40 protein-coding genes and 1 pseudogene (2 of these 41 cut by a window edge) are annotated in these 57,671 nt (G+C 62.1%); 15 read left to right on the top strand and 26 right to left on the bottom strand.

What is annotated here, in order from left to right:
* From ATI14_RS09580 to ATI14_RS09550, 7 genes are all read right to left on the bottom strand, one after another.
* Positions 1-94 carry the 5' portion of a glycosyltransferase family 4 protein gene (locus ATI14_RS09580; protein ID WP_080520640.1) on the bottom strand. The gene continues 1,061 nt to the left of window position 1, outside the view, so 94 of the gene's 1,155 nt are visible here — the first part of the coding sequence; it begins with the start codon at positions 92-94; its stop codon lies beyond the left edge, outside the window.
* Positions 91-975, bottom strand: a complete 885-nt coding sequence (locus ATI14_RS09575) for a DUF6625 family protein (protein WP_016972642.1) — start codon at positions 973-975, stop codon at positions 91-93. The genes ATI14_RS09580 and ATI14_RS09575 overlap by 4 nt, the downstream gene beginning before the upstream one ends.
* Positions 976-1,032: 57 nt before the next feature.
* The gene (locus tag ATI14_RS09570; protein ID WP_016972643.1) at positions 1,033-2,448 is read right to left on the bottom strand and encodes a PIG-L deacetylase family protein; all 1,416 of its coding nucleotides are present in this window, start codon (positions 2,446-2,448) and stop codon (positions 1,033-1,035) included.
* Entirely contained in the window at positions 2,445-3,341 is an 897-nt protein-coding gene (locus tag ATI14_RS09565; protein WP_016972644.1) for an antimicrobial resistance protein Mig-14, read from the bottom strand. The genes ATI14_RS09570 and ATI14_RS09565 overlap by 4 nt, the downstream gene beginning before the upstream one ends.
* Positions 3,341-4,471, bottom strand: a complete 1,131-nt coding sequence (locus ATI14_RS09560) for a glycosyltransferase (RefSeq protein WP_016972645.1) — start codon at positions 4,469-4,471, stop codon at positions 3,341-3,343. Before ATI14_RS09560 ends, ATI14_RS09565 begins: the two co-directional genes overlap by 1 nt.
* Positions 4,455-6,212 carry a carbamoyltransferase family protein gene (locus ATI14_RS09555; protein WP_016972646.1) on the bottom strand — a complete coding sequence of 586 codons (1,758 nt, stop codon included), beginning with the start codon at positions 6,210-6,212 and terminating at the stop codon, positions 4,455-4,457. The genes ATI14_RS09560 and ATI14_RS09555 overlap by 17 nt, the downstream gene beginning before the upstream one ends.
* A 132-nt stretch (positions 6,213-6,344) precedes the next feature.
* The gene (locus tag ATI14_RS09550; RefSeq protein ID WP_016972647.1) at positions 6,345-6,701 is read right to left on the bottom strand and encodes a YceK/YidQ family lipoprotein; all 357 of its coding nucleotides are present in this window, start codon (positions 6,699-6,701) and stop codon (positions 6,345-6,347) included.
* Positions 6,702-6,886: 185 nt separating this feature from the next.
* Here ATI14_RS09550 and ATI14_RS09545 point away from each other — a divergent pair, with 185 nt between their 5' ends.
* Positions 6,887-8,968, top strand: coding sequence for a TonB-dependent receptor family protein (locus ATI14_RS09545; RefSeq protein ID WP_080520641.1), 2,082 nt, complete (start codon positions 6,887-6,889; stop codon positions 8,966-8,968).
* A 127-nt stretch (positions 8,969-9,095) separates the two neighbouring features.
* On the opposite strand, the gene ATI14_RS09540 is transcribed toward ATI14_RS09545, so the two are convergent.
* Positions 9,096-10,004 carry a LysR family transcriptional regulator gene (locus tag ATI14_RS09540; protein WP_016972649.1) on the bottom strand — a complete coding sequence of 303 codons (909 nt, stop codon included), beginning with the start codon at positions 10,002-10,004 and terminating at the stop codon, positions 9,096-9,098.
* 227 nt (positions 10,005-10,231) lie between these two features.
* On the opposite strand from ATI14_RS09540, the gene ATI14_RS09535 reads away from it, so the two are divergent.
* Genes ATI14_RS09535 through ATI14_RS09525 form a run of 3 tightly spaced genes read left to right on the top strand, consistent with a single transcriptional unit; the run spans position 10,232 to position 14,214 of the window.
* A complete protein-coding gene (locus ATI14_RS09535) occupies positions 10,232-11,236 on the top strand; it encodes an HlyD family secretion protein (RefSeq protein WP_016972650.1) in 1,005 nt (334 codons plus the stop codon).
* Entirely contained in the window at positions 11,226-12,779 is a 1,554-nt protein-coding gene (locus tag ATI14_RS09530; protein WP_016972651.1) for an MDR family MFS transporter, read from the top strand. The genes ATI14_RS09535 and ATI14_RS09530 overlap by 11 nt, the downstream gene beginning before the upstream one ends.
* 1 nt (position 12,780) lies before the next feature.
* The gene (locus ATI14_RS09525) at positions 12,781-14,214 is read left to right on the top strand and encodes an efflux transporter outer membrane subunit (RefSeq protein ID WP_016972652.1); all 1,434 of its coding nucleotides are present in this window, start codon (positions 12,781-12,783) and stop codon (positions 14,212-14,214) included.
* On the opposite strand, the gene ATI14_RS09520 is transcribed toward ATI14_RS09525, so the two are convergent.
* The 12 genes from ATI14_RS09520 to glnE all read right to left on the bottom strand — a co-directional run bounded on the left by ATI14_RS09520 (position 14,177) and on the right by glnE (position 29,014).
* Positions 14,177-15,103, bottom strand: a complete 927-nt coding sequence (locus tag ATI14_RS09520; protein ID WP_016972653.1) for an ABC transporter permease — start codon at positions 15,101-15,103, stop codon at positions 14,177-14,179. The two genes, ATI14_RS09525 and ATI14_RS09520, sit on opposite strands and share 38 nt — an antisense overlap.
* Entirely contained in the window at positions 15,100-16,086 is a 987-nt protein-coding gene (locus ATI14_RS09515) for an ABC transporter permease (RefSeq protein WP_016972654.1), read from the bottom strand. Before ATI14_RS09515 ends, ATI14_RS09520 begins: the two co-directional genes overlap by 4 nt.
* Before the next feature lie 2 nt (positions 16,087-16,088).
* Positions 16,089-17,603 carry a sugar ABC transporter ATP-binding protein gene (locus tag ATI14_RS09510; RefSeq protein WP_016972655.1) on the bottom strand — a complete coding sequence of 505 codons (1,515 nt, stop codon included), beginning with the start codon at positions 17,601-17,603 and terminating at the stop codon, positions 16,089-16,091.
* Entirely contained in the window at positions 17,603-18,586 is a 984-nt protein-coding gene (locus tag ATI14_RS09505; RefSeq protein WP_016972656.1) for a sugar ABC transporter substrate-binding protein, read from the bottom strand. The genes ATI14_RS09510 and ATI14_RS09505 overlap by 1 nt, the downstream gene beginning before the upstream one ends.
* A gap of 288 nt (positions 18,587-18,874) precedes the next feature.
* Positions 18,875-20,317 carry a lipopolysaccharide kinase InaA family protein gene (locus ATI14_RS09500; RefSeq protein ID WP_016972657.1) on the bottom strand — a complete coding sequence of 481 codons (1,443 nt, stop codon included), beginning with the start codon at positions 20,315-20,317 and terminating at the stop codon, positions 18,875-18,877.
* Complete coding sequence (locus ATI14_RS09495) at positions 20,317-21,069, bottom strand: lipopolysaccharide kinase InaA family protein (protein ID WP_016972658.1); 753 nt, start codon at positions 21,067-21,069, stop codon at positions 20,317-20,319. Before ATI14_RS09495 ends, ATI14_RS09500 begins: the two co-directional genes overlap by 1 nt.
* Positions 21,066-21,800 carry a lipopolysaccharide kinase InaA family protein gene (locus ATI14_RS09490; RefSeq protein WP_016972659.1) on the bottom strand — a complete coding sequence of 245 codons (735 nt, stop codon included), beginning with the start codon at positions 21,798-21,800 and terminating at the stop codon, positions 21,066-21,068. Before ATI14_RS09490 ends, ATI14_RS09495 begins: the two co-directional genes overlap by 4 nt.
* Positions 21,800-22,606, bottom strand: coding sequence for a lipopolysaccharide core heptose(I) kinase RfaP (gene rfaP, locus ATI14_RS09485; protein ID WP_016972660.1), 807 nt, complete (start codon positions 22,604-22,606; stop codon positions 21,800-21,802). The genes ATI14_RS09490 and rfaP overlap by 1 nt, the downstream gene beginning before the upstream one ends.
* On the bottom strand, positions 22,603-23,727 hold the full coding sequence (locus ATI14_RS09480) for a glycosyltransferase family 4 protein (protein ID WP_016972661.1): 1,125 nt from the start codon (positions 23,725-23,727) through the stop codon (positions 22,603-22,605). Before ATI14_RS09480 ends, rfaP begins: the two co-directional genes overlap by 4 nt.
* Positions 23,727-24,788, bottom strand: a complete 1,062-nt coding sequence (gene waaC, locus ATI14_RS09475) for a lipopolysaccharide heptosyltransferase I (protein ID WP_016972662.1) — start codon at positions 24,786-24,788, stop codon at positions 23,727-23,729. Before waaC ends, ATI14_RS09480 begins: the two co-directional genes overlap by 1 nt.
* Before the next feature lies 1 nt (position 24,789).
* On the bottom strand, positions 24,790-25,824 hold the full coding sequence (waaF, locus tag ATI14_RS09470) for a lipopolysaccharide heptosyltransferase II (protein WP_016972663.1): 1,035 nt from the start codon (positions 25,822-25,824) through the stop codon (positions 24,790-24,792).
* Between the two features lie 250 nt (positions 25,825-26,074).
* Entirely contained in the window at positions 26,075-29,014 is a 2,940-nt protein-coding gene (glnE, locus tag ATI14_RS09460) for a bifunctional [glutamate--ammonia ligase]-adenylyl-L-tyrosine phosphorylase/[glutamate--ammonia-ligase] adenylyltransferase (RefSeq protein WP_016972664.1), read from the bottom strand.
* A gap of 383 nt (positions 29,015-29,397) precedes the next feature.
* Between glnE and aceE the strand changes: the two genes are divergently transcribed.
* From aceE to msrA, 4 genes are all read left to right on the top strand, one after another.
* Positions 29,398-32,043, top strand: a complete 2,646-nt coding sequence (aceE, locus tag ATI14_RS09455; protein WP_016972665.1) for a pyruvate dehydrogenase (acetyl-transferring), homodimeric type — start codon at positions 29,398-29,400, stop codon at positions 32,041-32,043.
* Between the two features lie 11 nt (positions 32,044-32,054).
* On the top strand, positions 32,055-33,698 hold the full coding sequence (gene aceF, locus ATI14_RS09450) for a dihydrolipoyllysine-residue acetyltransferase (protein WP_016972666.1): 1,644 nt from the start codon (positions 32,055-32,057) through the stop codon (positions 33,696-33,698).
* A 326-nt stretch (positions 33,699-34,024) separates the two neighbouring features.
* Positions 34,025-36,718, top strand: a complete 2,694-nt coding sequence (locus ATI14_RS09445; protein ID WP_016972667.1) for a putative bifunctional diguanylate cyclase/phosphodiesterase — start codon at positions 34,025-34,027, stop codon at positions 36,716-36,718.
* Positions 36,719-36,790: 72 nt separating this feature from the next.
* Complete coding sequence (gene msrA, locus ATI14_RS09440) at positions 36,791-37,438, top strand: peptide-methionine (S)-S-oxide reductase MsrA (protein ID WP_016972668.1); 648 nt, start codon at positions 36,791-36,793, stop codon at positions 37,436-37,438.
* A gap of 95 nt (positions 37,439-37,533) precedes the next feature.
* Here the strand turns inward: msrA and ATI14_RS09435 are convergent, their stop codons facing one another.
* The 3 genes from ATI14_RS09435 to ATI14_RS09425 form a co-directional block, all read right to left on the bottom strand.
* Positions 37,534-38,370, bottom strand: coding sequence for a 23S rRNA (adenine(2030)-N(6))-methyltransferase RlmJ (locus ATI14_RS09435; protein WP_016972669.1), 837 nt, complete (start codon positions 38,368-38,370; stop codon positions 37,534-37,536).
* Positions 38,371-38,469: 99 nt separating this feature from the next.
* Positions 38,470-39,195 carry a DUF4123 domain-containing protein gene (locus ATI14_RS09430; protein WP_016972670.1) on the bottom strand — a complete coding sequence of 242 codons (726 nt, stop codon included), beginning with the start codon at positions 39,193-39,195 and terminating at the stop codon, positions 38,470-38,472.
* Between the two features lie 40 nt (positions 39,196-39,235).
* Positions 39,236-41,236: a type VI secretion system Vgr family protein gene (locus ATI14_RS09425; protein ID WP_080520642.1), complete on the bottom strand. Its 2,001-nt coding sequence runs from the start codon at positions 41,234-41,236 to the stop codon at positions 39,236-39,238.
* Positions 41,237-41,424: 188 nt separating this feature from the next.
* Here ATI14_RS09425 and ATI14_RS09420 point away from each other — a divergent pair, with 188 nt between their 5' ends.
* On the top strand, positions 41,425-41,913 hold the full coding sequence (locus ATI14_RS09420; protein ID WP_016972671.1) for a DUF2165 family protein: 489 nt from the start codon (positions 41,425-41,427) through the stop codon (positions 41,911-41,913).
* 81 nt (positions 41,914-41,994) lie between these two features.
* On the opposite strand, the gene putP is transcribed toward ATI14_RS09420, so the two are convergent.
* Positions 41,995-43,479 (bottom strand): sodium/proline symporter PutP, encoded by a 1,485-nt coding sequence (putP, locus tag ATI14_RS09415; RefSeq protein WP_016972672.1) that lies wholly within the window; start codon positions 43,477-43,479, stop codon positions 41,995-41,997.
* A gap of 461 nt (positions 43,480-43,940) precedes the next feature.
* Here putP and putA point away from each other — a divergent pair, with 461 nt between their 5' ends.
* Entirely contained in the window at positions 43,941-47,894 is a 3,954-nt protein-coding gene (gene putA / locus ATI14_RS09410) for a trifunctional transcriptional regulator/proline dehydrogenase/L-glutamate gamma-semialdehyde dehydrogenase (RefSeq protein ID WP_016972673.1), read from the top strand.
* A gap of 219 nt (positions 47,895-48,113) precedes the next feature.
* Complete coding sequence (locus tag ATI14_RS09405; protein ID WP_016972674.1) at positions 48,114-49,916, top strand: acyl-CoA dehydrogenase; 1,803 nt, start codon at positions 48,114-48,116, stop codon at positions 49,914-49,916.
* Between the two features lie 3 nt (positions 49,917-49,919).
* Here ATI14_RS09405 and ATI14_RS09400 read toward each other — a convergent pair whose 3' ends face one another.
* Together ATI14_RS09400 and ATI14_RS09395 are read right to left on the bottom strand one after the other, a co-directional pair.
* Positions 49,920-50,213: a cell division protein ZapA gene (locus ATI14_RS09400; RefSeq protein WP_016972675.1), complete on the bottom strand. Its 294-nt coding sequence runs from the start codon at positions 50,211-50,213 to the stop codon at positions 49,920-49,922.
* Positions 50,210-50,440 (bottom strand): hypothetical protein, encoded by a 231-nt coding sequence (locus ATI14_RS09395; protein ID WP_016972676.1) that lies wholly within the window; start codon positions 50,438-50,440, stop codon positions 50,210-50,212. The genes ATI14_RS09400 and ATI14_RS09395 overlap by 4 nt, the downstream gene beginning before the upstream one ends.
* 277 nt (positions 50,441-50,717) lie before the next feature.
* On the opposite strand from ATI14_RS09395, the pseudogene ATI14_RS31970 reads away from it, so the two are divergent.
* From ATI14_RS31970 to mscK, 4 genes and pseudogenes are all read left to right on the top strand, one after another.
* Positions 50,718-51,440, top strand: a pseudogene (locus tag ATI14_RS31970) (MCP four helix bundle domain-containing protein); the annotation flags it as partial.
* A gap of 30 nt (positions 51,441-51,470) precedes the next feature.
* Positions 51,471-52,343: a methyl-accepting chemotaxis protein gene (locus ATI14_RS31965; RefSeq protein ID WP_370589143.1), complete on the top strand. Its 873-nt coding sequence runs from the start codon at positions 51,471-51,473 to the stop codon at positions 52,341-52,343.
* Positions 52,344-52,569: 226 nt separating this feature from the next.
* Positions 52,570-54,312, top strand: a complete 1,743-nt coding sequence (locus ATI14_RS09385; protein ID WP_017254482.1) for a potassium/proton antiporter — start codon at positions 52,570-52,572, stop codon at positions 54,310-54,312.
* A 56-nt stretch (positions 54,313-54,368) separates the two neighbouring features.
* Positions 54,369-57,671, top strand: the 5' portion of a protein-coding gene (gene mscK / locus ATI14_RS09380) for a mechanosensitive channel MscK (protein ID WP_016972678.1). The gene runs 36 nt beyond the window's last position; 3,303 of the gene's 3,339 nt are visible here — the first part of the coding sequence; it begins with the start codon at positions 54,369-54,371; its stop codon lies beyond the right edge, outside the window.

Here is a 57,671-nt window from a genome sequence, read left to right as displayed (position 1 = left end):
ATGCCTTGACGATCTGCTCGGCCAGGTCGGCAAAGTCATGGGATTTAACATTGTAGTCAGGCTGCAGCTGCAGGACCTTGAAACGCCGACTCATAACTCTCCTCGATGGAAACCTGTGGCATCAACAACCCAGGATGTCTCGGCAGCCAGCGCCTCGATGTGTTCGACAGGCGGCTCTGGCAGTAACGGCCATTGGTTACGCTTCCAACAGACAAAATGAAAATACGGAAATTCCCGGTCGCCATCCCGGTCGTTGGTCAGGCGGCCATTGTGCCAAAACCATTGATGAGGGAAGCGATCACTGCCGTCATGCCACTTGATCACCCCGCCCGGCGTGCTGAACGCTTCGGTGAATTCACTGCGCCGACGCCAGGGGTTGAACTTGCCCACCAACTCGAACAGCGGTTTCGGGAAGTTCTTGCGCCACAGGAAAATACGGCTGAACGCGCCCTCGTCCAGCGCATGATGCGCCTGATCGGTAAAACGCGCTTCCCAATCCTTGATCTGCATGAACGCATGCCGCTTTCTGGCGGTATTGCGCATCAGGCACAAATGCCCGGCGACCCGTCGTTCATGGGTTGAAAACAAGTCGTAGCCGGCCAGCCGCTCGGCGGTGAAGTAATTGCGCAGGTTGCCATAGACCAGGTCCAGGTCGCCAAACGCCCAAAAATCATACCCTTGCAGGCGATCGGCATGGATATGCCCCAGCGCCGGCTTGATGTCGCACAACTTATAGGCCGCTTGCGGCGCAAAGTTGATGTACAGACGCTCCGAGACCAGCGCGCAATATTCGGTAAAGGTAATGCTTTCAATCCTGACATTGTCCGGTACGTTGTTGGGCATCGGGCAGTCAGTGAACAGCAGCCAGTCAATATCCGGATTGTGCCGGCAGCTTTCGAGAAAAAACGGCATCCAGAACGGCCAGCGGCCGAAGTAAGGGATAAGAAAGAGAATGCGGGGGCGCGGGTTGATCACAGGGGGACTCACTGTCGTTGTTGCTGGAGCACTCTACGCTCCACACATTGCGTAACGTTACTTGTGGTTGATGTACCAAAAGAGTTCATGGCGCCGGACGGCCTTGCGGAAAAACTCATTCTCACCCCAGGGCGAGACGGCCCTTCCAGCCAGCAAACGCTGAATGACCCGCCGCACGCGCCGCTTGAACGGCATCCGTGGCTGCAAATCATGCATCATGCCAAGTGACATGGCCTTGTCACATTGCCGGTCCGCAGGCACCGGCAAGCAATAAGGCTGCAAAGTGTACGTTGAATCAAAACACGGTGGCAAAGCGACACCACTGCCCGAATCCCCCATCGGCCAGCGGTCGTTATCATGCAGGTGGTTGGCGTAACCGAGCAACGTCGTCGGCTGCCATTCCAAACCCTGCAGGGCTTGCAGAACGGCCTGCTGGGCGCAGATATGATCCGGATGCGGATCAAGCACCGCGTGAGGCAATACGATGACTTCCGGGCGGGCCATCAACAGCACGGCGCGAAGGTCAGCCAGCAGGTTGTTCCAGGTTGGCCGGCCATCGGCGTCGGCGGGCAAGGTGAAGGGGTTGAACTGGCGGAACAGGCGGATATCCTCCAGCCCGGCTTCCCGCGAGGCCACTGCACGGTCAGGCTCAGCCTTCATTGCCGCCAGTTGCAGGCAGAAGTAGCCCAACTGCACACAATGTTCTTGGGGAACACCGGCCCAGCGCGGCACGGCAATGCTGTCCCAGGCACGCAGGCGGCCCTTGAGACGCGCAGCGTCGGGCCTGCCCAAGCCCATTTGTTGATACTGCTCGGCCTCGATCTCACCGGCCGTGAGCGTCACGACCCACGGCTGCGTCGCCTGGCTGTACAGGCCAAAAGCTGCCAGTTCGGCGTCGTCGGCATGAGGGGCAATCACCATCACGCGCTGCTGACGGACGTCAGGCTGGCGGAACACCGAGAGAACCGGCTGGCCCTGAACGCGACAGAACCGGCTGCGCAACAGCAACTGCCCATCCAGAAGCGCTTGCGCCTGGCCTGTAAGGTTCAAATAACGCAGGCCATTCACGCCGCGCTCAAACACCTGGCGGTCACCCTCCGGCAAGGTCACGTAAGGGTCGATAAAGCGACCCAACCAATGGCTTTTGAGGCGCACCGCCAGAATCAGTGTTTCATCGCCGGCCAGCGTCACCGGCTGATCCAGCACCAGCCGGCCCTGTTTCAGGCTGACCTTTGGCTGTTCGGTATCCGCCGCGAATTGATACTGATAGTCGTCCTTGGGCGAGTAGAAAAGGTGGTCGGCAAACCACGCCTCGTGAGCGACCCACGCCAGCACGGCCAACACCAGTGGCAACCACCAGGCTACCAGCACGCCCACGCCGATCAACACCAACAATCCCACCAGCAGGCTGATGCGCTTATTGCGGCGATGGCGCTTGAGCAACGCCTGCTTGCGGCTTATGGACTCACTCATGTTCTGAATACCGGCACAGGGTTGCACCATCGGTCCTTGTACTCGCGGTCAGCGCGGCCAAACGAAAAGCGCAGCGGCTTGCCCACTTCCCGCGCCTGCTCCCAGGCACTTTGCGTATTGAGGAAGCTCAGCACGCTGCCGGGGCTGAACGCGCGGGTCTCGGGGTCTACACCCCCGTTGATGTACTCGACGCTGACCCACTCGGGCGCTTCAACGCGATACACCAGCTGAATAGCGATGGGTGCATCGTTGAGGAAAATCACAGAACCGATCAACCATTCGCGCAACAGCTCGATCACCTGCGCCATGCGTTCGGCGCCCGTTGCGGGAAAGCCCCAGCGGCGCAGGAACAAATCGCAGTAGATCGCCGCGAGCTCTGTACTGGAAAATTCCTGGACCGCACGCACTACGCCGCCCGCCTCTTCCAGCAAGCGCAGTTCACGGCGTTGGTTGTAGCGAAACTTTTTCGACAGCTCTTCAGGGCTGCGGGCCATGGCCAGTTGTTCGGTTTGAAGCTTGAGGCCGGCGAAGCGGCCTTCATTGAGGGCCGACACGTAACGGCCACGGTGGCGCAAGGGAACCTGGGCATCGGCGGCGGCGGGCAGGATCAACTCGGCATTGCCCAAGTCGAACAAGCCTTTTTTGCCATGGCGCTTGAGCACATCCTTGGACAGGGCCAGGTCCTGGCCCCAGGTCGCAATGCTCGCCTTGAGCTCGCCGCCCTGCTCCCACGCCAGATAGCGAACGGGGATGTCAGCCAGCCCGGCCAGTCGCTCGACCACCTGCGGATGGGTCGCCACACTGCCACCGAAACGCTGCCACGCTTCGCTGTAGACAGACGCATCAACGACGGACCAGCCACGCTCGCGCCAGCCTTGGAATCGATTGAGCATCAAGCCCTCGCGGTCAGTTCAATTACGTGGGGCAACTGCCAGAAGGTCGCGCGTACCGCCTCATCCGAGAAACGCTCGTGCAGGCGTTCAAGCATCATTTCGGCACATTGCTGTTGTTGTTGACGGTCCATGGCCGCCAGATGACGTAGCCCTTGACCCAAGTGCTCGGCATCGCCAAACGGAAACAGAATGCCTACGCCTTCGACCACTTCGCGGGCGCCGCCACAGGAGGTAGCGAGCAGCGGCACACCGGCCGCCATGGCTTCCAGCAGCACCATGCCGAAGGGTTCGTGGTCGGAGCTCAGGGCAAACGCATCGAATGCGCGGAAATAACGCCGCGCGTCCGGCACCTGGCCGAGGAACGACACGCGGTCGGCAATCTGCAGCTCGCGGGCCAGGGACTTGAGGTCTTTTTCCAGGCGCCCGGTACCGAGAATCGCCAGACGACTTTCAGCCGGCAGATGCGGCAACGCCAGGGCAAAGCCCTTGAGCAGGGTGGCCTGGTCCTTGTCCGGGTGCAGGCGGCCGACGTTACCGACTACCCACTCATCCGGGGACAAACCCAGTGCATCACGCGCAGCCTCCGCCGAAACCTGCGTAGCCTGCAAGGCGTCGACGTCGATGCGGTTGTACAAGGTCTGAATGCGTGCCGCCGGCCAGGCCGGCAGGCAACGGCGCATTTCATCACGCACCGCGTCCGACACGCCGAGCAGGCTCAGGCGCTTGCGGAAAATTGACGCAAACAACGTGCGGGTCCGGCGCTTGTAATCACCAAACGCGTGATGCACGCCGATCACCGACAGGCGCGTGGCCAGCAGTGCGATATAGATCGGCTTGAATCGGTGCGCGATGCAAAAGCTGAAATTGCGCGACGCAGCAATCTTGCGAAGTTCACGGATGGCACCGAGCTTCAGGCCACGAATGGCCTTGGAGCTGTATTCCATGAACAACACTTCGTCACTGGCACACCCGGCGGCGACATCAGGGTCGGCGGCTCCGGTGAGAAACACCGTGGTCACCTTGTAGCCGGAGCCTGCGAACAGGCTCGCGTACTGACGCGCGCAGTCCAGAAACGGCCCGTCATAGCCGTGGCAGAACTGCAGGACGTGGCGCTCAGCCGACCGTGTCATAAGGGTCCACGCCGTCTTTGACGACCAGGATGTCTTCCATGATCAGGTACTGCAGGTCGGAGCCGAAGAACATGTTCAGCGCGTCGGTCGGCGAGCAGATCATCGCTTCGCCACGACGGTTGAGCGAGGTGTTCAGCGACACGCCGTTGCCAGTCAGCACTTCCAGCTCTTTCATCATGTCGTAGTAGCGCGGGTTGTACTCGCGCTTGAGCACCTGGGCGCGGGAGGTGCCATCTTCATGGACCACTTCCGGCACGCGGGTTTTCCACTCTTCGGCCACTTCAAAGGTGAAGGTCATGAACGGCGCCGGGTGGTCGACCTTGATCATCTGCGGCGCCACGGTATCGAGCATCGACGGGCAGAAAGGCCTCCAGCGCTCGCGGAACTTGATCTGGTGGTTGATACGGTCGGCCACGCCGGTGGCGCTCGGGCAACCGATGATCGAACGACCGCCCAAGGCACGCGGACCAAACTCCATGCGCCCCTGGAACCAGGCCACCGGGTTGCCGTCGACCATGATTTTGGCGATGCGCTGCGGCATGTTTTCGATCTTGCGCCAGTTCGGCTTGCTCTCGTGCTTGGCGCACGCGGCAATCACGTCTTCGTTGCTGTAGGACGGGCCGAGGTAGACGTGCTCCATCTTCTCCACCGGCACGCCACGGGCGTGGGACACGTAGGCCGCCGCACCCACCGCAGTACCGGCATCACCGGACGCCGGCTGCACGAACAGCTCTTTCACGTCGTCACGGGCGATGATTTTCTGGTTCAGCTTCACGTTCAGCGCGCAACCGCCGGCGAAGGCCAGCTTGCCGGTGTCCTTGAGGATGTCGCCCAGGTAATGGTCGATCATCTGCAGGGCCAGTTTCTCGAACAGCGCCTGCATGCTGGCGGCGTAATGGATGTACGGCTCGTCGGCGATATCGCCTTCGCGCTTCGGCCCCAGCCACTCGATCAGCTTCGGCGAGAAGTAGAAACCTTTGCCCTTCTCTTTATAGCGGCGCAGGCCGATGACGTTGGCGTAGTCGGTGTTGATCACCAACTCGCCGTTTTCAAAGGACGCCAGACGCGAGAAATCGTATTTGCTGGCATCGCCGTACGGCGCCATGCCCATGACCTTGAACTCGCCGTCGAGCATCTCGAAACCGAGGAACTCGGTGATCGCGCCGTACAGGCCGCCGAGGGAGTCCGGATCGTAGAATTCCTTGATCTTGTGAATCTTGCCGTTTTCGCCGTAGCCGAAGAAGGTGGTGGCGTACTCGCCCTTGCCGTCGATGCCCAGGATTGCGGTTTTTTCCTGGAAGCCCGAGCAGTGGTAGGCGCTGGAGGCGTGTGCCAGGTGGTGTTCAACCGGCTCGATCTTGATTTTCTTCGGATCGAAGCCCAGTTGCTCCAGGCACCAGACGATCTTGTTGCGATAGCGCTTGTAGCGACGGTTGCCCATCAGGATCGCGTCAAGGGCGCGGTCCGGGGCGTACCAGTAACGCTTGGCATAGTGCCAGCGCGCCTCGCCGAACAAGCTGATCGGGGCGAACGGGATCGCCACTACGTCAACGTCGGAAGGCTTGATACCGGCCTGTTCCAGGCAGAACTTCGCCGATTCGTAGGGCATGCGGTTCTTTGCATGTTTGTCGCGTACGAAGCGCTCTTCTTCGGCGGCCGCAATCAGCTTGCCGTCGATATACAGGGCTGCGGAAGGATCATGGCTAAGGGCGCCGGACAGGCCAAGAATCGTCAATGCCACAGGGGTCTAGCCTCTTTTAGTCTGCATGCAGGCGGGTCGCGCCTGAAAAAAGTGTGCTTCCCGCCTGGGCAGGAAACAGCTAAAGGGCGGGATTATAACTTAAAAGCAGGGGGAAGCTGTTAGCAGCGAGGACTAGCGATAGATCTCTATGCTGCCGTCGTTGCTTTGACGGTAAATCGTGTAGGGCAGAACCAGGGTGTCCAGGACGCCAGAGGCTACCGCGTCGACAGCGACGAACGGTAAGGCCATGCCAGCATGATCCCCAAGGCTTTTATCCTTCAGGCTTTTGTCGGGTGCAGGCTCACCATTGAGCGTACAAAAGTTGTAAATAACGCCACTGTAGATTCGTGGCACATTTTCGCAATGACTGCGCGAATCCTTGAGATCCTGGCTGGCCACGGCGTCAGGGCGAAAAACAGTATTGATCGTGCCGCAGCCTGCCAGCGATAAACACACGACACCCCAGAGGATGTTCGACAGATTCTTCATGCCTCTCTCCTTTTGATCCGTCAACAATGCCGACCAAGCTAACATCGAAGCCTCTGAAGACCCCACGCGGGCAGACCATTGGCAGCGTAGGATCATTCCCAAATGATAAAAATCGCCCGAGCCACTAAACTCGCGCCCTTTTGCGCGTTAACACCTTAAGTAACGCCACGGATTATGGCTGATTGATGAACACCCTCACCCGCTTCACCCTGCTGCTGCCCGGCTTGCTCGCCCTGTGTGACACCGCCCGCGCCGACGACAACGCCCTGGTCCTCGACCCCAGCGTGGTCACCGGCTCGCGCAGCGCCAGCCCAACGTTCGACCTGCCCTACTCGGTCGACAGCGTCAGCCATGAACAGATCAGCGACGGCCAACTCGGCATCAACGCTTCCGAAGCCCTGTCCCGCGTGCCCGGCCTGGTGGTACAGAACCGCCAGAACTATGCGCAGGACCTGCAAATCTCCTCCCGCGGCTTCGGCGCCCGCTCGGCCTTCGGCGTGCGCGGTATCAAGTTGATTGCCGACGGCATTCCCGCCAGCACCCCGGATGGCCAGGGCCAGGCGGCCACCTTCAACCTCGACACCGCCGAGCGCATCGAAGTACTGCGCGGCCCTGCCGCCACGCTATATGGCAGCAATGCCGGGGGCGTGATCCAGATGTTTTCCCGCGACGGCGAAGGCCCGCCGCGCATCGGCGCCGAGACGCTGGTGGGCAGCGACGGCCTGAACAAGAACCACCTGACTGCCGAGGGCTCGGCGAATGGCGCAGGCTTTGTGCTCGACGCCTCGCGCATGGACACCAACGGCTACCGCGACCACAGCAGCGCGCGGCGCGACCAGACTTTCGCCAAGCTCAACGTCCAGCCGGACGACGACAGCAAGCTGGCACTGATCTACAGCAGCCTGGAGCAGAACGGCACGCAGGACCCGCTGGGGCAGACGTGGGAAGCGTACAAGGCTGACCCGCGTTCGGTGGCACCGGCCGCGCTGACGTACAACACGCGCAAAAGCATCGATCATCAGCAAATAGGCCTCAATTACGAGCGTTATTTCGGCGATGCGACCCTGCAAGTGAACGCTTACACGGGGCGCCGGAGTGTGATTCAGTATCTGTCGATTCCCGGCGGCACCCCGGCCGACAAGCGCGGCGGTGTTGTGGATTTCGAGCGTAAATTCTACGGCGGCTCCCTCCACTGGCTGCAACCCATCACCCGCGCCCCCGGCGACTTGACCCTGATCACCGGCCTCGACTACGACCGCAGCCAGGACGACCGCCAGGGCTACTCCAACACCCTCAACGGCGTGCATGGCGTAAAAGGTGCGCTGGGCCGCGATGAAATCGACACCGCCACCAGCCTCGACCCGTTTGTGCAAGCCAATTGGCTGCTGGGCGAGTGGACCCTGCAAGCCGGCCTGCGTCACAGCACCATGACGATGGACGTGGATGACCACTTCCTCAGCGACGGCAACGACAGCGGCAGCAAGACTTATCAACAGAACTCGCCGTCGGTCAGCGTCATGTACGCCTTCACCCCGGACCTGCACGGTTATGTGACCGCGGGCAAAGGCTTCGAAACCCCGACCCAGGCCGAGTCGGCGTACTCGAGCACCGCCAACGGCTTCAACTTCGCGCTCAAGCCGTCGGTCAGCAAGCAACTGGAAATCGGCTTGAAAGCCCGCATCGGCCAGGACACGCGCCTGAACGCCGCGGTGTTCCAGATCACCACCGACGACGAACTGGTGGTGCAGCAATCCGTTGGCGGGCGTACCACCTACCAAAACGCCGGCCGCACCCTGCGCCGTGGCTTTGAACTGGGCCTGGAAAGCCAGCTCAGCGAACACTGGAGCACCAACCTGGCCTACACCCGCCTGCAAGCCACCTACGACAGCGACTTCACCAACAGCGGGAAAACCATCGACAAGGGCAACGACCTCCCCGGCGTGCCGCAAACCACGCTGTTCGCCGAACTCAACTGGAAGCCCCGCGACTGGGTCAGCACAGGCCTGGAAGGCATGTACCGCAGCAAGGTCTATGTCGAAGACACCAACACCCAACGCGCCGCCTCCGGCTACAGCGTGTTCAACTGGCGCGCCCGCTTCGAGCAAAAGGTGGAACACTGGACCTTCCACCAGACCCTGCGCCTGGACAACCTGCTCGACCGCCAATACGTCGGCTCGGTGATCGTCGGCGACGGCAACTCGCGCTATTACGAAGCCGCGCCGGGCCGCTCGTGGTACGCCGGAGCCGGGGCGGAATACACCTTCTAATCCCCCCTGTGGCGAGCGGGCTTGCCCCGCGCTGGAGTGCGCAGCGCTTCCGCTTTTTTGGGGCGGCTTCGCAGCCCAACGCGGGACGAGCCCGCTGGCCACAGTGAATGCGGCCTCGCCCTCCAGCTCAGGGCGTGGCCCCATCCTGCGCGGGCAAGGCATCGGCAAGAAAATCCAGAAACACCCGCACCCGTGGCGGCAAGTGCCGTCGGCTGGGGAACACCGCGTTGAGGAACAAAAAATCATTGGCGTAAGGCTCGAGCAGCGCAATCAGGCGGCCGTCGCGCAGATCGCCCTGAATATCCCACAACGCCTTGAGCACCACGCCGCTGCCTTCCACTGCCCAGTCATGGATCACTTCGGCGTTGTTGCTCAGCAGCGTGCCCTTGATCTGCACTTCCAGCGCATGCCCGTTTTCCTGGAAGGTCCAGCGATCAAAAATGCGCCGCCCGCGCACCAGCCGCAGACAGTCGTGATGCAACAAATCCTGCGGCGTCTGCGGCGTGCCGTGCCGGGCCAAATACTCCGGCGATGCGCACACCACACGACGGCTGGAGAGCAAACGACGGCTGACCATGCCCGTATCACTGGGCTCTTCGGTCAGCAGGCCCACGTCCAGATCATCACCCGCCACGTCTGCCGGTGAGTCGGAAAGCAGCAGTTCCACCGTGATGCGCGGGTAGCGCCGCGAGAACTCGGCGATCAGCGGCGCGATCCGCCGCCGGCCAATCTCCAGCGGCGCACCCACGCGGATATGCCCACGGGGCGCTTCCTGCCGCGTGCCCACCTCGGCCACTGCCGCATCCAGTTCATCGAGAATAAACAGCCCGCGCTCATGCAACAGCGCGCCCTCCTCGGTCAGGTTGAAATGCCGCGAACCCCGGTTGATCAGCCGCACGCCCAGGCGACTCTCCAGCCCGGACAACCGGCGACTCACCGCCGGCAAGGAACTGTGCAGGCGCCGCGCCGCTTCCGACAGGCTGCCCGCCGCCACGATCCGTACGAATAACCGCAGGTCACTGATCTCGTCTGCCATACCCAACCTTCCTTTTTTCGCAAGGATGCCTTGCCTTTTTTGCGGCTACACAACGCTTTTCAGGCTCATCAGACTGCCATTAACCCCGCTCTTGGCCAAGCCTTGAGACCGAATCCGTCAATTCAGCGAGCATCACCGTGAGCAACCTCAATTCTCCGCCAGAAAGTGCACCTGTTTGCGCTGGACGCAAGCAACTGGTCCGATCGGCTCTGTTCCTGGCCGCCCTCGTGGTCGTCGTGCTGGTGCTGGTTCAAGCCTTCCACTACTGGAAGGATGGGCGCTTTATCGAAAGCACCGACGACGCATACGTCAAAGCCGACTCCACCGTCATCGCCCCCAAAATCGGTGGCTACATCAGCCAATTGCTGGTCAACGACAACCAGGCGGTCAAGGCCGGTCAGTTGCTGGCGACGATTGACGAGCGCGACCTGCGCAACGCCTTCGACGATGCCACCGCCAGCGTGGCGGCGGCCAAGGCGGCCGTGGCGCAACTGGATGCCCGGCTCGTCGCGCAGGCCTCCATGATTCGCCAGGCCGACGCCAGCGTAACGGCTGCCAGCGCCACGTTGAGCCTGTCCCACCGCAACGACGCCCGGCGCCGGGAAATGGCCCAGGTCGGCTTCGGCTCCAGCGAACAAGCCGACAACGCCAGCACCGACACCAAGGCCCAAACCGCCAACCTGCAGCGCCTGCAAGCCGCCGCCCTGAGCGCCCGCCAGCAAGTGGACGTGCTGACCAGCAGCCGCGCACTTGCATTGGCACGCCTGGACAGCGCACAAGCCATGCGCAATCAGGCCGAGCTCAACCTGAGCCACACCCGAGTGGTTGCACCGGCAGACGGCACCGTCGCCGCGCGCACCGTGCGCGTCGGGCAGTTCGTTCAGCCGGGCACGCAATTGATGGCGCTGGTGCCGCTGACGCAGGTGTATGTGCTCGCCAACTTCAAGGAAACCCAGCTGCGCGATGTGCACCCGGGTGAATCTGTGCGGGTCAGCGTCGACACCTTTCCCGACCACGACCTGGCGGCCACCGTCGACACCCTGGCACCGGCCAGCGGCGCGGAATTCAGCCTGCTGCCGCCGGACAACGCCACCGGCAACTTCACCAAGATCGTGCAGCGCATTCCGGTGAAGATCGTGTTCAGCGACACCGGCGAATTGGCCGGGCGTCTGCGCCCCGGCATGTCGGTCAATGCCGCCATCGATACCCGGGCGACAGACCATGAACAATGATCACGTCAGTGTGCGCACCTGGGTCGCGGTGGTCGGCGCCGCGCTCGGGGCGTTCCTGGCAATCCTGAATATCCAGATCGTCAGCTCATCCCTGAGCGACATCCAGGGCGCCATTGGCGCCGGCTCCGACGAAGGCGGCTGGATCACCACCGCCTACCTGGTCGCGGAAATCATCGTGATTCCCATGAGCGGCTGGCTGGCGCGGGTGTTCTCGACGCGCACGTACTTGCTGACCAACACCGTGCTGTTCCTGATCCTCACAGTGGCCTGCGCTTTTACCAAAAACCTGGGGCAGATGATCGTGGTGCGCGCCATGCAGGGCTTCGCCGGGGGCGTGCTGATTCCCTTGGCGTTCTCCATCATCATGACGCGTCTGCCGCCGTCCAAGCATGCGATCGGACTGTCGATCTATTCGGTGTCGGCGATCTTTGCGCCGTCAATCGGTCCGGTAATCGGTGGATACTTCAACCAGACATTTGGCTGGCAGGCGATTTTTTACGTCAACCTGCTGCCCGGCTCAATCATGCTCGGTCTGCTGTGGTTTGCCCTCGATGCCGAACCGCGCCAGCTGCACCTGCTGCGCAAGGGCGACTGGTGGGGCATTCTCAGCATCGCCATTGGCTTGGGTTGCCTGGAAACCGTGCTGGAAGAAGGCGAAAAAGACGACTGGTTCGGTTCGCCCTTTATCGTGCGCCTGAGTGTGATCGCGGCAGTGGCCCTGAGCGTGTTTGTATGCGTTCAGCTGCGCCGCCAGCAACCGCTGCTGCAACTGCGCCTGCTGGCGCGGCGCAACTTCGGGCTGGGCACGCTGGCCAACTTTTTCTTTGGCCTGTCGATGTACACCTGGGTCTACATCCTTCCGCTGTACCTGGCCCGCATCCATGGCTACAACTCCGAACAGGTCGGCTATGTGCTGATCTGGATCGGCATTCCCCAGCTGTTGATGTTGCCGCTGGTGCCCGCGCTGATGCGGCGGTTCGACCCGCGCAAGCTGGTGGCGGTGGGGTACCTGATACTGATCGGCGGCAGCCTGCTGGCGACGAATCTCTCAATGAGTTTTGCCGGCCCGCAGTTCATCGCGTCCAGTCTGATTCGCGCGCTGGGCCAGGTGCTGGTGATGACGCCACTGTCGGCTATCGCCGTGGCAGGCATCGAGCGCGAGCACGCAGGCTCCGCCGCCGCACTGTTCAACATGACCCGCAACCTCGGCGGCGCCATTGGCATCGCCGTGCTGCAGACCTTCATGAGCAACAGCGGTAAATACCATTCCGATGTGATCACCCCGCAGGTCTCGCTGCTCAACGACGCCACCCGCCAACGGCTCGACCCATTGACTCAATGGTTCCTGTCCCGCGGCGTCAGCGACCCTGAGTTCGCCCGCCACCAGGCCATCGTCGACGTGGGCCGGCTGATCCGCCGCGAGGCGTCGATCCTCGCGTTCAGCGACACCATCATTTTGCAGAGCGCGCTGCTGGGGCTTGCTTTCCTCGCCGTGCTTTTGCTGAAGAAAACCAGAACCGGCAACACCGGTGAGGCGCACTGACATGAACACTTCAATCAACTGTTTCACCCCTCTGCTGTTGAGCCTCGTGATGGCCGGCTGCACGGTTGGCCCAGACTACTCGGCACCCAAACCACCCGAAGAACAGCACTACCTCGCAGACCCACGGCAAGAGGCGCAACTGAGCAATGGCCAGGCGCTGCGCGAAGACTGGTGGGCACTGCTGGATTCGCCCGATCTCAACCGCACCGTCGAACGCGCCCTGGCGCAAAACGGCTCGCTGGTGATCGCCCGCGCCAACCTGGCCAAAGCCCGCGAGGGCGTGGCCATGGCCGCAGGCGGGCGCTTGCCGCAGGTCGATGCAGGCGCCAGCTCGGGGCGGACCAAAGTCGGCGCTACCGCCTTCGGGCCGCAGGCCGAAGACTTCCCTCTGTTCTCCGCCTACGGCGCCGGCTTGAACGCCACCTACGATCTGGACATGTTTGGCGGCGAACAGCGCCAGGTGGAAATGGCGCAGGCCAACGCGCAGGTCGAGCAGCAGGCACTGAACGCCGCCCACCTGGAAGTCAGCGGCAATGCGGTGAGTGCAGCGCTGCGCATGGCCGTGGTGAGCGGGCAGATCAAGGCGGTCACTTCGGTTATCGACTCCGACCAACACACCCTTGAGATGGTGCAACGCGCGGTCAGCGCAGGCATGGCGGCGCCGCTGGATGTGACCCTGGCGCAAAGCCAGCTCGACCGCGACCGCGCGCGCCTGCCTTCTTTGAACCAGGCGCTGGCGGTGAATCGCGGCGCGTTGACCACACTGGTCGGCGCCACTGAATCCCTTTGGACGGCGCCGGACTTTGATTTGAGCAAACTGCAGTTGCCCGCCAATATGCCGGTCGTGGTCCCGTCCGAGCTGGTGCGCCTGCGCCCGGACATCCGCGCGGCTGAAGCCAGGTTGAAGGCGGCCAACGCCTGGGTCGGCGTGACCACCAGCGACCTGTATCCACACCTGACCCTGAGCGCCAGCCTGAGTGGCGAAGCGCTGTTTTCCGGCCCGGCCAATTCCGCGTGGAGCCTGATCGGCGGGCTGGCCGGGCCGGTGTTTCATGGCGGCACCTTATCGGCGCGCAAGCGCGCGGCGGAGGATGCCTATCAAGCCTCCCTTGCCGCGTATCAACAGACGGTGCTGCGGGCGTTTCAACAGGTCAGCGTCAGCCTGCACGGCCTGCAAAACGCCGCCGACGAAGTGCGCGCGCAACAGCAGGCCCTCGACTCGGCAGATAACGCGCTGCGCCTGACCGAGCAGGCCTATCGCGTGGGCAGCGCGGGCATGGTGCAAGTGGTGCAAACCCAGCGCACCCGGCAATTGGCCGAGCTGCAACTGGTGCAAGCGCGCGGCAAACAGTACCTGGAAACAGTCAACCTGTTCCTGGCCATGGGTGGCGGCACGATCAATGCCGCTCCAGCACCCGCCGTGACGCAAAACTGAAGGTCAGCACCGCAAAAATCAATACGCCGGTCGCCACCTGCTGCCAGTAGAAATTCCAGCCGATCAGCAGCAAGCCGTTGGCGATCACGTTGATAAACAGCACGCCGAGCAAAGTGCCGGGAATATTCGCCCGGCCCTGCCGACTCAAGGTGGTGCCGATAAACACCGCGCCAATCGCATTGAGCAAAAAAGCGTTGCCGGACAACGGCACGTAGGCGCTGACCGTCGAACTGAGCAACACCCCCGCCACACCGCACGCCAGGGCTGTGGCCAGCGAAACCACGGTGACAATGCGCCGCACCGACAGCCCCGAGTAATACGCCAGCAAAGGCTGGGTGCCCTGGGCCAGCAGTTCGCGACCCAGGCGCCCGCGTGCCAAGGACAGGCCATAAAACAAGGCCAGGCCCAATACGATCAACAAAGGTGTGAGCCCGGTCAGCTCCGGCTTCAAGCCTTGGGCGATATAGATCGGCTGGCCGCCATCGGAGAGCAATTGCTGGGCGCTGGTGCCGATAAACAAGGTGCCCAGCGTGGCCAGAAACGGGCTGATGCGCAGCCCGGCAATCAGGCCTGCATTCACCACTCCCACCAGCAGCGCAGCAGCGAGTGCGCCGGTGGCAGCAAAGGCCCAGCCGTGCCCACCGTTGAGCAGCACCACAAAGCTGAAGCTGGCGAAATCCAGCGCCGTGCCCACTGACAAATCGATGCCGCCGGCGGCCACCGCGTAGGTCATGCCGATGGCCACAATCGCCAGCAATACAAAGTTGTTCAGCACCAGGCTTTTGAGGTTGCCGCCACTCAGAAACCCCGGTGCCTGTAATGCGAACACCACCACGATAACGGCAAATACCACAGGCAACGTCAGCGGTAACCATGTGCGCAGCGTCATGAGGTCCCCTCTTTATTCAATGCACTGGAAGCCGCGACCACCAACAATATCAACAGCCCTTGCACGCCGTTGACCCAGAAGCTCGACACATTGAGCAACTGAAAACCATTGATCAGAAACCCGATCAGCAACGCCGCCAGCAACGTGCCAGGGATGCTCGCCACCAACCGTCTTGAAAACACCACGCCGAGAAAGGCGATGGCCACCACTGACAGCAACATGTCGCCGGAGCCGGTGGTACTGCCGCTGAAAAACGCTGCCGAACACAGCGCGGCCACCGCAGCGCACAGCCCCGACAACAGGTAGCTCGACAGCACATAAACCGGCACGCGCAAACCCGCCGCTTCGGCAGCCAAGGGATATTCGCCCACCGCATACAGGCGCAGGCCGTAGGCCGAATGCTGGATCAACACCGTCAACAACCCTGCCGTCACCAGCAATACCCAGGCCAGCGCCGGTACGCCCAGCCAGGCGCCGCCGCTGAGCAGATCCAGCAGTGGCGAGTCGGTGGATACCACGGTGTTTTCCGTCAGCACCAGCTCAAGCCCGGCCAGTACATTCATGCTCGCCAGTGTCGCCAGCAGCGGCGGCAACCGCAGCACCACCACGGCCAAGCCATTGAGCAGACCGACCGCCAGGCCGCACGCCAGGGTCAGCAGCAAGGTCTGCCAGAGGTCCAGCCCCGCGTTATTCAGGCGACTGAAAACGGCGGCGCACAGCCCCAGATTGGCGGCCAGTGAAAGGTCGAGCCCGCCGGCGATCACATTCGAGCCGCCGCCGACAATCACACAGGTCAGCCCGAAGGCCAGCACGCCGAGAATCGCCGACTGGCTGAACACATTGGCGAGGTTGCCCACCGACAAAAAGTTCGGCGCCGCCACGGCAAACCCCAGCAGGATCGCCAGAAATACGCCCACTGAACCTCGGCGCACTACCAGTACCCACAGGCGCTGCGAAACACCTGGTGTTACCACTTCAAGCATGTTCAACCTCCCGCACGGGGGGCCGCCGGAACGGTCACCGCGCCCGTAGCGCACGCCAGCAGCTGATCGCTGTCGGCTTCGCGCGCCTGGAATTCGCCTGCAACCCTGCCGCGATGCAGCACCACAATCCGGTCGCTGATCCCCAGCAATTCCGGCAGGTCCGACGACAGCACCAGCACCGCGGCGCCCTCTTCCACCAGCCGTCCGATCAGGCGGTAAATTTCCACCTTGGCGCCCACGTCCACACCCACACAGGGCTCATCCAGCAGGTATACGGCGCAACGGCGGCTCAGCCATTTGCCCAGAGCGACCTTCTGCTGGTTACCCCCGCTGAGTTGGCTGACCGCCGCGTGTGGCCCCGGCGCCTTGATCGCCAGTTCGTCAATCAATCGCAGGCTTTGGACCTGCTCCCGGCGCCGACTCAACAGGCCCCAACGCGTGAACCGCCCGAGCCCCGCCAGCGTGAGGTTTTCCAGCACCGACAGCACGGGCGAAATGCCTTGTGTGCGCCGCTCCTCGGGCACTAACGCAATGCCCGCCGCAATCGCCTGACCGGGCGAGCGCAGGCGCAGCAAGCGCCCTTCCAGATGAACACTGCCGCTGTCGGCTTTCTCGACACCAAACAGCGTTTTGAACAACTCTTTTGCGCCCGAACCGACCAGCCCGGTGAGGCCGACGATTTCGCCGCTCCGCACCTCCAGATCAATATTCTGGTAGCGCCGCGCCAAGTTCAGCCCGCGCACCTGCAGCAGCGGTTCGCCCGGTTCGACCCTGGCTTTGGGGTACATGTCCTGCACCTCGCGGTTGACCATCAGCCGCGCAATCTCGGCGCTGGACGTGTGCCGTGGCTCCACCACCGCCACGTCGCGACCATTGCGCAACACCGTGACCTCATCGCACAGGCTGTCGATTTCCTGCAGGTAATGGGAGATGTACAGGATCGACAAACCTTCGCTGCGCAGGCGTTTGACGATGCGCAGCAATTGGTCGACCTCGCGCTTGACCAGCGCCACGCTGGGCTCGTCGAACACCAGGATTTTGGGCTTGCGGATCAGCGCCCGGGTGATTTGCAGCACCTGGCGCTCGGCGCTGTTGAGTTCGCTCACCAGTGCACCGGGCGGCAGTTGCAGGTCGAAATAGTGCGCCAGCAAACGCTCGGCTTCACGCTGCTGCCGGCGCCGATCCACAAACGGACCACGGCGCAATTCATGCCCGAAAAACAACGCCTCGCCCACGGTGAAACTCGCCGGCAGCAACCGCTCCTGATGGATGAACTGCACGCCCAGCCCGTCCACCTGGCGCGGCGATAGCGAGGCGTACGCCTGGCCGTCAATACTCACCTGCCCCGCATCAGCCCGGTGAATACCGGCGAGGATCTTGATCAGGGTCGACTTGCCCGCGCCGTTCTCGCCGACCAGCCCGTGAATGGTGCCGCGCTCAACCTTGAGGCTGGCATCGTCCAGCGCCACGGTGGCGCCGAAGCGTTTGTGCAAGTGCTGCAAGTGCAACGCGGCCATCAGTCACCCCGCAGTTGCTGAACCTGCGCCAGGTTGGCGGCGGTGGTCAGCAACGTGGCCACGTGGGTTTCCTTGGGCAGATCACGCTGGCCGGCCAGGTAGCGCGCGACGTTCTGCACGGCGGTCTTGCCGATCAGCGCCGGTTGCTGCGCCACCACCGCGCCCACCGGCGAATCCGCCTGGCCTAGCAGCGCCAGCACTTCCGGCGTGCCGTCGACGCCATAGGTTTTGATCTCGGTGCGTTTGGCGTCGATCAACGCTTTGCTCGCGCCCAGTTGCGGAATGTCCCACGCCGACCAGATCGCCGAGACGCTGCCTTTGGGGTATTTGTTGAGCAGGGCCGAGACTTGGGAATAGGCGTCCTGCACGGTGTTGGGGATCACGTCGCGCAGTTCGGGCTGGATGATTTCCAGCTGCGGGTGGTCTTTGAGCGCGAGCTTCAACTGGTCGTAACGAATCGCACATACGGGCACGCCGTAGAAGCCGTTGAACACCAGAATCTTGCCTTTGCCACCGGCGTCTTTGATCAGTTGATCGGCCAGCGCCTTGCCGGTGGCGACGTTATCGGACGTGGTGTTGTTGAGGCTGTATTGCGACGGCGCGTCGATGGTAAACAGCGGGATGCCGGCTTTGCTGATGCGCTTGAGCCAGGGGTCGATCACGCTGAGGGTGCCGAGGGTCTGGATGACCGCGTCGGGCTTTTGGGTGACGACGGTTTGCAGTTGGGTGACGAGGTTTTTGTCGTTACGCCCGGCGTCGAGGGTAATAGGGGTGCCGCCCAGGCGTTTGATTTCATCCACCTGGGCCTGGAAGGCCTTGATGTCGAAGTAGTGACTGGTGCCGGTCATGCTGACCGCGATGCGCTTGCCGGCCAAAGACGGGACGCTGGCGTCGTCTTCACTGGCGGCTTGGGCGACCTGGGTGAGTAGCAAGGCCGCGCCCAGGCAGAGCAGGCGGGAAATAGAGGACAGGGTAAAAGGCATGCTGGGGCTCCGCTGGGCGACCGATGAAAGGGTTCAGCCAGAGGCATTGCAGCGTGCGTGCCAGAAATTTTATTCAGCTAAATCAATGGGATAGCTTTTTAAGCAATGTGCGAATTGTCGCTATCGGCTGCCAAGTGCCTGATTGCTGTTGCTCAGGCAACACTTGCCTGTGTGGCAGGCTTTGTGTGGGAGCTGGCTTGCCTGCGATGCGGGCACCTCGGTGGATCAGGCAGATCCGGCTGATGCGATCGCAGGCAAGCCAGTTCCCACAGAAAAGCGGGCAGGGGTTTAGTCAGCTCCCATCGGCAACCGCTGATCAATCACCTGATACAGCGCACTCTCCTGCGGCCAATTGCGCATGAACCGCGCCCGGTCTTTGGCAAACGCCGACGCAAAACTCGCATCCGACCTGTGCTGACACATGGCATCCAGGTCAATCAACGACCACCGGTCCCCCGCCCAGAACAGGTTATGGCCCTTGAAATCCCCATGGCTGATCCGCTCGCGAATCAACTGCGCAAACAGTTGATCCAGCGCCGCCAGCTCGGCTTCCGGCGCGTCGCCCTGCTCAACATAAGGTGCAAACCGCTCGATAATATCCGGCCCCGGCAGGTACTCGGTCACCAGATAGGCCCGGCTGCGCAGCCACAAAAACCGCTTCTCCAGCACCGCCAGTGGTTTGGGGGTAGCAATACCCAGAAACGCCAGGCGATTGCCTTCACGCCATGAATGCCAGGCCCGGCTCGGGCGCCAGAAACGCTTGAGCCAATGGGCGAAATTCTTGATGTTGTAGCGCTTGATCACCAGCGGGCGGCCTGCTGCTTCAACCTTGGCGACCGTTGCCGCGCCACCGGTCTTGTACAGGTGGCCCTGGTCCAGCAAGGCGTCGGCCTGCGCCAATACCGGCAACATGGCGGGTTCTTCTTCGCGACGAATTGCACGCAAGCCAAAGGCGCCACGCACCACGCTGAACAGCGTGCACTCGCGGCCAACCTTGCTCAGAAAGTCCTTCAAACGCCAGGCGCTGACGTTGCGCACCTGTTTTTCCAGCGCTTCCAGCGGCAAGGCGTGTTCGCCATTGCCCAGCAGGTAATACACCAGTAGCTCTTCGGTGAACGGCTCAAGGTTTTTTGGTAACTGGGCGAAAAACACCCCGAGATTTTCCAGCACGCGCTGGCGCGACAGCGGTTTGCCCGCCTCTTCGACGCGAATGCCGGCGCCGTCGATCAGGTACAACTTGCCGTTCTGGCGCAGCAGGTTGTCCAGGTGCAGGTCTTCCTGCCACAAGCCTTTGGTGTGCATCTGGGCAATCGCGCCCAACGCCTCGGCGAGTACGGCGGTTTGCTCGTCAGCCAGCGGCGGCAGGTTTTCGACCGCTTGCCAGGCATCGGCGAGGCTCTCGGCGCCTTCAATAAACTCGAACAGCAGCCAGCCGCCTTCGCCTTCCTGCAAGCCGTCGGCCAGCAGCAAGGGGGTGGTCAAGCCTTGCTCGGCGAGCAGGCGCACACCGGCGAGTTCACGTTGAAAATGCCGCGCAGCCTTGCCACCCACCAACAACTTGGCCAGCACCGGGCGCCCGCGCCAGACGGCAGCGCCTACGTAACGCTCGCCCGGCAACACGCGCAACAGGCTGAGCAATTGCAATTGGCCCGGGCCGGCGGCGTCCGCCAGCTCCAGGGTCAGCGGCAACTCAGGGGAGCGCCCCGCGTCTTTGAGCCCGGACAAACGCATCAGCGTTTCTCCTTGTGGCTGCGACGAGCCGTCAGACGCTGGTACCAGGCATCGACCAGTGAGCTGTCCTCGGGCTGCTCGAGATAGGCGGCCAGCAGTTGGCGGATTTGCGCATCCGACCACTGGGGCGCACGGCGCAGCAGCGGCTCCAGGTCCTTGACCCGGTCACGCTGGCCGAACAGCAACGGGCGGGTTTTCTCCAGGTCGATCAACTGCGCGGCGTAGGCGTCGCCGCGCGCCTGCAGGAAAATATGCTTGGGGTAAAAACAGCCATGCACCTGCCCCACGCTGTGCAGGTGGCGGGCCAGTTTGCCGCAGGCCAGCAGGATCGCGCGGTGCTGGGTGTCCGTCAGTTGCGGCCACTGTTCCAGCAATGAATCCAGGTCATTCCAGCCGTCGAGGGCGCGGGTCAGCAACATCGCATGGCGTTCGCCATTGACCTTGCGCTCACCGAAGAAGGCGGCCTGCAACGCCGGAATACCGAGCGCGCGGTAACGGCTGATATTGCGGAATTCGCGGGCGAACGTCGGCTCGCCAAACGGTTTGTGCAGAGTGCGCGTCAGGTAGTTGCTCTGGCGCTTGAGGTAATACCCCTGCCCTTCAAGTTCAAGACGAAATACGCTGCTCCAGCCGCCTTCGCTGGTATTGGGTTCGTCCACCGCGTCGAGTTGCCGGGCCCAGAGGGCATCGAAGGTTGCCAGGCCGTGGCGCTCAAGCAGAGCGCGGTCTTCGGCCGCCAGGAAATCACTCATTCGCGTCCCTCGAAAAACTTCACCACGTGGCGAATTCGCTGTTTGTCCGACGCCGACAAATGCGGGCGCTGGCGATATTGCAGGTAGAACCGCAGGCGCTGGGTAGCCGACAAGTGATACTTGGCGACTTTGTCCAGGCAGGCCAGGTCCTTGGTGATCCGGTATTTGAGCCAGAAGCCCCGCCAGAAATCACCGTTGGGGCAATCGATCAGGTACAGGGTCTGGTGGTCGTCGACCAGCAGGTTGCGCCACTTCAAGTCGTTATGGGTGAAGCGATGCTCGTGCATCGTGCGCGTGTATTCGGCGAGCTGGCGGCTGATGGCGTTGACCCACTTGGGGTCTTTCAGGCGGGCATCATTGCGGTCAGCCAGCACGGAGAGGTCTTCGGTTTTCGGCAGCTCGCGGGTGATCATCGCGCCACGGTCGTAGGCCAGGCCCTTGCGCTCCAGGCCCCAGGCCACCACGTCCGCCGTGGGGATGCCCCACTTGGCAAAACGCTTGAGGTTCTGCCACTCGGACTTCACCCGCGGCTTGCCCAGGTAGCGGCGCAGGCCCTTGCCGGCGCCGACATAGCGTTTGACGTAGTAATTGACCCCGCCACGCTCCACCCGGATGACTTCCGACAGCGGGTCGCGGGTCAGTTGCTCGCCCTGCAGGGCGAACACCGCTTCAAGGCTGCCAAAGTCATCCGCGAGGGCGGCGTAAGCAGGTTCCAGGTTCCAACCCGCCATCAGATCGCATCCCCCAGGCGTTGCTTGCGCGCATATAGCTTGTCGGCCTTGCGCTGCAACAGGCTCAGGGACGCCGACTGCTCGGCCAGGATCTGGCGCAACGGCTGACGGAAATAGCCCTTGAGAAAGCGCAACTTGTCGCGCCGGGTCAGGCCGATTTCCAGCGCCGAGTAGTACAGCGCCGACAGGTCCTTGTCGCGCCAGCGCAGCGGCAGATGGGCGCGCAGTTGGGCACGGTGCAGGTCGATCACCGACAGTTTGATGTTATTCGCATCGACCGGTTGCGCGGTGTCCAGCAGGAAGTGGCACAGGTAGCAGTCGCGGTGGTTCACGCCGCCACGGTGCATGTCGCCGACCATGCGCGCCAGCTCGGCTGTGAGCGCGTGGCGCAACGCGGGCGAAGGCGGCTCGGCGACCCAGTTGACGGTCAGGTCTTCCAGGCTGATGGTCGGCGCCAGTTCTTCGGTGATGATGAACGAGTGCTGGTCGGCCGGGTTGCTGCCTTTTTCGCCGAAGGCGACGCCGGTCATGGTCGGCACGCCGAGTTCCTGCAGGCGGTGGATGGCCGCCCACTCAAGGCCGGCGCCGAGCACCGGCAACTTGGCGGTGATCAGGTTTTTGAAGATTTCGCCCCAGCCGATGCCCCGGTGGATTTTCACGAAATACGGGCGGCCGTCGACCTCGGTGCGCAAGGTGCGGCGCGCCGCCAGCTCACGAAACACCTGGCCTTGCAGTTTTTCGACTTCGGCGAAGGCGTCACGCCCGGCCCATAAAGTCTTGAACGGTTCGGCAAGAATCAACTTCATCGTTTTGGCTCCGCCAGAATCACATCCGCAGCGTGCTGCGGCATGCTGTAGAGGTCGGCCGTCTCGGCGAAGGCCAACCCATTGCGGCCCCAGGCCGCGCGCTGTGCAGTGTCGGTGAGCATGTGGGTCAGGTACTGATTGAGCTGCGCTTGTTCGAACGGCTCATCCAGCACCAGGCCGCTGTCGGCTTCGGCGATGTAATGCGCGTAACCGCACACTGCCGAGACCAGCACCGGCAACCCGGCCACCAGGGCTTCGAGCAACACGGTACCGGTGTTTTCGTTGTACGCCGGGTGGATCAACACATCGGCGCCCAGCAGGAAACGCGGGATATCGCTGCGACCCTTGAGGAACTGCACGTTATCGCCCAAGCCCAGGGTGGCGCTCTGCAGTTGGAATACTTTGGGGTCGTCCTGGCCAATTACAAACAGGCGCGTGCGTTTTTTCAGCTCGGCCGGCAGCGCGGCCACGGCTTTGAGGCTGCGGTCGACCCCTTTGGTCTTGAAGCCGGAGCCGATTTGCACGAGCAGCAGCTCGTCATCACCCAGGTTGAATTCCTTGCGGAAACCCTCGCGGATCTCGGCGGCATTCGGCGGTGCACGACGGTCCTGGGCAATGCCCGGCGGCAGCAGGTGGAAGCGTTCCAGCGGCGTGTCGTAGTGCTTGATGAACAGCGGCTGCTGCACTTCGGAGATCATCAACACTTCGGTCTTGGCGTCTTTGGCGAACACCGCACGCTCGTACTCGGCAAAGTGTTTGTAGCGGCCAAAGTAGCGGTATAGCGAATGGCGCAGGTTTTGCGCCTTGTCTTCAAAGCAGCCGTCGGCGGCGTAGTACACGTCCAGGCCGGGCATTTTGTTGAAGCCAATCAGACGGTCCACCGGGCGCTTGGCCAGGTCAGCTTCCATCCAGGCGCTGAGTTTTTCATTGCGCCGATGGTTGAAGAACGCCTTGACCGGCGCCACCAGCACTTCGAAACCGGGCGGGATATCGCCTTCCCAGATCAGCGTGTACACACGAATCTGATGGCCGCGTTGCTGGCATTCCAGGGCGATGCGCATGAAGTCGCGCTGCAGGCCGCCGAAGGGGAAATATTTGTACAGAACAAAAGCCAGTTGCATCAGTGCAGCTCCTCAGCCAATAACAACGTGCTCAGTCGGCTGGCCACACGCTCAGGGTTCAAACGCGTGAAGCACAGGGGCGATTCGCGCTTGATGTCGAACCGGCGAAGATCGTCGGCCGTCGGTTGGTAGGTACAGGTTTTTTGCAGGCACGGCGCGCAGGGAAAATCGCTGGCCAGGTGGATCTGGCCCTTGCCGTAGGCGCCGGTGAGGCCCGGGTTGGTGGGGCCGAACAGCGAAATGGTCGGCACATCCAGCGCGGCGGCCAGATGGCCGAGGCCGGTGTCTACCGCGACGCAAGCGCGGGCGCCGGCCAAGACGCGGGCAACGCCGGCCAGGTTCAACTTGGGCAGCACTTCGGCATTGGCCAGGCCCTGGGCCAGGCGCTCGGCGCGGGCTTTTTCGGCGGCATTGCCCCACGGCAACTTCACGTCCACACCCAGGCGCCCCATGCGCTCGGCCAGCTCGCGCCAGTAGGCCTCGGGCCAGTGCTTGGTATCCCAGGTAGTGCCGTGCAGAAGCAAAACGAAAGGCTTTTTCGGCGGCAGGCCGAGCAGCTTGTCGACGCTCAAACCGTAGTCGCCCAACGCTTTGGGCAAGTCATAGCCCAGGGCCACGGCGAACAGCTGGCGCAAACGCTCCACCGCATGCTGCCCACGGGCCACCGCCAGGCGCCGCGAATAAAAGCGCGCGGCAATGGGCTCGCGGGCCGAGTTTTTGTCGAAGCCGGCCACCGGCGCACGCACGTAGCGGGTCAGCCAGGCGCTTTTCAGCAAGCCTTGGGCGTCGATCACCAGATCGTATTTGGTCGACTGAATGCGCTGCTTGAAACGCCGCCACTCGCCGCTCTTGATGGTCTGCCAGATATTTTTGCGCCAGCGGCGGATGGCCACCGGGATCACCTTGTCCACCGCCGGGTGCCAGGTCGGAATTTCGGCAAAGCCTTCTTCCACCACCCAGTCAAAGCGAATGCCGGGAATGGCCCGCGCGGCGTCGGTCAGGGCCGGCAACGCGTGGATCACGTCGCCCAGGGATGAGGTCTTGATGAGCAGTACGCGCAAACTATCGGACCTCGACCGCAACACCCTGCAACCGCTGCAAGGCTTCATTGACCGACTGCGGCAGCAACTGGCGCATGCAGTTGTAGTGGCCGAAGCGGCAGGTGCGTTCAAAACACGGGCTGCACTCCAGGCCCAGGCGCACCACTTCAACCTGGTCGGCCAACGGCGGCGTGAAACCGGGAGACGTGGAGCCGTATACCGCCACCAGCGGGCGGTTCAGGGCCGCGGCCACGTGCATCAGGCCGGAGTCGTTGGACACCACCGAGTCGGCGCAGGACAGCAGGTCAATCGCCTCGGCCAGCGAGGTATCGCCGCTGAGGTTCACCGACTCTTCACGCAAGCCGGGAATCAGGCGCTGCCGGATGTCTTCGCCGACCGGGTGGTCCTTCTTCGAACCAAACAGCCACACCTGCCAGCCTTCGCGGATCTTGGCTTCGGCGACCTTGGCGTAATGCTCGGACGGCCAGCGCTTGGACTCACCAAACTCGGCGCCAGGGCACAGGGCCAGCACCGGGCGGTCCAGCGTCAGGCCAAACTTGGCCAGGGCGGCGTCACGGCTCACCGGGTCGATTTGCAGACTGGGGCGCGGGTACGGCGTGGGCAGCTCGGCACCCGGCTCGTAGGCCAGGGCCATGAAGCGTTCGATCATCAGCGGATAGCGTGCTTTGTCAAGCGTGCGCACGTCGTTGAGCAGAATGTAACGGAACTCGCCACGCCAGCCGGTGCGTTTGGGAATGCCGGCGAAATACGGCACCAACGCGGACTTGAGCGAGTTGGGCAGCAGGATTGCCTGGTCGTACTGGCCGGCCAGGGATTTGCCGATGCGCCGACGGGTCGCCAGTTCCAGCGCGCCGTGGCCGAGCGGGAAGCTCAGAGCCTTGCGCACTTCGGGCATGCGCTCAAGGATCGGCCGGCTCCACTCGGGGGCGAGCACGTCGATCTGGCAGTCTGGATGGCGCATGCGCAGGCACTGGAACAGTGTCTGTGCCATCACCATGTCACCGACCCAACTGGGCCCAACGATCAGAATATTCATGTAGTTTCCACAAACGATGCGGGGAGGCTTATGCCTCCCCGCCTCGATAATGACTGTAGGTCGCGGCTGGCCAGGGAACCGCTTTGTGTGGGACCAGACTTAATCTGGGAGCCGGCTTTTGTGGGAGCTGGCTTGCCTGCGATGGCATCACCTCGGTGCAACTGATACACCGAGGCGCCTGCATCGCGGGCAAGCCCGGCTCCCACAAAAGCCAGCCTCAACATAAGCCAGGCCCACATTTAATCGAGTTTCAGCTTAACCCCAGTTCTTTCCAGATTCGCATCACCTGGCGCCGTTCGTCGGCAAACTGGTCCCCGGCCACCGTACCGGCCTCGTTTTGCAAGGCCTGGCGGTGCGCGGCGGAACGGTAGGCCTTATACACCTCGCGCAGCAGATGAGCATCGGCGGCGGGCATCAACCCCACCTGCTCCAGCCCTTCCAGAATGCGAATATTGTCGGTGTAGCGCAGCAACGACGGATGTTGCGCAGACCACGCCAAAGCCGCGTATTGCACCATAAATTCAATATCGACGATACCTCCGGCGTCCTGCTTGAGGTCGAACGCCGCCGAGGGCTCGAAGGCATTGGCGCCGGTTCCGGCCGCCGTGGACCTGGTGCCCAGGTTGTCACGCATCTTCGCGCGCATCTCGCTGACCTCCTGGCGCAGCTTGGCCAGGTCGCGCTCCTGCCCCAGCACGTTGGCGCGGACCTGCTCGAATGCCTGGCCCACATCCTGGCTGCCCACCAGCACCCGCGCGCGGATCAGGGCCTGATGTTCCCAGGTCCAGGCTTCATTTTGCTGATAGCGCTCAAACGCGCCGAGCGAACTCACCAGCAAACCGGACGCCCCCGAAGGCCGCAGGCGCATGTCCACTTCGTAGAGTTGGCCGGAGTTGGTCTGAGTGGTCAGCAGGTGAATGATGCGCTGGCCCAGGCGCGTGAAGAACTGCGCGCCATCGATGGGCTTGGCGCCGTCGGTTTCGGCCTGAGGGTCGCCGTCGTGGATGAACACCAGATCCAGGTCGGAGCCATGCCCCAGTTCGATGCCGCCCACCTTGCCGTAACCGACAATGATAAAGCCGGGGTCGCACAGTGTGCCGTCCACCCGTTGCGGCGAGCCATGGCGTGCAACCGTCTGGCGCCAGGCCAGGGCCAGTACTTGCTCCAGAATCGCCTCGGCGAGCCAGGTCAGGTAGTCGCTGACTTTCATCAGCGGCAGGCTGCCGGCAATTTCCGAAGCGGCCACGCGCAGGCGGTGGGCCAGCTTGAAGTGGCGCAAGGCTTCCATTTGTTGCTCAAGGTCATCCTCGGGGATGCGCGTGAGGCGCTCGCGCAGTTCGGCGGCCAGCTCCGGCGCCAATGGCGGCTTGAACAGGCGGCCTTCGTTGAGCAATTCGTCGAGCAACAGCGGGAAACGTGTGATTTGTTCGGCGATCCACGGGCTGGCGGCGCACAGGGTCAACAGGCGGCGCAGCGCGTCAGGATTTTCCGTGAGCAGCACCAGATAAGCGGAACGTCGCGCGACGGCTTCCACCAGCGGCAGCACGCGTTCAAGCACCAGGTCCGGGTTGGCGTGCTCGACGGCCTGAGCCAGCAGGCGCGGGATAAACGCATCCAGCCGCTCACGGCCGAGGCGCTGCATGGCGCGCAATTGCGGGCTGCTGCGCAAACCGGCCAGCGCCTTGAGGGCCTTGGGCGCGTCGGCAAAACCGCCTTCGGCCAGTTGGCGGCAAGCGGCGTCTTCGTCCTGGGATTCTTCCCACAATGGCAACCACTCGCCGCCGACAACCAACTCGCTTTCTTCACCCTCTTCTTCATCCGGGTCGGCAATCACTTGGCGGAAATGCCAGTCCACACGGCCACGCCAGTACATCAGGCGCTCGTGGAACGCAGCCCAGTCAGTGAAGCCCAGCATGAAGGCTATGCGGGCCTGATCTTCAGGGCTATCGGGGAGCATTTGGGTCTGCCGGTCGGCAATGGCCTGAATGGCATGCTCGGTGTAGCGCAGGAATTCATAGCCATTGCGCAATTCGCTGATCACTGCCGGCGGCAGATAGCCCTGGCCTTCCAGCGTGCCGAGCACCTTGAGCAGCGGACGCTGTTGCAGGCTGAGGTCGCGGCCGCCGTGAATCAGCTGGAACGCCTGGGCGATAAATTCGACTTCGCGGATACCGCCGGAACCCAGCTTGATATTGTCGGCCATGCCCTTGCGCCGCACTTCCTGCTGGATCAGCTGCTTCATGGTGCGCAGCGCTTCGATGGCGGAGAAGTCCAGGTACCGGCGGTAAACGAACGGACGGAGCATCTCCAGCAGTTGCGCACCGGCCACCTGATCGCCCGCCACCACGCGCGCCTTGATCATGGCGTAGCGTTCCCAGTCGCGGCCCTGGTCCTGGTAGTACTGCTCCAGCGCATTGAAGCTGAGCACCAGCGCACCGGCCGAACCGTAGGGGCGCAGGCGCATGTCGACGCGGAACACGAAGCCGTCGACGGTCATCGGGTCGAGGGCCTTGATCAGTTTTTGACCCAGGCGAATGAAAAACTCCTGGTTATCCAGGGCGCGTTTGACGCCCACCGTCTCGCCGCCTTCGGGGTAGGCGAAGATCAGGTCGATGTCGGACGACAGGTTCAGCTCCACCGCGCCGAGCTTGCCCATGCCGAGGATGACCATGTGCTGGGCTTCGCCGCTGCGCCGACCGGTGGGCGTGCCGAACTGCACGCAGTGGCGCTGATACAGCCATTGATAAGCTTGGTCGATGCTGGCGTCGGCCATGTCGGAAAGGTCACGGCAGGTTTGCACCAGGTCGGCCTGGCGAGTGAGGTCGCGCCAGATGATGCGCACTTGCTGGCGCGTGCGCTGGCGGCGCAGCACGCGGCCCAACTCATCTTCAGTTTCGGCCTGTTGCACGGCGCCGGCGATCTGGCTGCACAGCTCGCCGGGCGCAAAGCCGCGGTCCAGCTCACCCCAGGCCACCAGCTCGAGCAACATCAAAGGGTCACGAAGGCTCTGTTCAATGACGAAATCACTGGCGGCGCACACGCGGGAGAAGTCGGCCCACCGTTGCGGCGTCCACGCAGAAAGTCCATGATCGTCGTCCAGCGCGGCCACTGCGTCACGAAATGACTGCTCGGCCCGCTGGGCAAAAGGCAAGAGAACGGCCGGCAGTTCGGCCAGCGTGGGAAGGCTCATGGTCTATCCTTGTTCGGCGCGTAAAAGGCGTGTTGCCGTGAAGGCAAGAACCACGCTTGGTGAAGGACTGTCGAACAAAGGTGAGAAATAGCTGAAATTAATTTCATTTTGGCAGCCAGCATCAAACTTTCACCTTTTCTTGTTCGCAAAAGATCAACAATAACGATTATGCTCACCAGCCAGACCGAGCCATACGCTCAGTCTTGTGTAGTTTTACTACTCGTATATACATTCGAAAGGCTGAAATGGCCGACGATTTGTAGTAAAACTACAGGACGCCGAAGCAACCTTCGGCCATCCAAGAATTTATGTCGTCTGCCCACAAGGCCAGTCGCAAACTTCAGGCAACCGATTCTGGTAGCCTTTCCGCCCTGGAGCAAGCCATGCAAGACCTCGATCCCGTCGAAACCCAGGAATGGCTGGACGCCCTGGAATCGGTTCTCGACAAAGAAGGCGAAGACCGTGCTCACTACCTGATGACCCGTATGGGCGAACTCGCGACCCGCAGCGGCTCGCAGTTGCCTTACGCCATCACTACGCCATACCGCAACACCATCCCCGTTACCCACGAAGCACGCATGCCTGGCGACCTGTTCATGGAACGCCGCATTCGCTCGCTGGTACGCTGGAACGCCATGGCGATGGTAATGCGCACGAACTTGAAGGATTCGGACCTGGGCGGTCACATCTCCAGCTTCGCTTCCAGCGCTACCCTGTATGACATCGGCTTCAACTACTTCTTCCAGGCCCCGACCGACGAACACGGCGGCGACCTGATCTACTTCCAGGGCCACACCTCCCCAGGCGTTTACGCCCGTGCGTTCATGGAAGGCCGCATCACCGAAGAACACATGAACAACTTCCGCCAGGAAGTGGACGGTAACGGCCTGTCGTCGTACCCGCACCCTTGGCTGATGCCTGATTTCTGGCAGTTCCCGACTGTGTCCATGGGCCTGGGCCCGATCCAGGCGATCTACCAGGCACGCTTCATGAAGTACCTGGAAGCCCGTGGCTTCATCCCTGAAGGCAAGCAGAAAGTCTGGTGCTTCCTGGGCGACGGCGAGTGTGACGAGCCGGAATCCCTGGGCGCCATCTCCCTGGCCGGCCGCGAGAAGCTGGACAACCTGATCTTCGTCATCAACTGCAACCTGCAGCGCCTCGACGGCCCGGTTCGCGGCAACGGCAAGATCATCCAGGAACTCGAAGGCGTGTTCCGTGGTGCTCAGTGGAACGTGACCAAAGTCATCTGGGGCCGTTTCTGGGACCCACTGCTGGCCAAGGACGTCGACGGTATCCTGCAACGTCGCATGGACGAAGTCATCGACGGCGAGTACCAGAACTACAAAGCCAAAGACGGCGCGTTCGTGCGTGAACACTTCTTCAACACGCCTGAACTCAAGGCGATGGTTGCCGACCTGTCCGACGACGAGATCTGGAAACTCAACCGTGGCGGCCACGACCCGTACAAGGTCTACGCGGCGTACCACGAAGCGGTCAACCACAAGGAACAACCGACCGTCATCCTGGCCAAGACCATCAAGGGTTATGGCACCGGTGCCGGCGAAGCGAAGAACACTGCGCACAACACCAAGAAGGTCGACGTCGACAGCCTGAAGTTGTTCCGCGACCGCTTCGACATCCCGGTCAAGGACGAAGAGCTGGAAAACCTGCCGTTCTTCAAGCCGGAGCCGAATAGCGCCGAAGCCCGTTACCTGGCCGAGCGCCGCGCCGCACTGGGTGGTTTCGTACCTCAGCGTCGCGCCAACAGCTTCAGCGTACCGACGCCGGACCTGAGCACCCTCAAGGCCATCCTCGACGGCTCGGGCGACCGTGAAATCTCCACCACCATGGCCTTCGTGCGTATTTTGGCGCAGCTGGTCAAGGACAAGGACATCGGCCCGCGCATCGTTCCGATCATCCCGGACGAAGCCCGTACCTTCGGTATGGAAGGCATGTTCCGTCAGTTGGGCATCTACTCCTCCGTCGGCCAGCTCTACGAGCCAGTCGATAAAGACCAGGTGATGTTCTACAAGGAAGACAAAAAGGGCCAGATCCTCGAAGAAGGCATCAACGAAGCGGGCGCCATGAGCTCCTTCATCGCTGCCGGTACTTCGTACTCCAGCCACAACCAGCCGATGCTGCCGTTCTACATCTTCTACTCAATGTTCGGCTTCCAGCGTATTGGCGACCTGGCGTGGGCAGCAGGCGACAGCCGTACCCGTGGCTTCCTGATCGGCGGCACCGCCGGCCGTACCACGCTGAACGGCGAAGGCCTGCAACACGAAGACGGTCACAGCCACATCCTGGCTGCCACCATCCCGAACTGCCGCACCTTTGATCCAACCTACGGCTATGAGCTGGCGGTGATCATCCAGGACGGCATGAAGAAGATGACCGAAGAGCAGCAGGACGTTTTCTACTACATCACCGTGATGAACGAGTCCTACCAGCAGCCTGCAATGCCGGCTGGCGTGGAAGAAGGCATCATCAAGGGCATGTACCTGCTCGAAGAAGACACCAAGGAAGCAGCGCACCACGTACAGCTGATGGGCTCCGGCACCATCCTGCGCGAAGTGCGTGAAGCGGCGAAGATCCTGCGTGAAGAGTTCAACGTTGGCGCTGACGTGTGGAGCGTGACCAGCTTCAACGAACTGCGTCGCGACGGCCTGGCCGTAGAGCGTCACAACCGCCTGCACCCTGGCCAGAAGCCACAGCGCACCTTCGTTGAAGAGTGCCTGAGCGGCCGCAAAGGCCCGGTGATTGCTTCGACCGACTACATGAAACTGTTTGCTGAACAAATTCGCCAGTGGGTCCCGTCCAAGGAATTCAAAGTCCTGGGCACCGACGGTTTCGGCCGCAGTGACAGCCGCAAGAAGCTGCGTCACTTCTTCGAAGTTGACCGTCACTTCGTGGTGTTGGCAGCCCTGGAAGCCTTGGCTGACCGTGGTGAGATCGAGCCTAAGGTAGTGGCTGACGCTATCGTGAAGTTCGGGATCAACCCGGAAAAACGCAACCCACTGGACTGCTGAGGAGACTTTTTGTGAGCGAACTCATTCGCGTACCTGACATCGGCAGCGGTGAAGGTGAAGTAATCGAGCTGTTTGTGAAGGTCGGCGACACTGTCGAAGCCGACCAGAGCATTCTGACCCTGGAGTCCGACAAGGCCTCCATGGAAATTCCGGCGCCGAAAGCCGGTGTGGTCAAAAGCCTGAAAGTGAAGCTGGGCGACCGCCTGAAAGAAGGCGACGAACTGCTTGAGCTGGAAATCGAAGGTGCCGCCGATGCGGCGCCAGCGGCGGCACCTGCTGCCGCTGCTGCGCCGGCTGAAAAGCCTGCCGAAAAAGCTGCCGAGGCCCCTGCGGCCCCGGCTGCCGCTCCGGCCGCAGCCTCTGTTCAGGACATTCACGTCCCGGACATCGGCTCGTCGGGCAAGGCCAAGATCATTGAGCTGCTGGTCAAGGTCGGCGACACCGTCGAAGCCGACCAGTCGCTGATCACCCTGGAGTCCGACAAGGCCTCCATGGAAATCCCTTCGCCGGCTGCCGGCGTTGTGGAAAGCATCGCGGTCAAGCTGGAAGACGAAGTCGGCACTGGCGACTTCATCCTCAAGCTCAAAGTACAAGGTGCTGCACCGGCTGCTGCCCCAGCACCGGCCGCCGCTCCTGCGGCCAAGGCTGAAGCGGCTCCGGCCGCTGCTGCTCCTGCGCCTGCTGCAAAAGCCGAGGCCGCACCGGCCCCTGTTGCTGCCGCGCCAGCGCCAAGCGGTGCCAAGGTTCACGCAGGCCCTGCGGTACGTCAGTTGGCCCGCGAGTTCGGCGTTGAGCTGAGCGCAGTGGCTGCCAGCGGTCCTCACGGCCGTGTGCTGAAGGAAGACGTGCAGGCTTACGTCAAAGCCATGATGCAGAAAGCCAAGGAAGCGCCGGCTGCTGGCGGCGCTACCGGTGGCTCGGGCATTCCGCCGATCCGCACCGTGGACTTCAGCCGCTTCGGCGAAGTCGAAGAAGTGCCGATGACCCGCCTGATGCAAATCGGCGCAGCCGGCCTGCACGCCAGCTGGCTGAACATCCCGCACGTGACCCAGTTCGACCAGGCCGACATCACCGACCTGGAAGCTTTCCGCGTTGCGCAGAAAGCCGTGGCCGAAAAGGCCGGCGTGAAACTGACCGTGTTGCCGCTGCTGCTCAAGGCGTGTGCGCACCTGCTCAAGGAGCTGCCGGACTTCAACGCTTCGCTGGCGCCAAGCGGCAAGGCGATCATCCGCAAGAAGTACGTGCACATCGGCTTTGCGGTCGACACCCCGGATGGCCTGCTGGTACCGGTCATCAAGAACGTCGACCAGAAGAGCCTGCTGCAACTGGCTGCCGAAGCCGCCGCACTGGCTGCCAAGGCCCGCGACAAGAAGCTCACCCCGGACGACATGCAGGGCGCCTGCTTCACCATCTCCAGCCTCGGTCACATTGGCGGTACCGGCTTCACGCCAATCGTCAACGCGCCGGAAGTGGCGATCCTGGGTGTTTCCAAGGCAACCATCCAGCCAGTGTGGGACGGTAAAGCGTTCCAGCCGAAGCTGATGCTGCCACTGTCGCTGTCCTACGATCACCGCGTGATCAACGGCGCGGCAGCGGCTCGCTTCACTCAGCGCCTGAGCCAGTTGCTGAACGACATCCGCACCATCCTGCTGTAAGCCTCAACGGGCCTCCCCTTGTGCGGGGAGGCCTGGCTGCACCGATTTCCGAGCGCCACGCTCGTACCTCAACCCCGCTTTTGCGGGGCTTTTTTTTGTGGTGAGAGGCTTGCTCGCGCACCTCATTTGCGAGTCCTGTGCGTGCGTCAATGCACCACCCATCAGCCCGATTGCAGAAATCCCTCCCGCGGCCGATAACACCCATATAGCACTTAGCCTTCATCCTCTCTTGTCAGTACGTGCCGCATGATGCAACCTTGCCGCAGGCGACAGTAAAGAGGGCGTGAGCCCGGCGCCGTGCGCGTCTTCCCAAGCGAGTTTCCCCCATGAAAAGCCAACCCGATGTCGCCCGTATGGCGGCCGAGGTAGTGACGCAATTACCGGTGCCCTCGCGCCTCGGTATGCTGCGTTTCGAGCGGCTTAATGAGGCAAGCTGGGCCTTGCTGTACCTGGACCCCAATTGCGAACGCCAATTCGGCCTGCCGGCGGTCGAACTGTGCGCCCTGCTCGGCACGCCCTACGCCAGCCTGATGGAGCCCCAGGCGCGCTATCAATTGCACGACGCGATCCAGCAGCAACTGGCCCAGAGCCCGCATTACCTGGTGCGCTACACCCTGCACACCAACGACGGCCCGCTGAGCCTGCTGGAAATGGGCGAGGCCTACAAACAACACAATCGTCACCTGTTGCGTGGCTACCTGATGGTGGTCGACGGGCTGTTCAGCGAAATCCCCACCACCGCCCCGACTGCCGACCTGGAGAACCAGAACAGCCGCCTGCAGATCGCCCTGGAACTCAACCAGCGCGCCCAGCAGGAACAGTTGCAGCATCTGGAACGGGTACGCGCGCAACAGGAACTCATTCTGCTGTTGGCGCGCCAGCGCTACACCACACCCAATTCGCTGCAGGAAGCCGCCGAGCTTATCACCCGCAGCGCCTGCGATATCTACCAGATCGATTGCGCCAGCATCTGGAACCTCGAGGGCCAGCGCCTGGTGCCGATCTCGGCCTACCACCGCGCCGACCAGCAGCACCACCTGCCGGAATCCATCGACGCCAGCAGTTTCCCCGACTACCTGGAAGCCCTGCAATCCAGCCGCGCCATTGACGCCACCCACGCCATGCGCGACCCGCGCACCCGTGAGATGGCCGAAAGCCTGCGCGCCAAGGATGTGCACGCGATGCTCGACGCGAGCATCCGCGTAGATGGCCAGGTCGTCGGCGTGTTGTGCCTTGAACAGAGCGGCAGCTCGCGCGCGTGGCAATCCGACGAAATCGCCTTTGCCGGCGAGCTGGCGGACCAGTTCGCCCAGGTCATCAACAACCACAACCGCCGCACCGCCACCAGCGCCCTGCACCTGTTCCAGCGCGCCGTCGAGCAAAGCGCCAACGCCTTCCTGCTGGTCAATTGCGATGGCGTGGTGGAGTACGTCAACCCAAGCTTCACTGCGATCACCCAGTACAGCGCCGAGGAAGTCCACGGCCACCGCCTGGCGCAGTTGCCGGCGCTGGAGAACCTCAGCGAATTGCTGTTCGATGCGCCGTCCTCACTGGCCAAAAGCAACAGTTGGCAGGGTGAATTCAAGAGCCGACGCAAGAACCTCGAACCCTACTGGGGCCAGCTGTCGATTTCCAAGGTGTACGGCGACAACCGCGAGTTGACCCACTACATCGGCATTTACGAAGACATCACCCAGACCAAGCTCGCGCAGCAGCGCATCGAGCGCCTGGCCTACACCGACAACCTGACCAACCTGGGCAACCGCCCGGCGTTCATCCGCAACCTCGATGAACGCTTCGCCCGCGACAGCGACAGCCCGATCAGCCTGTTGCTGGTGGACATCGACAATTTCAAGCGTATCAACGACAGCCTCGGCCACCAGACCGGCGACAAGCTGTTGATCAGCCTCGCGCGGCGCCTGCGCAACAGCCTGAGTGCCGGCGGCAGCCTGGCGCGGTTTGCCAGTAACGAGTTCGCGGTGCTGCTGGATGACACGGACCTTGAGACGGGCCAGCAAGTTGCCAGCCAGTTGCTGACCACCCTCGACAAGCCGATGTTCGTCGACAACCAGTTGATCAGCGTCACCGGCTCCGTAGGCCTGGCCTGCGCGCCGCTGCATGGCCGCGACCCGCAAACCCTGATGCGCAACGCAGGCCTGGCCCTGCACAAAGCCAAAGCCAACGGCAAACATCAGGTGCAGGTGTTCACCGAAGCGCTGAACGCCGAAGCCAGTTACAAATTGTTTGTGGAAAACAACCTGCGCCGCGCCCTGACCCAGAACGAGCTGGACGTGTTCTACCAGCCCAAGCTGTGCCTGCGCAGCGGCCGCTTGCTGGGCATGGAGGCGCTGCTGCGCTGGAACCACCCGGAAAAAGGCATGATCCGCCCCGACCAGTTCATCAGCGTGGCTGAAGAAACCGGGTTGATCATCCCGATCGGCAAATGGATCGCGCGCCAGGCGTGCCGCATGAGCAAGCAACTGAGCGCCAATGGCATGGGCAATTTGCAGGTGGCGATCAACCTGTCACCCAAACAGTTTTCCGACCCGGACCTGGTGGCCTCCATTGCCACCATCCTCAAGGAAGAACAACTGCCGGCCAACCTGCTGGAGCTGGAGTTGACCGAAGGCCTGCTGCTGGAAGCCACCGAGGACACGCGCCAGCAACTCGACCAGCTGAAAAGCTTCGGCCTGACCCTGGCCATGGACGACTTCGGTACCGGGTACTCGTCGCTGAGCTACCTGAAGAAATTCCCCATCGACATCATCAAGATCGATCGCAGCTTTATCCACGAAATTCCGGACAACCAGGACGACATGGAAATCACGTCGGCCGTGATCGCCATGGCCCACAACCTCAAGCTCAAGGTGGTCGCCGAAGGCGTCGAGACCGCTGAGCAACTGGCGTTCCTGCGCCGCCATCGTTGCGACGTGGGCCAGGGCTACCTGTTCGACCGGCCAATCCCCGGCGCAGAGCTGCTGGAAAAGCTCAAACGCTACCCGCGCGGGCCAATCGCCTGACAGCGCTGTAACACTCGGGCACACTGGCGGTCTGTCTTATTACGTAACTCAATCTGACTGAGAGGACTGCTCATGGTCTTGCGCTCGGAAATTCTGGTGAACAAAAACGTGTTGCCCACTCAAGAACAAGCTTTGCCTGGCCGTGAAACCCCGATGAATCTGCCGGAGACGCATTTCGTCAACGGCAACCCGTTGCTGGGCCCGTTCCTGGACGACGTTGGCTTTGCGATTTTCGGCCTCGGCTGCTTCTGGGGCGCCGAGCGCCGCTTCTGGCAGCGCGATGGCGTGGTCAGCACCGTGGTCGGTTACGCCGGTGGCTATACGCCGAACCCGACGTACGAAGAAGTCTGCTCGGGCCTGACCGGCCACAGCGAAGTGGTGCTGGTGGTGTATGACCAGGCCAAAGTGAAATACGAAGACCTGTTGAAGATGTTTTGGGAACTGCACAACCCAACCCAGGGCATGCGCCAGGGCAATGACATCGGCAGCCAGTACCGCTCGGTGATCTACGCCACCACGCCGGAACAACTCGCGGCAGCGCAGGCGAGTGCCGAGGCGTATCAGGGCGAACTGACCAAGGCCGGTTTGGGTGTGATTACCACGGAAATCGAAGAGGCACCGACGGTGTACTTTGCCGAGGCGTATCACCAGCAGTACCTGGCGAAGAACCCGCAGGGCTATTGCGGGATTGGCGGTACGGGCGTGACCTGCCCGATCTAACGCCAAAAGCCTCGCGGGCAAGCCCGCTCCCTCCTTGATACGCGATCAACTGTGGGAGCGGGCTTGCCCGCGATAGCGTTCTGGCAGGCAACTATTTACTCGGCAATCAACCAATCCATCTGCCACCCACCCTGGGTCTGGCCCAACTTCTTGGACAACCACGGCAGCAGCTCACGCAACTCTTCCTCCAAACCCCACGGCGGGTTGGCAATCGCCAGGCCCGAGCCAGTCAGGGTGTCTGGCGTATCAAGCGGATGCACCAGCAACTCCACGCGCAACAGCTTCGGTGCACCGGTGCCGGCCAGGTCCTGATAGAAGCGACGCAGCATGCGCTGGTCTTTCACTGGGTACCAGATGGCCGCCACGGTCTGACGCATGCGACCGACGGCTTCCTTGAGGGACGCCGCGCAGCGCTGCATCTCATCAAGCTTTTCAAACGGCGGGTCGATCAACATCAACGCGCGTTTTTCCGGCACCGGCAACAAGGCTCGCGGCACATGCCAGCCTTCGCCCAGGTGCACTTTTACCCGGCGATCACCCTTCATGTTGTCCTTGAGCAGCACGCCATCTTCCGGGTGCTTTTCATTGAGCAGCACACGATCCTGGGGCCGCGTCAGGCGGCGCGCCAGTTCCGGCGAGCCAGGGTAGTAACGCAACTGGCCATCCGGGTTCATCTCGTGCAGCACGCGCATGTAATCGGCGGTCAGTGGCGGCAGGTCGCTCTCGCCCCACAGCCGCGCAATGCCTTCCAGGTATTCACCGGTGCGGTTGGCCTGGTCGCCCTGCAGGTCGTACAGGCCGATGCCTGCATGGGTGTCGAGATAGGCAAACGGCTGCTCCTTGCGCGACATCAGGGCGATGAGGCGAGTCAAGGTCAGGTGTTTGAAGACATCGGCATGGTTGCCGGCGTGAAAGGCGTGACGATAATTCATGGTTGCTCCTGCGCAGGGGGCGAAGTTTACCCGCTACGAGGGCAAAGGTGCAGGGCTGCGTGTCGGGCGGGGCCGATGCCGTCGATACAGCCCTTGGGCTCAGGTCAATTCCTCAGCCAGGTAATCGGCCAGCGCTTCATGGCTGACATTCGAGGTACGTGCGAAATAAGCGACCTTGTGCTGCAAGGTTGTTGGCGGGAAGGCTGTGTACAAGTCGGGGCGCTGTTCTTCGAGCCATTGCAGCAGATTGTCGATCAGGGTTTGCGGTGACTGCTCGGCCAGGTGTTCCAATAACGGCGTGGGGGCTCGCCACCATGGGCTGGTTTTGGCAGCCGTGACCGCGCCCGTCGTCACCGATAGCGCCTGGCCATTGATCAGGTAACGCTGGAACACCGGCAACACCTTTCCCGCCTCATCGCCCAGCATTTGCAACATCGGCAAAAACTGCGCGCCATCCCAAAAGCGCAAAAACACCTGCTGGTCATCCGGCAAATATACCTTGGTCAGGCTTTGCAGATGCGCCACTACTGTTTCGAGCGGGCTCGACGACACCGCCAGCCAGCCCCAGTCTGTCGACTCGGTTGCTGCTATCCAATCGAGGAAGGGGCTGCTGGGCTCGATGAGGCCGACGTAAGGCATCACTTCGTTCCACTCGGCATAAGCCGTGCCGGCCCAGAGTGATTGAGGGAACGCACCGGCCGCCGAGGGTTGCCACACTCCAAGCGGTTTGGCGTCACTGGCGTTACCCAGCACTGCGAAGAGTTGCTCGCCGGGGCGCAGAGGGGTTTCAGTCAGCCACGCAGTGGGCGTCATGCGTTGAGGCATGGGGGCAAATTCCTTTTAAGGCTCGTGGTTAATTTGGGGATCAAGCGACGTCGCACTGCCCGTTCCGGCAGCGCTCACACTCCTCACAAAACGGCGCACTTCGCTTCAAACTGGCGACTTGCACAGGGCTTAGCGGTGCGGGAATGACCGTCAGCAGCTTCTCCTTGATTCCCGGCGTCAAAGGGGAAGCTGCCGGCGCAGACGCGCCGCCAATCTGGATCGGCACACTGCTGAAAATCCCGCCCGCCGACAGCGTGATCGACTGCCCGCCCGCCTGAATCGTGACGGTGGCGCCTGCATCGATGACCACGCTTTGCCCCGCGCCAATCTGAATCGTCCGCCCGGCGCGCATCTGCTGCGAGCCACCGACCATCAGATGATCATCCTGCTTCAGCTCAGTCAGGCGGTTGCCATGGGTGATGCGCTGCTCTTCGCCTTGCAGCTCGTGGTGCGACTCACCCCCAACCTTCACCCGTCGCGCGTTATCGACCTGCACCTGCTGGTCATGCAGCACATGCTGGGTCCAGTCGCGCTGGGCGCGCAGGTAGATTTCTTCGGCACCCTTGCGGTCTTCGATGCGCAGTTCGTTGTAGCCACCGCCGCCGGGGGTGCTTTGGCTGCGGAAAATGCTGCGGGTCATGTCGGCCGGCAGGTCGAGGGGCACGGGGGTGGCCGCGTTGGGCAGGCACCCCACCACCAGCGGCATGTCCAGGTCACCATTGACGAACCCGACCAGTACTTCCATGCCGACCCGCGGAATCAGCACCGAACCGTAGCGGTCATGGGCCCAGCCGCTGGCGACGCGCAGCCAGCAGCTGGAGTGGTCGTCGTGCTTGCCGTTGCGATCCCAGGCCATCTGCACTTTGACCCGGCCGTATTCATCGCAATGGATTTCGCTGTTGGCAGGGCCGGTGACGACCGCGTTCTGATAGCCCGAGATAGTTGGGCGCGGCTGCGTCGGCAACGGCGGTCGAAAGATCACGTCCCACGGAGCGGCGACAAACGTATTGCTATAACCCTGGCGAACATTCCCGCCAGAGACTTCGGTGACAGCCTCCTCCAACACTTGATGCTGTTTGCCTGCGTGGGTGACTTGTGTCACCAGCCACAAGTCATTCCAGTCTTCACGCGAATGCCCGCTGAGCCTGAGGAACCGGCCACTGACCAATGCCGGTTCATCGCCTTCGCCACAGGCAATCCGATACTCGCTGCGCAGGCGCTCCAAGCCGCGCTGTGCGAGGTATTTGCCGTGGGGCCGATCACTGAAATGGCCGGGATAATCCTGCGCCTCAAGCTTCGGGAGCTGCTCGCCTGCCGCGGCACTTTCCAGCTCGAGGCTCGGTTTGCGAAAGTCGTAATCGCGCAGGTTCACCGACGTGGTGCGGGTCTGTAGCTGCACGGCAAAGCGTTTGATGGCAGGCGTATCGGCCACCATCCCGGAGCCAGGCGTGTAAGGCGTGGGCTGGCCAGGCTGGGCAAATACGGTCTGGTCATCGCCAAACACCAGCAGGTGGCCTTTGGGTGAATGCTGGAAGTGGTAGTGAATGCCCAGCTCGGCACACAGCCGCTGAATGAACGCCAGATCGGTCTCACCAAACTGCACGCAATACTCGCGAACGGGATACGTGCCGCTCAGGCGAAAATCGAAAGCGTCACTCTGAATCCCTTGCCCCACCAGCACCTGCGCCACAATTTGCGGCACCGTCTTGTTCTGGAAAATCCGCTGATGGCTGCTGTGTGCCAGATAGGCCAACTGCGGCACGACGCTGATCTGATAGCGCGTCAGACGCCGCCCGGAGTCGCCCTGCGCCACCTGGTAAACCAGACCATGCACGCCGTGGCCCTGATCATCGAAACCGAGATACACCTGACGATGCAGCAAGCTTTCCAGGTCAAGGTCGGGCTGCTCGCTGACCAGTTCAAGGTCAAAGCTATAGGGCTGACTGATGGTTTCGGTGCCATTGAACTCGAACACCTTGAGCTCACTGGGCTGCCCATCGAGGGTCAGATTAAACGCACTTTGATTGGCAGGAGCGAACATCCGGTGTTTCTCTGCGAGGGGGTGGGCGGTCGATTCTGCACCAGCTTTTTGCCCTCCTGAGCACCCTCAGCACAAATCAGTAAGCTCCTACACAATCGAGGCCGAATTCTTCATGTAGCGGGCGTCGAAGACGTCTCACGGCCGTGCTAGCGTACGGGCCCCTACCTCGCCGGATCACTGGAAAAAGCATGGTCACACGCTACGCAAAAATCGCCCTGACGCTCTCACTCGCCGCCTTCGCCTGTCTGGTCGCGTTCAACAACATCACGGACTACAGCTCCAACTTCGCCTTCGTCAAACACGTGTTGAGCATGGACACCACCTTCCCGGGCAACGCCGCCCTGTACCGTGCCATTACCGCGCCATGGGTGTGGCACGGCGCCTACGCGTTGATCATCTTTGGCGAAGCGCTCACCGGCCTGCTGCTGGTGCTGGGCGCACTGAAGTTGTGGCGTGCGCGGCATACCGGCAGTGCCGACTTCAACCGCGCCAAGGCCTTCGCCACCACCGGCCTGGTCCTCGGCTTCGTGGTGTGGTTTTTCGGCTTCATGGTGGTGGGCGGCGAATGGTTCCTGATGTGGCAATCCCATCAGTGGAATGGCCAGGATGCCGCGTTCAAGTTCTACATGGCGATTGTGGGTGTGTTGATCTTTCTTAACCTGCCGGATTCGGACTGAATCAAGCCACAAAAAAAGGCCCGCTATCCGTAGGACGCGGGCCTTTGTTTCAACTCAACGAGTGCTCGGCACCCGAAGAAGTTACTTGTTGAGGTTGTAGTCTTTTTCCGCCGCATCAAAGCGCTCGACCATACCTGCAGTCGGCGCGCCCAGCTTGCTCACGAAGTAGATCGCAAGGCTCGCGAAGATGAAGCCCGGGATGATTTCGTACAGGCCCAACAGGCTGAAATGCTTCCACACGATCACAGTGATCGCGCCGACCAGAATCCCGGCCAGTGCGCCGTTGCGGGTCATGCCTTTCCAGATCACCGAGATCAGCACCACAGGGCCGAACGCCGCGCCGAAACCGGCCCACGCGTAGCTCACCAGGCCCAGTACGCGGTTGTCCGGGTTGGCCGCCATGGCGATGGCGATCAGGGCAACCACCAGCACCATCGCGCGGCCGACCCATACCAGCTCAAGCTGGGAGGCGTTTTTGCGCAGGAAGGTTTTATAGAAGTCTTCGGTCAGGGCGCTGGAGCACACCAGCAGCTGGCAGCTCAGGGTGCTCATCACGGCCGCGAGGATGGCCGACAGCAACACACCGGCAATCCATGGGTTGAACAGCAGCTTGGCCAGTTCGATGAACACACGCTCGTGGTTCTCGGTGACGGGGCCTGCCACTTCAGGATGCGCCGAGAAGTAGGCAATACCGAAGAAGCCCACCGCCACGGTGCCGCCCAGGCACAGGATCATCCAGGTCATGGAGATGCGGCGCGCCTTGGCGATCGACTTCACCGAATCCGCCGCCATGAAGCGCGCGAGGATGTGCGGCTGGCCGAAGTAACCCAGCCCCCAGCCCATCAGCGAGATGATGCCAATGAAAGTGGTGTTTTTGAGCATGTTGAAGTTGTCGGGGTTCTTGGCTTCGATGGCCAGGAAGGTAGTGTCGACGCCACCGGTGGCCAGCAGCACGATGATCGGCGTGAGGATCAGCGCAAAAATCATCAGGGTGGCTTGTACGGTGTCCGTCCAGCTCACGGCCAGAAAACCGCCGACAAAGGTGTAGGCAATAGTTGCGGCAGCACCGGCCCACAGCGCGGTCTCGTAGGACATGCCGAAGGTGCTTTCAAACAGGCGGGCACCGGCCACGATGCCGGACGCGCAATAAATCGTGAAGAACACCAGGATCACCACCGCCGAAATAATCCGCAGCAGGCCGCTCTTATCTTCGAAACGGCTGGAAAAGTAATCCGGCAGGGTCAAGGCGTCACCATTGTGCTCGGTCTGTACCCGCAGGCGACCGGCAACGAACAGCCAGTTGAGATAGGCACCGACGATCAGGCCGATGGCGATCCAGCTTTCCGACAGGCCCGACATGTAGATCGCACCCGGCAAGCCCATCAACAACCAGCCGCTCATGTCGGAAGCACCGGCCGACAGGGCCGTTACCACGCTACCGAGGCTGCGACCGCCGAGGATGTAGTCGGAAAGGTTGTTGGTGGAGCGATAGGCCATGAAGCCGATCAGCACCATTGCTGCGATGTAGATCACGAACGTGATCAGGGTTGGATTACTAACGCTCATAAGAGTGACGCCCTGGCTTTGTTTTTATGTAGCGACGGCCTGTCAGACGGCCACCCGTTGTTAACCGGGTAGACGAAGCTGCATGCCGCGCATTTATGACTGGCGTTTCCCCAGGAAAGCCGCCAGCCGATGAACCGAACCGCTCAAGTGGTTGCACCTTTGGCGCGAATGCTATTCAACAAAGCAAATAAGGTGCAACCAGTTTCTTGAGAATAAGTTGCACCTGGGTGTGATTTACGGAAAACACCGCGTTTTTGCTCCTTTTCGGAGCAAGCGCAGCCAAACTCAGAACTATTTGCACCTTGATGCAGCCGATTCGACGTACCTGTTCAGTTCACTCGATCGCCATCAAAAAAATCATCGGCAAAAAAGGGTTGCACCCGGTTGCACCTCGGCATGCGCAAAGCTAATCTTGCCGCCAGCAGATGCCACTCGGTAGTGGCACCCATGAGGATAAAAAGATGGCAACGACCACCCTTGGGGTCAAACTCGACGACCCGACCCGCGAACGCCTGAAGGCCGCCGCGACCTCCATTGATCGCACGCCGCACTGGCTGATCAAGCAGGCGATTTTCAATTACCTGGAGAAACTGGAGGGGGGTGCAACCCTGACCGAGCTCAATGGCTTGAGCACCAAAGACACTGAAGACGCAGGCGACGTCCAGCCGGACCACGCCCACCAGTGCTTCCTGGAGTTCGCCGAGAGCATCCTGCCGCAATCGGTACTGCGCGCCTCGATCACCGCCGCTTACCGCCGCCCGGAGCCGGAAGTGGTGCCAATGCTGATCGAACAGGCTCGCCTGCCGCAGCCCATGGCCGAAGCCACCAACAAGCTGGCCGCCTCGATTGCGGAAAAACTGCGTAATCAGAAGAGTGCTGGCGGCCGTGCAGGCATCGTTCAGGGCCTGCTGCAGGAATTTTCCCTGTCGTCCCAGGAAGGTGTAGCACTGATGTGCCTGGCCGAGGCGCTGCTGCGCATCCCGGACAAAGGCACCCGTGACGCGCTGATCCGCGACAAGATCAGCACCGGCAACTGGCAGCCGCACCTGGGCAACAGCCCGTCGCTGTTCGTCAACGCGGCCACCTGGGGTCTGCTGCTGACCGGCAAACTGGTCGCCACCCATAACGAAGCGGGCCTGACCTCATCCCTGAGCCGCATCATCGGCAAGAGCGGCGAGCCGATGATCCGCAAGGGCGTCGACATGGCCATGCGCCTGATGGGCGAGCAGTTCGTCACCGGCGAAACCATCGCCGAAGCCCTGGCCAACGCGAGCAAGTTCGAAGCCAAGGGCTTCCGCTATTCCTACGACATGCTCGGCGAAGCCGCACTGACCGAACACGACGCCCAGAAGTACCTGGCGTCGTACGAACAAGCCATTCACTCCATCGGCAAAGCCTCCCACGGCCGCGGGATTTATGAAGGCCCGGGCATCTCCATCAAACTCTCGGCCCTGCACCCACGTTATAGCCGCGCGCAGTACGAGCGTGTGATGGATGAGCTGTACCCGCGCCTGCTGTCCCTGACCCTTTTGGCCAAGCAGTACGACATCGGCCTGAATATCGACGCCGAAGAAGCCGACCGCCTGGAGCTGTCGCTCGACCTGCTGGAGCGCCTGTGCTTCGAGCCGCAACTGACCGGCTGGAACGGCATCGGTTTCGTGATCCAGGCTTACCAGAAGCGTTGCCCGTACGTGATCGACTATGTCATCGACCTGGCGCGCCGCAGCCGCCACCGCCTGATGATCCGCCTGGTGAAAGGCGCGTACTGGGACAGCGAAATCAAGCGCGCCCAGGTCGAAGGCCTGGAAGGCTACCCGGTCTACACCCGCAAGGTGTACACCGACGTGTCCTACATCGCCTGCGCCCGCAAACTGCTGTCGGTACCGGAAGTTATTTACCCGCAGTTCGCCACGCACAACGCCCACACCTTGTCGGCGATTTACCATATCGCCGGCCAGAACTATTACCCCGGCCAGTACGAATTCCAATGCCTGCACGGCATGGGTGAACCGCTGTACGAGCAAGTTGTAGGCAAGGTTTCCGAAGGCAAATTGAACCGTCCGTGCCGCGTGTACGCCCCAGTCGGCACCCACGAAACATTACTGGCCTACCTGGTGCGTCGCCTGCTGGAAAACGGCGCCAATACCTCGTTCGTCAACCGCATCGCCGACCAATCCATTTCGATCCAGGAACTGGTGGCCGACCCGGTCGCCAGCATCGAGCAAATGGCCACGCTGGAAGGCGGCTTTGGACTGCCACACCCGCGTATTCCACTGCCGCGCGACCTCTACGGCAGCGACCGCGCCAACTCGGCCGGTATCGACCTGGCCAACGAACACCGTCTGGCGTCACTGTCCTGCGCCCTGCTGGCCACCGCGCATAACAACTGGAAAGCCGCGCCGATGCTCGGTTGCGCCTCCAGCAATGAAGCGGCCGCACCGGTGCTGAACCCGTCCGACCTGCGTGATGTGGTTGGCCATGTGCAAGAAGCCACCGTTGCCGACGTCGACAATGCCATTCAATGCGCCATCAGCGCCGGCCCGATCTGGCAAGCCACCCCGCCCGCCGAGCGCGCTGCGATCCTGGAGCGTGCCGCCGACTTGATGGAAGGCGAGATCCAGCCGCTGATGGGCCTGCTGGCTCGCGAAGCCGGCAAGACCTTCGCCAACGCCATCGCCGAAGTGCGTGAAGCGGTGGATTTTCTGCGCTACTACGCGGTGCAGGCGCGCAACGATTTCACCAACGACGCCCACCGCCCACTGGGCCCGGTAGTGTGCATCAGCCCGTGGAACTTCCCGCTGGCGATTTTCAGTGGTCAGGTTGCTGCTGCACTGGCCGCCGGCAACCCGGTCCTGGCGAAGCCTGCCGAGCAAACGCCGCTGGTCGCCGCCCAAGCCGTGCGCATCCTGCTGGAAGCCGGCATCCCGGAAGGCGTGCTGCAATTACTGCCGGGCCAGGGCGAGACCGTCGGTGCGCGCCTGGTGGGTGATGATCGCGTCAAAGGCGTGATGTTCACCGGCTCCACCGAAGTGGCGCGCCTGCTGCAACGCAACGTCGCCGGGCGCCTGGATGCTCAGGGTCGTCCGATCCCGCTGATCGCCGAGACCGGTGGCCAGAACGCCATGATCGTCGATTCTTCGGCACTGACTGAACAAGTGGTGATCGACGTGGTGTCGTCGGCATTCGACAGCGCTGGCCAACGTTGCTCGGCCCTGCGTGTGTTGTGCCTGCAGGAAGATTCGGCAGACCGTGTCATCGAAATGCTCAAGGGCGCCATGGCGGAATGCCGTTTGGGCAACCCGGAGCGCCTGTCGGTAGACATCGGCCCGGTGATCGACGCCGAAGCCAAGGCCGGCATCGAGAAGCACATCCAGGCCATGCGCGACAAAGGCCGCACGGTGTACCAAGTGGCAATTGCCGACGGCGAAGAAATCAAGCGCGGCACCTTCGTGATGCCAACCCTGATCGAGCTGGAAAGCTTCGACGAACTGCAACGGGAGATTTTCGGCCCGGTGCTGCACGTGGTGCGCTACAAGCGCAAAGAAATCGACCAATTGATCGGCCAGATCAATGCATCGGGCTACGGCCTGACCCTGGGCGTGCACACCCGCATCGACGAGACCATCGCCAAGGTGATCGACAACGTCAATGCCGGTAACGTCTACGTGAACCGCAACATCGTCGGCGCCGTGGTCGGTGTGCAGCCGTTCGGCGGCGAAGGTTTGTCGGGCACCGGCCCTAAAGCCGGTGGTCCGCTGTACCTGTACCGCCTTTTGTCCACTCGTCCTACGGATGCGATCGAACAATCCTTCGTACGCAGCGACAAGCTGACAGCGCCGGATGTGCGCCTGCGTGACGCCATGAGCCAGCCGCTGACCGCCTTGAAAAACTGGGCCGACAGCAACCAGTTCAGCGACCTGAGCGCCCTGTGCAACCGGTTCGCCGCGCAATCGCAAAGCGGTATCACCCGCCAACTGGCCGGCCCGACCGGCGAGCGCAACAGCTACGCCATCCTGCCGCGCGAGCACGTGCTGTGCCTGGCGGACGTGGAAGGCGACCTGCTGACGCAACTCGCGGCGGTATTGGCCGTCGGCGGCTCGGCGGTTTGGCCGGAAACTGACCTGACCAAGGCCTTGTTCCCACGCTTGCCGAAGGAAATTCAGGCGAGGATCAAACGTGTGGCCGACTGGACCAAGGATGAAGTGGTGTTCGATGCCGTCCTGCACCACGGCGATTCCGACCAACTGCGTGCGGTATGCCAGCAAGTGGCGCAGCGGAGCGGTGCGATTGTCGGGGTGCATGGTTTGTCGCAAGGCGAGACGGCGATTGCGCTGGAGCGCCTGGTAATCGAACGAGCCCTGAGCGTGAACACCGCGGCGGCAGGCGGCAACGCCAGCCTGATGACCATCGGCTAACTACGCCTGATCGTTCCCACGCTCTGCGTGGGAATGCAGCCCGGGACGCTCTGCGTCCCAAAGCGTGACGCAGAGCGTCACCAGAGGCGTTCCCACGCGGAGCGTGGGAACGATCTCGCCCTCTTCGCGTTTTGCACCTGCATCACGCAAATCAATCTTGCTATCCAGCCTCTATTCGCGCACTTAGACTCAGGCCCATCCCCACACAGGTAAGCCGCCATGTCCGAGACGCTGCTCAGTTCCCGCAATCTGGCTTTCGAGCTGTATGAAGTCCTCGATGCCGAAGGCCTGACCCAGCGCGAGCGGTTTGCCGAACACAACCGCGAAACCTTCGATGCCGCGATCAGTACCGCGCGTAACATTGCGGAAAAATACTTCGCGCCACACAACCGCAAAAACGACGAAAACGAACCGCGCTTCGAGGACGGCAAAGCCATCCTGATTCCGGAAGTAAAACCGGCCGTAGACGCCTTCCTGGAAGCCGGCTTCCTCAACGCCGCGCGCAGTTTCGACGCCGGCGGCATGCAGTTGCCGACCCTGCTGTCCCAGGCCTGCTTTGCGCACTTCCAGGCCGCCAACGCCGCCTCCACGTCCTACCCGTTCCTGACCATGGGCGCCGCCAACCTGATCGAAAGCTTCGGCACCGAGGCGCAAAAACAACGCTTCCTGCAGCCGATGATCGATGGCCGCTTCTTCGGCACCATGGCGCTGACCGAGCCGCATGCAGGCTCGTCCTTGTCAGATATACGTACACGCGCAGAGCCAGCGGCTGACGGCACTTATCGCCTCAAGGGCAACAAGATCTTCATTTCCGGCGGCGATCACCCGCTGTCGGAAAACATCGTGCACATGGTGCTGGCCAAGCTGCCGGACGCGCCGCCCGGCGTGAAGGGCATTTCGCTGTTTATCGTGCCCAAATTCCTCGTCAACGACGACGGCAGCCTGGGCGAGCGCAATGACGTGCTGCTGGCCGGGCTGTTCCACAAGATGGGCTGGCGCGGCACCACTTCCACCGCGCTGAACTTCGGCGATAACGGTAATTGCGTCGGCTATCTGGTGGGCAAGCCGCACCAGGGCCTTAGCTGCATGTTCCAGATGATGAACGAGGCGCGCATTGGCGTCGGCATGGGTGCGGTGATGCTCGGTTACGCCGGCTACCTGTACTCGCTGGAGTACGCCCGCGAACGCCCGCAAGGCCGACTGCCCGACAGCAAAGACCCGAGCACCGCGCCGGTCTCGATCATCCAGCACGCCGATATCAAGCGCATGCTGCTGACCCAGAAAGCTTACGTCGAAGGTTCATTCGACTTGGGCCTGTATGCCGCGCGCCTGTTCGACGACACCACCACCCTGGAAACCGAAGCCGAGCGCAAACAGGCCCACGAATTGCTGGATTTGCTCACCCCCATCGTCAAATCCTGGCCATCGGAGTTTTGCCTCAAGGCCAACGAACTGGCGATCCAGATTCTCGGCGGTCACGGCTACACCCGTGAATACCCGGTGGAACAGTACTACCGCGACAACCGCCTGAACCCGATTCATGAAGGCACCCACGGCATTCAGTCCCTGGATTTGCTGGGGCGCAAGCTCGCGCAGAATGGCGGCGCGGGCTTGAAGCAACTGATCCGCCTGATCGCCGAAACCGGCGCCCGCGCGCAGGAACACCAAAGCCTCACCGCGCTGAGGGAACCGCTGGAACATTTGGTCAACCGCCTGCAAGCGGTGACCCTCGGCCTGCTGACGGATCTCGCCCAAGGCAAGGTCAACAGCAGCCTCGCAAACTCGGCGCTGTACCTGAAAGTATTCGGGCATACGGTGATTGGCTGGCGCTGGCTGGAGCAAGCGATACGCGCCGAAGAAGGCTTGGCCAAAGGCAATGCGGCCGATGCGGCCTTCTATAAAGGCAAGCTCCAGGCCGCCCGGTACTTCCTGACCTGGGAAGTGCCGGGCTGCCATCATGAACTGGCGATTCTTGAGGCACGCGATGACACGTGCCTCGGCATGCAGGATGAGTGGTTCTAACCCCTAAGGCTGTCCGATAGCCTTGGAGATCACGTCGACCGTGGCGCTGACTTGCTCTTGGTAACGGTCGAGGTCCTGCTGGTGGTGCTTTTGCATTTCGATCTGCTCGGCGCACAGGTTCAGCGCGGCCAGTACCAGCAATTTGTCACCGATCAGCGTCGGGTACTTTTTCTTGGTGGTGGCCAGGGAAGCCTTGAGCATGGTCACGGCGTGCATCAGGGTGTGCTCCTCCCCTTGCGGCGCCTTGATCGAGTAATCCTCACCGAGAATCGAAACGACCTTTATCCCTTCATTCATGCGCTGACAGGCCCTGCGCTCACACGCTCAACCAAAGCCTGAATGCGCGCGGCGGTGGCGCCGTTCTTTTCTTCCTGTTCCATCAGGTTCAATTGCAGGCTGTCGTTTTCATCCTTGGCGCGGGCCAGTTCGGCCTTGAGGGATTCGTTGCTGCCCAGCAGGTCTTGATTCTGTTGTACGAGGTCGCTGACCAGCTGTTCCAGTTGACTGAGGGATGCTTCTAACATTTTGATTTCTCGGGCATTTTCAAAGGGCGGTGACGATAAAGAAAATTCACCTCGGATGCCAGGGTTATCCCTGGCGCACAGCCCGATTTTTAAGGGCCGGGCCGCACTTTCGAGCCTTAGTGACTGCAATTACCCGATCTGGTTCCTGAATCGAACCAACCCGTCGTCCGATGCGACAAAAGCGCGCACCCGCTTAAGACTTTAGTCGTATGGCCGATAGGCCATACACACCCTCGTCTCAAGCCCGCACGGATCGCGGTCCTTTCAGGATCCCAGCATGTCCCTACGAAATATGAATATCGCTCCGCGGGCGTTCCTCGGCTTTGCTTTTATTGGCGCACTGATGCTGTTTCTTGGTGTGTTTGCCTTGAACCAGATGAGCAAGATTCGCGCGGCCACCGACGACATCACCCTGAGCAGCGTGCCAAGCATTCGCGCCCTGGACGAGTTCACCCAACTGACCCTGCGCCTGCGTGTTTTGTCCTACCGCCTGCTGACCAACCGCGAACCGGACGTCCAGCAAAAGACCCTGCAATCGTTTGAAACGCGCAACCAGCAGATTCGTGCCGCCCAGGCGGTTTACGAAAAGCTGATCGAAAGCCCTGAAGAGCGCAGCGCCTATAACGAATACGTGCAGCTGTTGAGCCAGTACCGTCAGATCGAAGCGCGCATGATGACGCTGTCCGGCGCCAACCAGCTCGATGAACTGCGCACCTTGCTCAATACCGAACTGTTGGCCAACTCCGACAAGATCAACGCCACCATGGACCGCCTGGTGGAAATCAACAGCAAAATGGCGCTGGCCACCAATCAAGCCGCCAAGGACCAGTACGACACCGCCTTCAAACTGGTGGTGGGCCTGCTGGTACTGACCACGGCCCTGACCGTGCTGTTCGCCTGGCTGCTGACCCGCAGCATCACCGTGCCGATTTCCCAGGCACTGGACGCCGCCGAAGAAGTCGCCGAAGGCAACCTCACCCGCCCGATCAAGGTTGAAGGCAACGACGAAGCCGGCCGCCTGCTCGCCGCCATGGCCAAGATGCAGGACAAGCTGCGCGACACCCTGCAACGCATCGCCGGCTCTGCCACCCAGCTGGCTTCCGCCGCCGAGGAGCTGAACGCCGTCACCGACGAAAGCGCTCGCGGCCTGACCCAGCAGAACAACGAAATCGAACAAGCCGCCACGGCGGTCAACGAGATGACCAGCGCCGTCGAAGAAGTTGCGCGCAACGCCGTCAGTACCTCCGAAGCCTCGCGCAATGCCACCACCTCTGCCGGCGACGGCCGCGATCTGGTGCAGGAAACCGTCAGCGCCATCGAACGCATGAGCGGCGATGTGCAGGCGACCGCCACGTTGATTGGCGACCTGGCCAACGAATCGAGGGACATCGGCAAGGTGCTGGACGTGATTCGCGGCCTGGCCGACCAGACCAACCTGCTGGCCCTGAACGCCGCGATTGAAGCCGCGCGCGCTGGCGAAGCAGGCCGTGGTTTTGCGGTGGTGGCCGACGAAGTGCGGGCGCTGGCCCATCGCACCCAGCAATCGACCAGCGAGATTGAACGCATGATCGGCAGCATCCAGGCCGGCACCGAGCACGCGGTGGATTCCATGCGCAACAGCACCGAACGCGCGGAATCGACGCTGAACATTGCCAAAGGTGCAGGGATGTCGCTGGATACGATCAACTCGGCCATCGTGGAAATCAACGAGCGCAACCTGGTCATCGCCAGCGCAGCGGAAGAACAGGCGCAAGTGGCGCGGGAAGTGGACCGTAACCTGGTGAATATCCGCGATCTGTCGGTGCAATCGGCCACCGGCGCCAGCCAGACCAGTGCGGCGAGCAGCGAGCTGTCACGTCTGGCAGTGGACTTGAACGGGATGGTGGGGCGTTTCCGCCTCTGACTGACAATGCCTCCCTCTGTGGGAGCTGGCTTGCCTGCGATGGCATCACCTCGATCCACCTGAAGATCGAGGCGCCTGCATCGCGGGCAAGCCCGGCTCCCACACAAGCCAGCGCCCACATTGGAACGATCTTTTGACAGCGCAGCAATTCAACAGGTTAGAATCGCTGGCACGCAGACTGCATGGTCAGTGTGCGCCTCGTCTACCCAGTTCTGGAGTACTGCCTTTGAATGCGACGACCATCAACAGCCTGTTCTTGATCGGCGCGTTGCTGGTGAGTGCGAGCATTCTGGTGAGTTCTCTTTCGTCCCGCCTGGGGATCCCGATTCTGGTGATCATCCTGGCTGTGGGCATGGTCGCCGGTGTCGATGGCGGCGGCATCATCTTCGATAACTACCCGACCGCCTACCTGGTGGGCAACCTCGCGCTGGCGGTCATCCTGCTCGATGGCGGCCTGCGCACGCGGGTGGCGAGTTTTCGCGTGGCGCTCTGGCCGGCGTTGTCGCTGGCCACGGTGGGCGTGTTGATCACCACCGGCCTCACCGGCATGGCGGCGGCCTGGCTGTTCAACCTCAATATCATTCAAGGCTTGCTGATCGGCGCCATCGTTGGCTCCACCGATGCCGCAGCCGTGTTCTCGCTGCTCGGCGGCAAGGGCCTGAACGAACGGGTGACGGCCAGCCTGGAAATCGAGTCCGGCAGCAACGACCCGATGGCAGTGTTTCTCACCGTCACCCTGATCGACATGCTCGCCAGCGGCCAGACCGGCCTGCACTGGAGCCTGTTGACGCACCTGATCCGCGAGTTCGGCATCGGCGGCATCGTCGGCCTGGGCGGCGGCTGGCTGATGCTGCAACTGGTCAACCGCATCAACCTGGCCACCGGTCTGTACCCGATTCTGGTGATCGCCGGCGGCCTGTTTGTCTTCGCCCTCACCAACGCCTTGCACGGCAGCGGCTTCCTCGCCGTGTACCTGTGCGGGCTGGTGATCGGTAACCGTCCGGTGCGCAGCCGTCATGGCATTTTGCATATGCTCGACGGCATGGCCTGGCTGGCACAAATCGGCATGTTTTTGGTGCTGGGCCTGCTGGTTACGCCGCACGATCTGCTGCCGATCGCGCTGCCGGCCCTGGGCCTGGCGCTGTGGATGATCCTGTTTGCGCGGCCGCTGTCGGTGATCGTCGGCCTGTTGCCGTTCAAGGCGTTCCACGGCCGCGAAAAAGCCTTTATCGCCTGGGTCGGCCTGCGCGGCGCGGTGCCGATCATTCTGGCGGTGTTCCCGCTGATGGCCGGCCTGCCCCACGCGCAGCTGTACTTCAACCTCGCTTTCTTTATCGTGCTGGTCTCGTTGCTGGTACAAGGCACCAGCCTGCCGTGGGTGGCCAAGCTGCTCAAAGTGACCGTACCGCCGGACCCGGCGCCCATCTCCCGCGCAGCGCTGGAAGTGCACGTCACCAGCGAGTGGGAGCTGTTCGTCTACCGCCTCGGCGCCGAGAAATGGTGCATCGGCGCCGCCCTGCGCGAGCTGAAAATGCCCGAAGGCACGCGGATCGCCGCGCTGTTTCGCGGCCAGCAACTGCTCCATCCGTCGGGTAGTACGGTGCTGGAAGTCGACGACTTGCTCTGCGTGATCGGCCATGAACACAACCTGCCGGCCCTGGGCAAGCTGTTCAGCCAGGCGCCGCAACGTGGCCTCGACCTGCGTTTCTTCGGCGACTTCGTGCTTGAAGGCGACGCCCAGCTGGGCGCAGTGTCCGCGCTGTACGGCCTCAAGCTCGAAGGTATCGACCCGGACATGCCGCTCAGCCGCTTCATCACCCAGAAGGTCGGCGGCGCGCCGGTCGTCGGCGACCAGGTGGAATGGAACAATACGCTGTGGACCGTCGCAGTCATGGACGGGAACAAGATCGGAAAAGTCGGCGTCAAATTCCCCGAAGGAAGTCGTCCGGGCCCCGGGCTCTTCCTCTAAACTGCGGGGCTATGGCGCCACGCCCCTCACCTCTTTACCTTGCTCGACCGGTATCCATGACGACTCTGCGCACCTTCTTAGCCACTGCCCTGCTGGGCCTGACCCTTTGTGTCGGCAGCGTTTACGCCGCCGACCCGCCCAGCGCCGATGCCATCCAGCAAACCCTGGACAAACTGCCCGACCGCAAGCTGCCTGACGCCGATATGAAGGCGCTGCAAACCATCCTGCAACAGACCCTGACGTCTCTGGGCAACAAACAGGAATACGAACAGCGCCTCACCGACCTCAAGCGCCAGCTGGAAGACGCCCCGCGCCAGACCACCGACAACCAGCGCGAGCTGGTGCGGCTCAAGGCCACCAAAGTCGTCCCCGTGGCACAACGCTATGCCACGTTGCCGGTGCCGCAGCTTGAGCAACTGCTGGTGCAACGCTCAACCCAGCAAGGTGACCTGCAAAAAGAACTGGCCGACGCCAACAGCCTGACCATCGCCGCGCAAACCCGCCCGGAACGCGCGCAAACCGAAATCAGCAGCAGCCAGACGCGCATCCAGCAGATCAACGCGACCCTCAAGCTGGGCAAGGACAACGGCAAAGCCCTCAGCGGTGACCAGCGCAACCAATTGAACGCCGAACTTGCGGCCTTGAATGCCTTGATCCCGTTGCGGCGCCAGGAACTGGCCGGCAACAGCCAGTTGCAAGACCTGGGCAACAGCCAGCACGACTTGGTGGTGGAAAAAACCGCGCGCCTGGAGCAAGAAATTCAGGACCTGCAAACCCTGATCAACCAGAAACGCCTGGCGCAGTCCCAACAGACCGTTACCCAGCAGTCCATCGAAGCCCAGAAAGCCGGCGGCAGCAGCCTGCTCGCCACGGAAAGCGCGGCCAACCTGAAGCTGTCCGACTACCTGCTCAAAAGCACCGACCGCCTCAACGACCTGACCCAGAAAAACCTGCAGACCAAGCAGCAATTGGACACCGTCACCCAAAGCGACTCGGCTTTGGATGAGCAAATCAACGTGCTCAAGGGCAGCCTGCTGCTCTCCAAGATCCTCTATAAACAAAAGCAGGCGTTGCCGCGCCTGACCGTCGACCGCAACCTGGCGGACGACATCGCCAACATTCGCCTGTACCAGTTCGAGGTCAACCAGCAACGCGAACTGATCAGCACCCCCAGCACCTATGTAGATAGCCTGCTGGCCAACCAGCCGCCGGAAGACGTCACCCCGCAGCTGCGCCGCACGCTGCTGGAACTGGCGATCACCCGCAGCGACCTGCTTGAGCGCCTGAGCCGTGAGTTGAGCGCGCTGCTCAACGAGTCCATCACCCTGCAACTGAACCAGAAACAACTGCTCAGCACCGCCACCAGCCTGCGCGCGACCCTCGACGAGCAAATGTTCTGGATCCCCAGCAACAAGCCGCTGGACACCGAGTGGCTGGAAACCGTACCGGACCACCTGAGCAAACAAGTCACCACCCTGCCCTGGGCCTCCAGCGTCAGCGAACTGTATGACGGCCTGACCCAGCGCCCGTTGCTGTTCCTGCCATTGCTGCTGTTGATCGGCGCGTTATTGTGGCGGCGCAAAGCGCTATACCAGCGCCTCAACAAGGTTCACCTGGACATCGGCCACTTCAAGCGCGACAGCCAGTGGCACACCCCCCAGGCCATTTTGATCAACATTCTGCTGGCGATGCCGGTGTCCCTCGGCCTGGCGTTGTGTGGCTATGCGCTGCAGATCGACGCCCGCGGGCAGAACGCCAACCTCGGCGCTGCGCTGCTGCTGATTGCCCAGGCGTGGCTGGTGTTCTACACCGCCTACCGGATTCTCGCGCCGGGTGGCGTGGCGGAACTGCATTTCCGCTGGGAACGGCCACAAGTGGCGTTTCTGCAGGGCTGGATTCGCAAGCTGGGGCTGGTGGTGCTCGCGCTGGTAGCCGTGGTGGCCATCGCCGAGCACCAGCCGGCCGCGCTGGCCGACGACGTGCTGGGCATCGGCGTGGTGCTGACCTGCTACGCGCTGATGGCCTGGCTGCTCGGCCGCCTGCTGCTGAACAGCCCGACCCACGAAAAAGCCTCGCTGTTCCGCAAGTTCGTGGGCCTGGTGTTTACCGCCCTGCCCATCGCGCTGTTTATCGCCGTGTGCTTCGGCTACTACTACACCGCGCTCAAGCTCAGCGACCGGCTGATCAACACCCTGTACCTGCTGATGTTCTGGCTGGTCATCGAAGCCACCTTCGTGCGCGGCCTGGGCGTCGCCGCACGGCGCCTGGCTTACGCGCGAGCCTTGGCCAAACGCCAGGCAGCCAAGGAAGCGGGTGATGGCGAAGCGGTGATCGAAGAGCCGACGCTGGACATCGAACAGGTCAACGAACAGTCCATGCGCCTGATCCGCCTGGCCTTGCTCGGCGGTTTTATTGCCGCGCTGTACTGGGTGTGGAAAGACCTGATCACCGTGTTCTCCTACCTCGACAACGTGACGCTGTACGAATACACCAGCGGCACCGGCGCCAATGTCAGCATGGTGCCGATCAGCATCGGTGACTTGCTCGGCGCCTCCATCATCGTCGGCATCACCTTCGCCCTGGCGCGCAACTTGCCCGGTTTGTTGGAGGTGCTGGTGCTGTCGAAGCTGGACCTGGCCCAAGGCAGCGCCTACGCGACCACCACCTTGTTGTCTTATGTGATTGCGGGCGTAGGCTTTGTGTCGACGCTTTCCACCCTCGGCGTGAGTTGGGACAAGCTGCAATGGCTGGTGGCGGCGCTGTCGGTGGGGTTAGGCTTCGGGATGCAGGAGATCTTCGCGAACTTCATCTCCGGCATCATGATTTTGTTCGAACGCCCGGTGCGCATTGGCGACACCATCACCATCGGCAACCTGTCGGGCACGGTGAGCAAGATTCGCATCCGCGCCACCACGATCACCGACTTTGACCGCAAAGACATCATCGTCCCGAACAAAACCTTTATTACCGGGCAGTTGATCAACTGGTCGCTGACCGACACCATCACCCGGGTCACCCTCAAACTCGGTGTGGACTACGGCTCCGACCTCGACCGCGTGAAAGAGCTGCTGCTCAAGGCCGCCCGCGACAACCCGCGCGTGCTCAAGGAGCCGGAACCTCACGTGTACTTCCTGAACTTCGGCGAAAGCACCCTCGACCACGAACTGCGCATGCACGTGCGCGACCTGGGCGACCGCAACCCGGTGATCGACGAAGTGAACCGCTTTATCAACCGCGAGTTCAAGAAAGAGCACATCAACATTTCGTTCCGCCAGATGGAGGTCTACCTCAAGAACCTCCACGGCCAGGAATACAAACTGGTGGAAGTCGACACCCCGTCCAAGCCCGCCAACGACGGC

The sequence above is a fragment of the Pseudomonas tolaasii NCPPB 2192 genome, assembly GCF_002813445.1.
Classification (GTDB): Bacteria; Pseudomonadota; Gammaproteobacteria; order Pseudomonadales; family Pseudomonadaceae; genus Aquipseudomonas; species Aquipseudomonas tolaasii.
Note: the sequence above shows the minus strand (reverse complement) of the source record. Positions and strands in the feature narration are given on the sequence as shown.

What these genes read in the sequence shown, in the direction of transcription:
- ATI14_RS09570 (WP_016972643.1), bottom strand. Translation starts at nt 2,448, where the DNA reads ATGAGTGAGTCCATAAGCCGCAAGCAGGCGTTGCTCAAGCGCCATCGC.
- ATI14_RS09565 (WP_016972644.1), bottom strand. Translation starts at nt 3,341, where the DNA reads ATGCTCAATCGATTCCAAGGCTGGCGCGAGCGTGGCTGGTCCGTCGTT.
- ATI14_RS09560 (WP_016972645.1), bottom strand. Translation starts at nt 4,471, where the DNA reads ATGACACGGTCGGCTGAGCGCCACGTCCTGCAGTTCTGCCACGGCTAT.
- ATI14_RS09550 (WP_016972647.1), bottom strand. Translation starts at nt 6,701, where the DNA reads ATGAAGAATCTGTCGAACATCCTCTGGGGTGTCGTGTGTTTATCGCTG.
- ATI14_RS09545 (WP_080520641.1), top strand. Translation starts at nt 6,887, where the DNA reads ATGAACACCCTCACCCGCTTCACCCTGCTGCTGCCCGGCTTGCTCGCC.
- ATI14_RS09540 (WP_016972649.1), bottom strand. Translation starts at nt 10,004, where the DNA reads ATGGCAGACGAGATCAGTGACCTGCGGTTATTCGTACGGATCGTGGCG.
- ATI14_RS09530 (WP_016972651.1), top strand. Translation starts at nt 11,226, where the DNA reads ATGAACAATGATCACGTCAGTGTGCGCACCTGGGTCGCGGTGGTCGGC.
- ATI14_RS09525 (WP_016972652.1), top strand. Translation starts at nt 12,781, where the DNA reads ATGAACACTTCAATCAACTGTTTCACCCCTCTGCTGTTGAGCCTCGTG.
- ATI14_RS09520 (WP_016972653.1), bottom strand. Translation starts at nt 15,103, where the DNA reads ATGACGCTGCGCACATGGTTACCGCTGACGTTGCCTGTGGTATTTGCC.
- ATI14_RS09515 (WP_016972654.1), bottom strand. Translation starts at nt 16,086, where the DNA reads ATGCTTGAAGTGGTAACACCAGGTGTTTCGCAGCGCCTGTGGGTACTG.
- ATI14_RS09510 (WP_016972655.1), bottom strand. Translation starts at nt 17,603, where the DNA reads ATGGCCGCGTTGCACTTGCAGCACTTGCACAAACGCTTCGGCGCCACC.
- ATI14_RS09505 (WP_016972656.1), bottom strand. Translation starts at nt 18,586, where the DNA reads ATGCCTTTTACCCTGTCCTCTATTTCCCGCCTGCTCTGCCTGGGCGCG.
- ATI14_RS09500 (WP_016972657.1), bottom strand. Translation starts at nt 20,317, where the DNA reads ATGCGTTTGTCCGGGCTCAAAGACGCGGGGCGCTCCCCTGAGTTGCCG.
- ATI14_RS09495 (WP_016972658.1), bottom strand. Translation starts at nt 21,069, where the DNA reads ATGAGTGATTTCCTGGCGGCCGAAGACCGCGCTCTGCTTGAGCGCCAC.
- ATI14_RS09490 (WP_016972659.1), bottom strand. Translation starts at nt 21,800, where the DNA reads ATGGCGGGTTGGAACCTGGAACCTGCTTACGCCGCCCTCGCGGATGAC.
- rfaP (WP_016972660.1), bottom strand. Translation starts at nt 22,606, where the DNA reads ATGAAGTTGATTCTTGCCGAACCGTTCAAGACTTTATGGGCCGGGCGT.
- ATI14_RS09480 (WP_016972661.1), bottom strand. Translation starts at nt 23,727, where the DNA reads ATGCAACTGGCTTTTGTTCTGTACAAATATTTCCCCTTCGGCGGCCTG.
- waaF (WP_016972663.1), bottom strand. Translation starts at nt 25,824, where the DNA reads ATGAATATTCTGATCGTTGGGCCCAGTTGGGTCGGTGACATGGTGATG.
- glnE (WP_016972664.1), bottom strand. Translation starts at nt 29,014, where the DNA reads ATGAGCCTTCCCACGCTGGCCGAACTGCCGGCCGTTCTCTTGCCTTTT.
- aceE (WP_016972665.1), top strand. Translation starts at nt 29,398, where the DNA reads ATGCAAGACCTCGATCCCGTCGAAACCCAGGAATGGCTGGACGCCCTG.
- ATI14_RS09445 (WP_016972667.1), top strand. Translation starts at nt 34,025, where the DNA reads ATGAAAAGCCAACCCGATGTCGCCCGTATGGCGGCCGAGGTAGTGACG.
- msrA (WP_016972668.1), top strand. Translation starts at nt 36,791, where the DNA reads ATGGTCTTGCGCTCGGAAATTCTGGTGAACAAAAACGTGTTGCCCACT.
- ATI14_RS09435 (WP_016972669.1), bottom strand. Translation starts at nt 38,370, where the DNA reads ATGAATTATCGTCACGCCTTTCACGCCGGCAACCATGCCGATGTCTTC.
- ATI14_RS09430 (WP_016972670.1), bottom strand. Translation starts at nt 39,195, where the DNA reads ATGCCTCAACGCATGACGCCCACTGCGTGGCTGACTGAAACCCCTCTG.
- ATI14_RS09425 (WP_080520642.1), bottom strand. Translation starts at nt 41,236, where the DNA reads ATGTTCGCTCCTGCCAATCAAAGTGCGTTTAATCTGACCCTCGATGGG.
- ATI14_RS09420 (WP_016972671.1), top strand. Translation starts at nt 41,425, where the DNA reads ATGGTCACACGCTACGCAAAAATCGCCCTGACGCTCTCACTCGCCGCC.
- putP (WP_016972672.1), bottom strand. Translation starts at nt 43,479, where the DNA reads ATGAGCGTTAGTAATCCAACCCTGATCACGTTCGTGATCTACATCGCA.
- putA (WP_016972673.1), top strand. Translation starts at nt 43,941, where the DNA reads ATGGCAACGACCACCCTTGGGGTCAAACTCGACGACCCGACCCGCGAA.
- ATI14_RS09405 (WP_016972674.1), top strand. Translation starts at nt 48,114, where the DNA reads ATGTCCGAGACGCTGCTCAGTTCCCGCAATCTGGCTTTCGAGCTGTAT.
- ATI14_RS09400 (WP_016972675.1), bottom strand. Translation starts at nt 50,213, where the DNA reads ATGAATGAAGGGATAAAGGTCGTTTCGATTCTCGGTGAGGATTACTCG.
- ATI14_RS09395 (WP_016972676.1), bottom strand. Translation starts at nt 50,440, where the DNA reads ATGTTAGAAGCATCCCTCAGTCAACTGGAACAGCTGGTCAGCGACCTC.
- ATI14_RS31965 (WP_370589143.1), top strand. Translation starts at nt 51,471, where the DNA reads ATGGCCAAGATGCAGGACAAGCTGCGCGACACCCTGCAACGCATCGCC.